The organism is Dorea sp. BIOML-A1, from assembly GCF_009875615.1.
GTDB classification, from domain to species: domain Bacteria; phylum Bacillota; class Clostridia; order Lachnospirales; family Lachnospiraceae; genus Dorea_A; species Dorea_A amylophila.
This window is the reverse complement of record NZ_WWSA01000020.1, coordinates 1-55,928: the sequence shown is the minus strand read 5'-3', so window position 1 is coordinate 55,928 and position 55,928 is coordinate 1. Positions and strand designations below refer to the sequence as shown.

Annotated in this window: 56 protein-coding genes and 2 pseudogenes; 17 read left to right on the top strand and 41 right to left on the bottom strand. The window is 41.4% G+C overall.

Translation table 11 applies throughout. The features are described from left to right. Nucleotides 1-122 precede the first annotated feature (122 nt). On the bottom strand, nt 123-344 hold the full coding sequence (locus tag GT508_RS09175; RefSeq protein ID WP_006427234.1) for a DUF1858 domain-containing protein: 222 nt from the start codon (nt 342-344) through the stop codon (nt 123-125). A gap of 447 nt (nt 345-791) precedes the next feature. Then, on the bottom strand, nt 792-1,673 hold the full coding sequence (locus GT508_RS09170) for a C40 family peptidase (protein WP_117598146.1): 882 nt from the start codon (nt 1,671-1,673) through the stop codon (nt 792-794). 283 nt (nt 1,674-1,956) lie between these two features. On the opposite strand from GT508_RS09170, the gene GT508_RS09165 reads away from it, so the two are divergent. Further along, nucleotides 1,957-2,364 (top strand): Fur family transcriptional regulator, encoded by a 408-nt coding sequence (locus GT508_RS09165; RefSeq protein ID WP_117598145.1) that lies wholly within the window; start codon nt 1,957-1,959, stop codon nt 2,362-2,364. Between the two features lie 121 nt (nt 2,365-2,485). Beyond that, the gene (locus GT508_RS09160; protein ID WP_055283308.1) at nt 2,486-3,028 is read left to right on the top strand and encodes an NADH peroxidase; all 543 of its coding nucleotides are present in this window, start codon (nt 2,486-2,488) and stop codon (nt 3,026-3,028) included. Nucleotides 3,029-3,124: 96 nt separating this feature from the next. Here the strand turns inward: GT508_RS09160 and GT508_RS09155 are convergent, their stop codons facing one another. The 6 genes from GT508_RS09155 to GT508_RS09130 form a co-directional block, all read right to left on the bottom strand. Continuing rightward, nucleotides 3,125-3,712 carry an ECF transporter S component gene (locus tag GT508_RS09155; RefSeq protein WP_161144089.1) on the bottom strand — a complete coding sequence of 196 codons (588 nt, stop codon included), beginning with the start codon at nt 3,710-3,712 and terminating at the stop codon, nt 3,125-3,127. Between the two features lie 113 nt (nt 3,713-3,825). Next, the gene (locus GT508_RS09150) at nt 3,826-5,670 is read right to left on the bottom strand and encodes an alpha-amylase family glycosyl hydrolase (RefSeq protein WP_161144088.1); all 1,845 of its coding nucleotides are present in this window, start codon (nt 5,668-5,670) and stop codon (nt 3,826-3,828) included. A 9-nt stretch (nt 5,671-5,679) separates the two neighbouring features. Continuing rightward, nucleotides 5,680-7,866, bottom strand: a complete 2,187-nt coding sequence (locus GT508_RS09145; protein WP_161144087.1) for an alpha-galactosidase — start codon at nt 7,864-7,866, stop codon at nt 5,680-5,682. A gap of 43 nt (nt 7,867-7,909) precedes the next feature. Then, nucleotides 7,910-8,752 carry a carbohydrate ABC transporter permease gene (locus tag GT508_RS09140; RefSeq protein ID WP_117598142.1) on the bottom strand — a complete coding sequence of 281 codons (843 nt, stop codon included), beginning with the start codon at nt 8,750-8,752 and terminating at the stop codon, nt 7,910-7,912. Continuing rightward, entirely contained in the window at nt 8,752-9,630 is an 879-nt protein-coding gene (locus GT508_RS09135) for a carbohydrate ABC transporter permease (RefSeq protein ID WP_055283297.1), read from the bottom strand. The genes GT508_RS09140 and GT508_RS09135 overlap by 1 nt, the downstream gene beginning before the upstream one ends. Before the next feature lie 45 nt (nt 9,631-9,675). Then, nucleotides 9,676-10,959: an ABC transporter substrate-binding protein gene (locus tag GT508_RS09130; RefSeq protein ID WP_161144086.1), complete on the bottom strand. Its 1,284-nt coding sequence runs from the start codon at nt 10,957-10,959 to the stop codon at nt 9,676-9,678. A 235-nt stretch (nt 10,960-11,194) separates the two neighbouring features. Here GT508_RS09130 and GT508_RS09125 point away from each other — a divergent pair, with 235 nt between their 5' ends. Continuing rightward, nucleotides 11,195-12,061: an AraC family transcriptional regulator gene (locus GT508_RS09125; RefSeq protein WP_161144085.1), complete on the top strand. Its 867-nt coding sequence runs from the start codon at nt 11,195-11,197 to the stop codon at nt 12,059-12,061. 149 nt (nt 12,062-12,210) lie between these two features. Then, on the top strand, nt 12,211-12,873 hold the full coding sequence (gene trhA, locus GT508_RS09120; RefSeq protein ID WP_055283292.1) for a PAQR family membrane homeostasis protein TrhA: 663 nt from the start codon (nt 12,211-12,213) through the stop codon (nt 12,871-12,873). A gap of 115 nt (nt 12,874-12,988) precedes the next feature. On the opposite strand, the gene GT508_RS09115 is transcribed toward trhA, so the two are convergent. The 7 genes from GT508_RS09115 to lepB form a co-directional block, all read right to left on the bottom strand. After that, a complete protein-coding gene (locus tag GT508_RS09115) occupies nt 12,989-13,258 on the bottom strand; it encodes a GIY-YIG nuclease family protein (protein ID WP_055283290.1) in 270 nt (89 codons plus the stop codon). Between the two features lie 159 nt (nt 13,259-13,417). Next, complete coding sequence (locus GT508_RS09110) at nt 13,418-14,224, bottom strand: M23 family metallopeptidase (protein ID WP_117598139.1); 807 nt, start codon at nt 14,222-14,224, stop codon at nt 13,418-13,420. 44 nt (nt 14,225-14,268) lie between these two features. After that, complete coding sequence (locus tag GT508_RS09105) at nt 14,269-15,219, bottom strand: SpoIID/LytB domain-containing protein (RefSeq protein ID WP_192934802.1); 951 nt, start codon at nt 15,217-15,219, stop codon at nt 14,269-14,271. A 95-nt stretch (nt 15,220-15,314) separates the two neighbouring features. After that, nucleotides 15,315-17,792: a glycogen/starch/alpha-glucan phosphorylase gene (locus tag GT508_RS09100; protein ID WP_117598138.1), complete on the bottom strand. Its 2,478-nt coding sequence runs from the start codon at nt 17,790-17,792 to the stop codon at nt 15,315-15,317. 33 nt (nt 17,793-17,825) lie between these two features. Further along, nucleotides 17,826-20,981 (bottom strand): isoleucine--tRNA ligase, encoded by a 3,156-nt coding sequence (ileS, locus tag GT508_RS09095; RefSeq protein ID WP_117598137.1) that lies wholly within the window; start codon nt 20,979-20,981, stop codon nt 17,826-17,828. A 351-nt stretch (nt 20,982-21,332) separates the two neighbouring features. Then, nucleotides 21,333-22,901 carry a D-alanyl-D-alanine carboxypeptidase family protein gene (locus tag GT508_RS09090; protein WP_161144084.1) on the bottom strand — a complete coding sequence of 523 codons (1,569 nt, stop codon included), beginning with the start codon at nt 22,899-22,901 and terminating at the stop codon, nt 21,333-21,335. A gap of 26 nt (nt 22,902-22,927) precedes the next feature. Beyond that, on the bottom strand, nt 22,928-23,485 hold the full coding sequence (gene lepB / locus GT508_RS09085) for a signal peptidase I (protein WP_161144083.1): 558 nt from the start codon (nt 23,483-23,485) through the stop codon (nt 22,928-22,930). 254 nt (nt 23,486-23,739) lie between these two features. Between lepB and GT508_RS14930 the strand changes: the two genes are divergently transcribed. The 11 genes from GT508_RS14930 to GT508_RS09030 all read left to right on the top strand — a co-directional run bounded on the left by GT508_RS14930 (nt 23,740) and on the right by GT508_RS09030 (nt 32,027). Further along, nucleotides 23,740-24,891, top strand: a complete 1,152-nt coding sequence (locus GT508_RS14930) for a GGDEF domain-containing protein (protein WP_161144082.1) — start codon at nt 23,740-23,742, stop codon at nt 24,889-24,891. 159 nt (nt 24,892-25,050) lie between these two features. Continuing rightward, entirely contained in the window at nt 25,051-25,746 is a 696-nt protein-coding gene (locus tag GT508_RS09075; protein ID WP_161144081.1) for a GGDEF domain-containing protein, read from the top strand. An 18-nt stretch (nt 25,747-25,764) separates the two neighbouring features. Continuing rightward, complete coding sequence (locus GT508_RS09070; RefSeq protein ID WP_161144080.1) at nt 25,765-26,364, top strand: RNA polymerase sigma factor; 600 nt, start codon at nt 25,765-25,767, stop codon at nt 26,362-26,364. Continuing rightward, nucleotides 26,357-27,106 (top strand): hypothetical protein, encoded by a 750-nt coding sequence (locus tag GT508_RS09065; RefSeq protein WP_161144079.1) that lies wholly within the window; start codon nt 26,357-26,359, stop codon nt 27,104-27,106. The genes GT508_RS09070 and GT508_RS09065 overlap by 8 nt, the downstream gene beginning before the upstream one ends. A 35-nt stretch (nt 27,107-27,141) precedes the next feature. After that, nucleotides 27,142-28,068 (top strand): transglutaminase-like domain-containing protein, encoded by a 927-nt coding sequence (locus GT508_RS09060; RefSeq protein WP_161144078.1) that lies wholly within the window; start codon nt 27,142-27,144, stop codon nt 28,066-28,068. A 64-nt stretch (nt 28,069-28,132) separates the two neighbouring features. After that, nucleotides 28,133-29,182, top strand: a complete 1,050-nt coding sequence (locus GT508_RS09055; protein ID WP_161144077.1) for a type II secretion system F family protein — start codon at nt 28,133-28,135, stop codon at nt 29,180-29,182. A 15-nt stretch (nt 29,183-29,197) separates the two neighbouring features. Then, entirely contained in the window at nt 29,198-29,536 is a 339-nt protein-coding gene (locus tag GT508_RS09050) for a sigma factor regulator N-terminal domain-containing protein (protein ID WP_028086577.1), read from the top strand. Continuing rightward, nucleotides 29,533-30,018 carry a DUF4860 domain-containing protein gene (locus GT508_RS09045; RefSeq protein ID WP_161144076.1) on the top strand — a complete coding sequence of 162 codons (486 nt, stop codon included), beginning with the start codon at nt 29,533-29,535 and terminating at the stop codon, nt 30,016-30,018. Before GT508_RS09050 ends, GT508_RS09045 begins: the two co-directional genes overlap by 4 nt. Then, nucleotides 30,015-30,443, top strand: coding sequence for a type IV pilus modification PilV family protein (locus GT508_RS09040; protein WP_161144075.1), 429 nt, complete (start codon nt 30,015-30,017; stop codon nt 30,441-30,443). Before GT508_RS09045 ends, GT508_RS09040 begins: the two co-directional genes overlap by 4 nt. Then, nucleotides 30,436-30,939, top strand: coding sequence for a hypothetical protein (locus tag GT508_RS09035; protein WP_055283260.1), 504 nt, complete (start codon nt 30,436-30,438; stop codon nt 30,937-30,939). The genes GT508_RS09040 and GT508_RS09035 overlap by 8 nt, the downstream gene beginning before the upstream one ends. Before the next feature lie 32 nt (nt 30,940-30,971). Next, entirely contained in the window at nt 30,972-32,027 is a 1,056-nt protein-coding gene (locus GT508_RS09030) for a type IV pilus twitching motility protein PilT (protein ID WP_161144074.1), read from the top strand. 4 nt (nt 32,028-32,031) lie between these two features. Here the strand turns inward: GT508_RS09030 and GT508_RS09025 are convergent, their stop codons facing one another. The 7 genes from GT508_RS09025 to GT508_RS08995 form a co-directional block, all read right to left on the bottom strand. Continuing rightward, nucleotides 32,032-32,388, bottom strand: coding sequence for an Hpt domain-containing protein (locus GT508_RS09025; RefSeq protein ID WP_055283255.1), 357 nt, complete (start codon nt 32,386-32,388; stop codon nt 32,032-32,034). A 124-nt stretch (nt 32,389-32,512) separates the two neighbouring features. Beyond that, complete coding sequence (locus tag GT508_RS09020; protein WP_161144073.1) at nt 32,513-33,088, bottom strand: DUF4230 domain-containing protein; 576 nt, start codon at nt 33,086-33,088, stop codon at nt 32,513-32,515. A 13-nt stretch (nt 33,089-33,101) separates the two neighbouring features. After that, complete coding sequence (locus GT508_RS09015; protein WP_161144072.1) at nt 33,102-33,974, bottom strand: YitT family protein; 873 nt, start codon at nt 33,972-33,974, stop codon at nt 33,102-33,104. A 17-nt stretch (nt 33,975-33,991) separates the two neighbouring features. After that, nucleotides 33,992-36,010, bottom strand: coding sequence for an ATP-binding protein (locus GT508_RS09010; RefSeq protein ID WP_161144071.1), 2,019 nt, complete (start codon nt 36,008-36,010; stop codon nt 33,992-33,994). A gap of 173 nt (nt 36,011-36,183) precedes the next feature. Further along, entirely contained in the window at nt 36,184-36,654 is a 471-nt protein-coding gene (locus tag GT508_RS09005) for a pyridoxamine 5'-phosphate oxidase family protein (RefSeq protein WP_161144070.1), read from the bottom strand. A 232-nt stretch (nt 36,655-36,886) separates the two neighbouring features. Then, complete coding sequence (locus GT508_RS09000) at nt 36,887-38,239, bottom strand: sensor histidine kinase (RefSeq protein WP_055303379.1); 1,353 nt, start codon at nt 38,237-38,239, stop codon at nt 36,887-36,889. Next, nucleotides 38,236-38,910, bottom strand: coding sequence for a response regulator transcription factor (locus tag GT508_RS08995; protein ID WP_044919842.1), 675 nt, complete (start codon nt 38,908-38,910; stop codon nt 38,236-38,238). Before GT508_RS08995 ends, GT508_RS09000 begins: the two co-directional genes overlap by 4 nt. Before the next feature lie 157 nt (nt 38,911-39,067). On the opposite strand from GT508_RS08995, the gene GT508_RS08990 reads away from it, so the two are divergent. Further along, nucleotides 39,068-39,553: an entericidin EcnA/B family protein gene (locus tag GT508_RS08990; RefSeq protein WP_161144069.1), complete on the top strand. Its 486-nt coding sequence runs from the start codon at nt 39,068-39,070 to the stop codon at nt 39,551-39,553. 143 nt (nt 39,554-39,696) lie between these two features. Here GT508_RS08990 and GT508_RS08980 read toward each other — a convergent pair whose 3' ends face one another. From GT508_RS08980 to GT508_RS08960, 5 genes and pseudogenes are all read right to left on the bottom strand, one after another. Next, entirely contained in the window at nt 39,697-40,380 is a 684-nt protein-coding gene (locus GT508_RS08980) for a DUF5714 domain-containing protein (RefSeq protein WP_055057108.1), read from the bottom strand. A 3-nt stretch (nt 40,381-40,383) separates the two neighbouring features. After that, entirely contained in the window at nt 40,384-40,653 is a 270-nt protein-coding gene (locus tag GT508_RS08975) for an ArsR/SmtB family transcription factor (protein ID WP_055303384.1), read from the bottom strand. Nucleotides 40,654-40,944: 291 nt separating this feature from the next. Then, nucleotides 40,945-42,453, bottom strand: coding sequence for a hypothetical protein (locus tag GT508_RS08970; RefSeq protein WP_161144068.1), 1,509 nt, complete (start codon nt 42,451-42,453; stop codon nt 40,945-40,947). Nucleotides 42,454-42,659: 206 nt separating this feature from the next. After that, complete coding sequence (locus tag GT508_RS08965; RefSeq protein ID WP_055182611.1) at nt 42,660-43,913, bottom strand: ATP-binding protein; 1,254 nt, start codon at nt 43,911-43,913, stop codon at nt 42,660-42,662. Nucleotides 43,914-44,178: 265 nt separating this feature from the next. Then, nucleotides 44,179-44,406 (bottom strand): annotated as a pseudogene (locus tag GT508_RS08960) (winged helix-turn-helix transcriptional regulator); the annotation flags it as partial. Nucleotides 44,407-44,541: 135 nt separating this feature from the next. Between GT508_RS08960 and GT508_RS14660 the strand changes: the two are divergent. Further along, nucleotides 44,542-44,703 (top strand): hypothetical protein, encoded by a 162-nt coding sequence (locus GT508_RS14660; protein ID WP_226853377.1) that lies wholly within the window; start codon nt 44,542-44,544, stop codon nt 44,701-44,703. Nucleotides 44,704-44,898: 195 nt separating this feature from the next. On the opposite strand, the gene GT508_RS08950 is transcribed toward GT508_RS14660, so the two are convergent. The 14 genes and pseudogenes from GT508_RS08950 to GT508_RS08890 all read right to left on the bottom strand — a co-directional run bounded on the left by GT508_RS08950 (nt 44,899) and on the right by GT508_RS08890 (nt 55,677). Continuing rightward, nucleotides 44,899-46,329 (bottom strand): 6-phospho-beta-glucosidase, encoded by a 1,431-nt coding sequence (locus GT508_RS08950; protein ID WP_055303388.1) that lies wholly within the window; start codon nt 46,327-46,329, stop codon nt 44,899-44,901. A gap of 97 nt (nt 46,330-46,426) precedes the next feature. Continuing rightward, on the bottom strand, nt 46,427-46,744 hold the full coding sequence (locus tag GT508_RS08945; RefSeq protein ID WP_006427173.1) for a PTS lactose/cellobiose transporter subunit IIA: 318 nt from the start codon (nt 46,742-46,744) through the stop codon (nt 46,427-46,429). 37 nt (nt 46,745-46,781) lie between these two features. Further along, nucleotides 46,782-48,095, bottom strand: a complete 1,314-nt coding sequence (locus GT508_RS08940; protein ID WP_006427172.1) for a PTS sugar transporter subunit IIC — start codon at nt 48,093-48,095, stop codon at nt 46,782-46,784. A gap of 56 nt (nt 48,096-48,151) precedes the next feature. Next, a complete protein-coding gene (locus GT508_RS08935; RefSeq protein ID WP_161144066.1) occupies nt 48,152-48,460 on the bottom strand; it encodes a PTS sugar transporter subunit IIB in 309 nt (102 codons plus the stop codon). 266 nt (nt 48,461-48,726) lie between these two features. Continuing rightward, nucleotides 48,727-49,506 carry a MurR/RpiR family transcriptional regulator gene (locus GT508_RS08930; protein WP_006427170.1) on the bottom strand — a complete coding sequence of 260 codons (780 nt, stop codon included), beginning with the start codon at nt 49,504-49,506 and terminating at the stop codon, nt 48,727-48,729. Between the two features lie 46 nt (nt 49,507-49,552). Continuing rightward, entirely contained in the window at nt 49,553-49,675 is a 123-nt protein-coding gene (locus GT508_RS14805) for a hypothetical protein (RefSeq protein WP_264292899.1), read from the bottom strand. 233 nt (nt 49,676-49,908) lie between these two features. After that, the gene (locus GT508_RS08920) at nt 49,909-51,096 is read right to left on the bottom strand and encodes an MATE family efflux transporter (RefSeq protein WP_243144100.1); all 1,188 of its coding nucleotides are present in this window, start codon (nt 51,094-51,096) and stop codon (nt 49,909-49,911) included. Next, entirely contained in the window at nt 50,987-52,009 is a 1,023-nt protein-coding gene (locus GT508_RS08915; RefSeq protein ID WP_243144098.1) for a JAB domain-containing protein, read from the bottom strand. The genes GT508_RS08920 and GT508_RS08915 overlap by 110 nt, the downstream gene beginning before the upstream one ends. Next, nucleotides 51,999-52,166: a hypothetical protein gene (locus GT508_RS14435; RefSeq protein ID WP_173863451.1), complete on the bottom strand. Its 168-nt coding sequence runs from the start codon at nt 52,164-52,166 to the stop codon at nt 51,999-52,001. Before GT508_RS14435 ends, GT508_RS08915 begins: the two co-directional genes overlap by 11 nt. A gap of 83 nt (nt 52,167-52,249) precedes the next feature. Continuing rightward, nucleotides 52,250-53,017, bottom strand: coding sequence for a DUF5688 family protein (locus GT508_RS08910; protein WP_330576907.1), 768 nt, complete (start codon nt 53,015-53,017; stop codon nt 52,250-52,252). 344 nt (nt 53,018-53,361) lie between these two features. Beyond that, on the bottom strand, nt 53,362-53,781 hold the full coding sequence (locus GT508_RS08905) for a nuclear transport factor 2 family protein (protein ID WP_161144065.1): 420 nt from the start codon (nt 53,779-53,781) through the stop codon (nt 53,362-53,364). Between the two features lie 73 nt (nt 53,782-53,854). Beyond that, a pseudogene (locus GT508_RS08900) lies at nt 53,855-54,458 on the bottom strand (Type 1 glutamine amidotransferase-like domain-containing protein). Between the two features lie 48 nt (nt 54,459-54,506). Beyond that, entirely contained in the window at nt 54,507-54,923 is a 417-nt protein-coding gene (locus tag GT508_RS08895; protein ID WP_117990310.1) for a YjdF family protein, read from the bottom strand. Nucleotides 54,924-55,149: 226 nt separating this feature from the next. Next, on the bottom strand, nt 55,150-55,677 hold the full coding sequence (locus tag GT508_RS08890; RefSeq protein WP_055183010.1) for a hypothetical protein: 528 nt from the start codon (nt 55,675-55,677) through the stop codon (nt 55,150-55,152). Between the last annotated feature and the right edge of the window lie 251 nt (nt 55,678-55,928).

The window sequence follows — 55,928 nt, the reverse complement described above, 5'->3', positions numbered from 1 at the left end:
TTTTATTAAAACAGAGGCTATTTACAGAAAAGTGGTGCTGGGGATAACTCCCAGCACCAACTTTGTCTACAGTCTGAAACTCTACAGGAATCCTGTAGAGTTTTTTTATAGTTATTTTTATATTATGCCTGGCTTGCTTCCAGTGTTGCATTCAGTTTTGCAACTAAGAGGTCTGGATCAATTCCGTGTCCCATAGCGCCTTCTTCGATAGATTCCATCTGAGAATGTGGGCATCCGATGCATCCCATTCCTGCTTCCATCAGATCGTCAACAAGCTTTGGACATGTAGAATAATATTTGGAAAGCAGTTCACCAAATGTCATGTCTTTTGTAATCTGTGCCATCTTATCGCCTCCTTTTTATTTCAGTGTTTCCATTATAGTAGCTTTTTACCATTGTGTAAACATTTTCCGCAAATTTATTCTTAATATTTGACTACTCAAATGTCAATATGGATAACTCTTTTTTTCGACATTTCTTCATTTTTATAACAACTCTACAAAACGTGCGTTCTTTTTCTATCCCCGAATAATCCCCCGTTTTTCCCGATTTGGGTGTGGATAACGTGGATAACTTTGTGAAAATCCCCATTTTTCTACATTTTTTGCATTTTTTGATGTGGATAACTTTTTTCATGAATTTTTTTGCATTTTTTATTTTTTGCAGAAATATATCGATTTTTGTGGATTTTGTATATTGTGGATAACTTTCAATTCATGTGGATAGTGTGGATAAAAAAAGAACCGGGGAATTTTTCAGAATTCCTCCGGTCTCTTTTCTTATATCAGCTCTTATATCAGTCGTCTTACGGTCACAATATTCGTATAGGTTGCCGGCAGGATCCCGATTCCTTTTGCACTGTTGATCGCATTTACGATCTGCCCATTTCCCATATAGATTCCTACATGGCCATTATATAAGATAATGTCTCCCGCAACTGCCTGATCGTAACTTACCGCCGTTCCCGCATTCTCCATATCCCATGTCGTACGCGGAAGTGCGATTCCAAAATGTGCAAATACTGACTGTACGAATCCGGAACAATCCGCTCCGTTTGTGAGGCTCGTACCTCCCCATACATACGGATTTCCGATAAACTGACACGCATAATCTACAATTGCCTGCCCGTTTCCCGCAGCCTGCGCCTTCTGCTCCTCCTGCTCCTTTTGAAGTCTTGCCGCCTCTTCTTCTCTCGATTCGGCATACGTAAATGCATCTTCTGCATTTCCCGTGTCATTGTTCTGCACTAACTCTTCTGCCTTCTTCTGTGCCTCATTTCCTACCGTTATATATCTGGAATACACATACCCGGTCACATTTCCCGACTCAACCTTCGTCCATTCTCCCACAGGACCGGTGATCTTTGCCGCATAATCCGGATATAGTTTTCCAACCCATTCGCTGTCTGTTGTTGGTTCACTTCTTATATAAAGAAACGATTGTACATTTGCGAATGCCATATCTGAATACTCACCCTTTTGTTCCGGTACAAGATGATCTTTTACCGATATTGTCTTATCTGATGTGTAACAATCTTCCAGTATCTGTGTGCTTCCCGCCGCCGTTATATTCTGCATATCATCTATGTCTGCAGCATGCACCACCATTGGAAATGCTGTCATGATCCCGGTCATACTAACCAGGAGCACTCCTTTTTTAAGAATCGAATCCATAAACTCCCTCCTTTATGTTTTCTCGTCTTTTGTAATTGTTACAGAATTGTTACATATGTTACGTTTGTTATTATATCATCCACATACGCTTTGTCAAGTATTTCTTTTATTTTCAAGCATATCATATGTCCCCCCCTGTTTCCCATTCGTCTTTTTCTTTTATTTTGTTACATTTTGTTACATTTTGTTACATTTATTTATCCTTATTGACAAATGATATCAACGACACTATACTAAAAATATCAATTATAGTAATTATTATCGTTATCGAAAGGAGGATGTTATGGCTGCTTTAAAATACAGTAAACAGCGAGCCTCTATCAAAGAGTATTTATTACACACAACCGCACATCCTACGGCTGATACCGTATATCTTCATATAAAAGAAGAATTTCCGAATATCAGCCTCGGAACCGTCTACCGCAACCTGAATCTGCTTGCCGACATCGGTGAAGCACTCCGGATTCCGACACCTGCCGGTGGCGATCGTTTTGATGGGCGCTGCGAACCTCATTACCATGTAGTATGCACGAATTGCGGAAAAGTATTCGATCTGGAAATGGATGATTCTTATATTCAAAAGATCAACGAAGATGCTAACGCATGTTTTGATGGAATCATCGAATCTCACACTACACTTTTCCATGGTCTTTGTGCCGAATGCATAAACAAAAAAAACGAGAATAAATAATAAAATTCATCAAAAACTAATTGACAAAACAATGATATTGTGCTAAATTAATATCAGTAACAATTACTAATATTAATTTCAATAAATCAAAAAACATTTCAAAGAAAAGGAGAACAACATTATGAAAAAATTTGTATGTACAGTATGCGGATATGTTTACGAAGGAGAGGCTGCACCGGCTGAATGTCCAATCTGCCACGCACCGGCTGATAAGTTCAAAGAACAGACAGGTGAAAGAGAATGGGCTGCAGAGCATGTTGTAGGTGTTGCAAAAGGTGTCAGCGAAGATATCTTAGCTGATTTAAGAGCGAACTTCGAAGGAGAATGTTCAGAAGTTGGCATGTATCTTGCAATGGCAAGAGTTGCCCACAGAGAAGGTTATCCTGAAGTAGGATTATACTACGAAAAAGCTGCCTGGGAAGAAGCTGAGCACGCTGCTAAATTCGCAGAGCTTCTTGGCGAAGTTGTTACAGACAGCACAAAGAAGAACCTTGAGATGCGTGTAGATGCCGAGAACGGAGCTACAGCCGGTAAGTTCGATCTTGCAAAACGTGCAAAAGCTGCTGATCTGGATGCGATCCATGACACTGTTCATGAGATGGCTAAAGATGAGGCCCGTCACGGAAGAGCTTTCGAAGGACTTCTCAAGAGATATTTCGGATAAGAATAACGGATTCTGATATCAGAAGAAGAGCGGATACACCACTTAAGGAGTATCCGCTCTTTTTTGTTCATTCACTATTTTTTCCACTATCCTGCTCTATGCCATGCGCACATAGATCTTTTTCACCGGCTGGTACAGAACCGCAATTGCGATCACCATAAAGACTGCATTGATCACCGTAGCCGGAAGAGATGTAAATGCTCCCACCGCAGCCGCTGCGAATCCACTTCCCATGATCATCATAGATATGGTTCCCATAATAAATTCCATGATCACGTTGATGCATCCGTAAACCACAGCACAGATCATCGCTGCTCCGTATTCTTTCTTTTTATCACCGGCTGTCTTTTTCTTCAGCATCATAAAGAGTGCTCCGACGATCAGACACTTCAGCGCCGTCTCAACAAACGTCTTTGGCGCATCCTGCATATATCCATTTAACATATCAAAGATGGTAAGTCCCAGCGTTCCGGATACGGCTCCTCTTTTTCCTCCCTGAAGTAACAATCCCATTACGACAAATATATGTCCGAAATGAAGAAATGGTGTTCCGACTGCTGCCGGAAGCGGAATCCTGAACGACTGGATTCCAAGAAATGTAATTGCTGTAAAGAATGCCGTGATCACCAGATTCTTCACCTTATCATTATGAATGGTCTTTCCTGCTGCTGTATTTGTACTCATTGTACTCTTCCTTCCTGTTGTAATATGTAATGAAAAATAAATTCTGCTGAATATATTAGCACGATAGTGGATTCGTCCAAACAGCCAGTTGTAACATTTCCATACAGGCCAGTTTATTTTTCACACCAAAGGAAGTCGTACCCTCTTAATCTTATATCTTTTAATTCCATCTTTTCACTCGTCAGCAGATTACGATATACTCCATCTTCCTGCATCCACGCTGTCTTCTCCTGATCACTGAAGTTGAATATTCCAAAAAATCTTCTTCCCTTATATTCACGTAATATGCAAAGGACACTGTCATCATGCACATCGTATGTATACACATCTGCATCTTTATCAAATGTTATTTCCTGTCTGCGGATCTTTTCCAGCCGGTCAAGAGTCTGGAAGATACTTCCCTGAACAGTTGTGGGATCATTCTTATTCTCTGCAAGCTCCCACTGCAGCTTACCACGATGGATGTATCTTGAATCTGCACACTTAGCAGGATCTTCTTTATAACTATAGTCGTTCACCTGCCCCAGTTCATCGCCACTGTATAACATCGGGATACCCGACTGTGTCAACATATATGCATGCAGCATAAGATCTTCCCTGACCGCAGTTTCCATTGCTTCTTTGTTTTGTTCAAATCCGGCTTTTTCAATTCCACACATCGATGCCGTTGTCCCACAGAAACGTGCATCCTGCGTTACCGGATCATCATTATACAATTCTCCGCGGCTTATACTTCCCGCTATTTTCCCTGTAAAATAATCATTCAGGTAACGCTTATGTGGGATTTCTTCCATCCCCCACTGTTTCAGGGTCTCATAATCCAGTCCCCATCCGATATCATCATGACAGCGCAGATAGTTTAAAAATACATACTGTTTCGGCAGGTGGTTCAGAATATCCATCTGTTTTTTCAACAATCGGATATCTCGTGCCGCTATGCTGTTCCAGGTCGTTGCCATGGTAGTCACATTATAAAGCATGTGACATTCCGGTTTTTCTATCGTCCCAAAATACGGCACTACTTTTTCCGGTTCCATTACAACTTCACCAAGAAGTAATACGCTCGGACATACAATTTCTGCAATCATACGCATCATACGGACGATTGTGTGTACCTGTTTGAGATTTCTGCAGGTAGTTCCTAGTTCTTTCCAGATATATGGCACCGCATCAATTCTCACAATATCTATTCCCTGATTTGTCAGATACAGGAAGTTATACATCATCTCATTAAACACTCTCGGATTGCGGTAATTCAGATCCCACTGATACGGATAAAATGTCGTCATTACATAATGGCCGTTCTCCGGAAGATATGTAAAGTTTCCAGGGGCTGTTGTCGGAAATACCTGCGGCACTGTCTCCTCGTATTTCTCCGGCACATCATTATTATCATAGAAGAAATACCGGCTCATATACTCTCCTTCGCCATCCCTTGCCCGCTTCGCCCATTCATGGTCTTCTGACGTATGATTCATAACAAAATCCATACACACATTGATATCTTCCTCATGACACTTTTCTGCCAGTTCTGCAAGATCCTTCATCATACCGAGATCCGGGCGTACCTTACGGAAATCTGCCACCGCATAACCGCCGTCAGATCTGCCTTCCGGCGTATCCAGGAAAGGCATAAGATGAAGACAATTAATGTTGCATTCTTTCAGATACGGAATCTTTTCTTTTACACCTTGCATATTTCCCGCAAAATTATCTATATAAAGCATCATGCCAAGCATATCTTTCCTGTGATACCAGCCGGCTTCCTGCTCTCTTTTTGCATCTCTTTCTTTCAGTTTGCTACTCCGTTGTCTGTAATACTCATACATCTTGGAACACAATTCCGCGAACATATCATCGTTCTGATAAAGTTCCATGTAAAGCCACCTGAGCTCATCATGATGTTTCTCTAACCTATATTGAAAAATACTGTTATTTTTTTCTACGCTTTTTCCCATTTTTATACTCTACTCTTCTGCTGCCAGATGCATCTGGTATGCCTTGAATTCTCCCATTTCCACAGGCATCGGAATTCCTGCTTCCATAAGTGCTGCACCATTATATATTTTTCCTGTTTCCGTGTCACGATAGATCGCACTACATTTCAATCCTTGAAGCTTTACATAATTCACAGTCATATTTCCATGAATTTCCTGCAGTACGACGTTCAGAAGAACTTCTTTCTGATCTTCGGATACAAATGCCCATGCTGCATATTCCTCCCTCGCAGGATCAGACAGCCGGTAGTACAGTCCCGTCTGGATCAGTGGTGCGAACTTCCGGTATTCTTCCACCTGTAACCGGATCTCCTGCTTCTCTTCTTCGGAAAGTTTTCCAAGATTCAATTCATATCCGAATGTTCCGGCCATTGCCACTACACCTCTGGTATGCAGAGATGTGATCCTTCCTGTCTGATGATTCGGCACTGCTGATACGTGTGACCCTACAGCGGATACCGGATAACCGAATGAAGTACCATATTGGATCTGCAATCTGTCCAATGCATCTGTATTATCACTGCACCAGATCTGCGGTGTATAATACATCATTCCGGCATCAAATCTTCCACCGCCGCCGCTGCATCCTTCGATCAGCAGATCCGGATATCTTGTCACGATCCTTTCCAGAAAATCATATAATCCAAGAACGTAATCATACATGACCCTTCCCTGATCTTCGGTTCCTCTCGAGAACACATCCATAAGGCTCCGGTTCATATCCCATTTCACATACTCAATATTTCCCTGATCCAGGACTTTACAGATCTGATCAAATATATGATCTACAACTTCTTTTCTCGAGAAATCCAACACCAGTTGATTTCTTGCATGAACCGGATTCCTTCCCGGAATAGTAAGTGCCCAGTCCGGATGTTCTCTGTACAGATCACTGTCTTCCGAGATCATCTCCGGCTCCACCCAGATTCCGAATTTTACACCCAGATCATTGATCTTCTTTATCAGATCTCCCAGTGTCCCCCCAAGCTTTTTCTCATTGACAAACCAGTCCCCGAGACCGCTGTTATCATCATCACGTTTTCCAAACCAGCCGTCATCCAGCACCAGCATGTCAATGCCCGCATGCTTTGCCTCTTTTGCCAGTTCGTATAAGGTATCACCATCAAAATCAAAGTAAGATGCTTCCCAACTGTTCACCAGAACCGGACGGACACTTTCTTTGTACTTTCCTCTGCAGATATGCTGTCTGATACATCTGTGCAGATTCTGTGAAAGAAGGTTCATTCCACTTCCGGAAAAAGTAAGAAGCACCTCCGGTGTATAGAATGTTTCTCCTTCTGCCAGCGGATACGAGAACATCTCATCCTGCAGCCCCATAAGCGCACGTGTCTGTCCAAACTGATCTTTCAGTGTCTCACCTTTAAAATTTCCACTATATACGAAAGACATTGCATAACAATTTCCATATTGATCCGTCGTATTCTCATCTGCAAGAATCATCATCGGATTATACTGATGGCTCGAAGTTCCTCTCACACTTCCGATCACATGACTTCCATGTGTGACCGGCTCTCTCTGCATCGTTCTCTCCATTGCATGTCTTCCGTAAAATGTCAGAAGATCATATTTCCCCTGAACAAAATCCAGACATGCAGACTGCGCTTTCCTGATACATATCTTTCCTTCGCCACGATAAACGATCTTCTCGCTTCTTGTGATCACATCATAATCAGGAAGCACACCATACTGCAATGTAACTTCTACGCCTGTAACCGCATCTTCCATTACGATCTCCAGTGTCTGGCTCTCCGTCTCATCCGCATAGACTGCCGGAAGACCCGGAATCTTATATTTTCCATTGAAAATGTGATGCGAACGGTAACGCAGATCACACGCTGTACTTCCATCTGCATTTTCAACGATCAGTGCCGTACTTCTGTAATCTCCGGTTCCATAGGAAGGATACTCCTGCGGAAGTGCATCCATAGAATATGTTCTGTCATCCCCTGCATCAAACGGATTTCCAGAGAATCCCCTGTCATAATACGTCAGCAGATAATCCATGCAGCTTCCATCTGTTTTCTTTCCATAATACAGGTGCAGGAGGAACCCATAAGGGTCCACCTGCATCTGATACGTTGTATTCTTTGTCTGTATTGTAAATGTCCTGTCTGATTTACTGTAAATAATTCCCATTTTCCAGTCTCCTTTTTGTGTCTTTTATCCGATTTGTATTTTCTTATTTTACAGCTCCATTTACCACACCGTTCAAGATATGCTTCTGACAGATCAGATAAAAGATCAGGATCGGCAGAAGTGCCAACAGGTAAGAGGCAAATGCCAGGTTATAGTTCGTTCCAAACTGTGTCTGGAAATTAAGCTGTGCCAGCGGCAGTGTGTTCTTTCCTGTGCCTGACATAATAACCAATGGTGTCATAACATCGTTCCATGTTCCAAGTGCTGTCAGAACCGCAACCGTTGCATGCATTGGTTTCATGATCGGAAAGATGATCTTCCAATAAGTTGTCCATGTACTTGCTCCATCCACGCATGCTGCCTCTTCCAGCGCTCTGGGAATATTTGTCAGATATCCGGAATACAGCAGCACATTCATCGGCATATAAAATACCAGATATAAGATGATCACTCCGGCTCTGTTCGCAAGTCCCATCTGCGCCGTCTGTTTTACAACCGGCATCATCAGGATTGCAAAAGGTACGAACATACCACTGACAACATAAAAATAAATAAACTTATAAAATTTACTATGTGCCTTATTTCTTGCAATTGCATATCCAAGCAGTGAATGGATCAGCATTGCAAGCACTACCGTCACAACTGTGATCAGCAGACTGTTTCCCAACGAGTTCCAGAAATCTGTCACTTTCATCGCCTCTGTAAAATTACTCAGACTGAAATGCTTTGGAAGCGATAAGATTCCTGCGACATCATTCGTCATTTCCGAAGGTTTCTTCAGCGCAATGACAACAGTCATATACAATGGAAATACTACAGTGATCAGCCCTGCGATCAAAAGAATCGTTACAGGCCAGTTTATTCTTTCTTTCCCAACTTTTTTCATTACAACTGTTCCTCCTTCTTACCGGTGATAGTCAACTGCATTACCGAAATCACTACAATCACAATAAAGAAAATAACTGCATTTGCGCTTTGGAATCCAAACTGTCCACCACTCATTCCGTTATTATAGATCAGATATGAGATGGATTCTGTACTCTGGGCAGGACCTCCTTTTGTCAATGCCATGATCTGATCAAATACCATCAGGAAGTTTTTCACACTCAGAACCATATTGATAGAGAAAAATGGAATGATCAGTGGAAATGTCAGGTTCCTGAACTTCTTCCATCCTGTAGCACCATCAATGGCACCTGCTTCATATACATCCTCCGGAACCGTCTGAAGTCCTGAAATATATATGATTGTGTTCATTGCTATCGACTGCCATGCACACACGATCACAATCGCGATCCACGCAAGATTTGTATTAGAAAGCATACTGGAACTAAATGTCTTACTTCCGATCATTTTTCCAAATACAGGGAGGATATACGTAAAGAAATAGTTGAAAATGTATCCTACCACCAGTGCTCCCAGTACATTCGGGATAAAATATGCACCCCTGAGTGCGCTTTTGAACTTGATCTTACTATTTAGTCCGAGTGCCATCAGAAGACTCAATACATTTGTCAAAATTGTCGCCGCAATTGCCAACTTAAATGTAAAGATATATGAGCCTCCGACTCTGGAATCGGTAAACAGATCTTTATAATTACGAAGACCTACCCAGTCGTAACTTCCGTATCCTTTAAAATTGGTAAAACTATAGATGACACCTTTGATCAGCGGCAGCGTATTGAAGCAGAAAAATAATGCAACAATCGGAATCGTGATCAGAAGAAATGTCCGCTTTCTATCATTTAATTTATTCTTTTTCATCGTACTAACTCCTTGAACTTCCGTATTACCAGTAACTTATCTGTCTTAGTCATTATGCGATTTCTCGTAATCTTCCACTTTACGGATAATATCACGATTATATCTTACCCAGTCTGTATCAAATTTCTTAAGAAATGCCTTGCTGTCTTTTTTCATCAGGAATGTCTGGATCTGTGCGTCTACCGCCATTTCCGATGGATAATAATGATCCTGATAGTCAGACATTTTTCCTTCTTTTATATATTCTTTCATTCCTTCAAGGGTTGATGGCAGTTCAAAATCTCCTTCTTTACAAGGAACCGCCTTCTGCGCATCCAGATATGCCTGTACATTCTCATCTTCCAGGAGAAAATCTAACACTTCATATGCTGCCTCTTTATTTTTGCAGTCTTGCATTACGCAGAACTGAAGATCTATTCCTGAGTTCAACTTATTTTCTTCCTTGTTATTATTTGCCGGCATTACAAATGAATCAATCTCCATATCCGGATTCACTGTCTGGATCTGTGGAATTGCATAACTTCCGATCGTATACATTGCGGACTCACCTTTTGCAAATGCCGTACACGCGCCGTTGTAATCATATGCAAACGGGTCATCCGGTCCATATGGAAGCAGCTCCAGCATACGTTCTGCCACTTCTTTATATTCCTTCGAAAATGTTGTCTTTCCGCGGTTCACCTGTGCACACACATCTGCGGGTGCAAGATCTACCGCAACCGCATTCCACGGTGCAAGACAAGTCCATGTATCTTTAAATCCAAAATAAAATGGCTGGATTCCTGCATTCTGTATCTCCTGACACAGGCTCATGAGTTCATCCCATGTAGTTGGTATTTTCCATCCATGTTCTTCGAACATTTCCTTGTTGTAAAGAATTCCTGCTGCATTTGCAACGTATGGTACCGCATAAGTTCCTTTTTCCGGAACAAATTCCAGATTTTTATCAATTTCTTTGTATGCCTCTTTAATATTTTCCAGACCCTTATAGTCGGAAATATCCATCAACATGTCAGAATCGATAAAGTTTGAATAGTTCACGTCTCCTCCGATTCCAATAATATCCGGATTATCCTCCCGGATAAATCTCGTCTTCAAAACAGTCATTGCATCATTCGGAGATTCAATTGTAAGATGAATATCATCATGTGTACGGTTGAATTCTTCTTCTATTTTCTCAAATGTTTTTACTGCTTCCGGCTTATACTGCACAAGTTCTATTTCTGTCTTTCCTGTCTTCTCCTTCTGCCCGCATCCTTGCAGCGTCATAGCCCCAGCCATCGTAAGAACCAGTCCGGCACTTACCAGTTTCCTGTACTTCCTATGCATGTTTTTCAAACTCCTTTTGTTCCGTTCCTTCCTGATTTTGAACCTTTCCCGGGATATTTTCTTGTTTTCATCGTCAGGTTTTTTTATTTTTTATTTACAATTGAATTGTAACATACCCTTATGCGTCTATAAATATCATTATATTATATGTTTTATTGCAAAATGCGATTTTTCCCGTTATATATTGAAGTCATCTAGCATTTTGGTATATACTGTTTTAAAAAGGAGGATTCCTATGAGTAATCTTTTATTTTCCGTTTTCCCAAATGAAAATTTTGTTGATATCGGACTTTATCAGTATGGCTGGGAACAATGTGAACCTTCCCATTCTTTTGGACCTGCCGCCAGAAACCATTATATCTTTCACTATGTGATATCCGGAACCGGAACTTTAATGGCCGACGATTCTTCCGGCAATACAATAAAATATCAGGTGAAAAGCGGACAGGGTTTTATGCTATTTCCTAATCAGATCAATACTTACATCGCAGATCAGGATCTCCCATGGGAATATACCTGGATTGAATTTGACGGACTCCGTGCCAAAGAGATTGTCTCTACTGCCGGACTCAGTCCGGATCATCCGGTCTATCATGCCGGTTCGAAAGATCTCCGCAATGAAATGATGAACGAAATGTTATATATTGCCAGACATTCCGGTTCCTCCTCCGATTCACCGTTCCATATAATCGGACATTTGTATCTCTTTTTGGATTATTTCATGCGTTCTGCTGCTACAGTGCGCATGAACCAGAGCGGGAAGATCAGAGATTTTTACATCAAAGAAGCATTATCTTATATTGAGCAAAATTTTCAGAACAATATTACCATTGAAGACATTGCTTCTTTCTGTGGTCTGAACCGGAGTTATTTCGGAAAGATTTTTCACGACTCCATCGGAAAATCTCCTCAGGAATTCCTGATCAGTTACCGCATGACGAAGGCTGCAGAACTTCTGAAACTGACCTCTTTATCCATTGCAGATATCGGAAATGCCGTCGGATATCCAAATCAGTTACATTTTTCAAGAGCATTCAAGAATACCTATGGAACTTCTCCAAGAAGCTGGCGCAATGAAAATAAATTAGAACCTGATATGTAAAAAATCAAGCGGAAAAGGATTATTTTGATTTTAAAAATATTTTCCTTTTCTGCTTGATTTTTTTCTTTTCCTGGTATAATATACACATATAGCAAACATAGTATTAAAAACTACATGTCATATTTTCGACATTCAGGAGGTGCATGACTATGGCAGAGCAGTTAAAAGAACACATTAAAGATCCGGGAAGTGCGATCACACATTTTATCGGAATGCTGATGGCAATATTCGCAGCAATCCCATTGCTTTTAAAAGCAGCGCGCGAACCAAGTAAGATTTACATTATCGCAATTGCTGTGTATGCGGCAAGTCTGATCTTACTGTATGCGGCAAGCACAACTTACCATACATTCGATAAATCAAAAAAAGTAAATACCATTCTTAAAAAGATCGATCACATGATGATCAGCGTTCTCATCGCCGGAAGCTACACTCCGATCTGCCTGTTAGTACTTGGCGGCAGGACCGGGATCATCCTTCTTGCGATCGTATGGTCATTTGCCATCGCCGGAATCCTGATCAAAGCATTCTGGGTATACTGTCCGAAATGGGTTTCCTCCGTGCTTTATATCGGCATGGGCTGGACCTGCGTACTGGCATTTACACAATTGCTGAATTCTTTAAGTCCGGCGGCTTTCGTATGGCTGCTGGCCGGTGGTATCATCTACACCGTTGGCGGCGTGATCTATGCTTTGAAGCTTCCGATCTTTAACAGTAAGCACAAATATTTCGGAAGCCATGAGATCTTTCATCTGTTTGTGATGGCCGGAAGCGCCTGCCACTTTGTGGTGATGTATGCTTTTGTACTTTAATGAAATCCATATGAAAAAAGCTGCCGGTGGCAGCTTTTTTCACTTAATATCATTTATTTTTACTTATTCCGCGAGTTCGAATTCATTCTGGATCTTCTCTCCGATCTCGATCTGCTTATCCACACTCTTTTTCACATAAGTTTCCGTTTCCTTGGATCAGCAGTTCCTTTTCTCTCCGTGTCAGCTGTTTGATCGCATATTCCCGGCTCATTGCCTCATTCTTCGTCTCATGTTCTTCGTAATACACAAGCTTCACCGGTCTTCTGGTCTTTGTGTATTTCGCACCTTTTCCACTGTTGTGTGCTTTTATCCTCTTATCCAGATCATTTGTCCATCCTGTGTATAACGTACTGTCTGCACATTTTATGATATAGGTATAATTCATGTAGTTGTCCCCACTTATCCACAATCGGTCTGATTTTTCCTGTAATAATCCATTTTATTTTATCCGTTATCCCACGGAAAGTCAATTTTATCCACTCCTCAAAAAGAAGGACCGCACAAGAAACGGACAGAGATTTCCGGGAATCCCTGTCCGTTTCTTTTAATCCTGATCCGCCGTATACTCCACCGGGTTCACCGGCTGCCCGTTTTTGCGCATCTCAAAATATACATTACAGCCTTCTTTGCTGTAATACTTCGTCGGCTGGCTCACATAACCAAGCACACTCTTCGCTTCTACATAGTCCCCGACCTTCACAGGTACTTCTTTCAGCTGTCCGTATAACAGCTCGTATCCGTTTCCGATGTCTACATTGACCGTTGTTCCCGTCTGTGCACTGACATCGATCGACTTGATGATCCCGGGTGCGCCGCAGAGTACCTGGTCTCCCTCTGCACCTTCGATGATCACGGCCGGATTATACTTATACTGATCCAGCGTCTGGAAATATACCGTCTTATCCATGCTGTAACTCATGATCACAGCCCCGTTCACCGGCCATAGGATGTAGCTGTCTTCTGTAAAGTTGATATTATGACTCTTTCCTGCTGTTGCCTGGGTTCCCGTTCCATTCTGTTCGGACTGATCTGTCATTCCGGTTCCGTCTGATTCGTTTTTCTCATCAACGGTACTCTCATCTGCTGCGCTTTTCTTTGTACTGCTTCCGGTATTCTCACTTTTTACTTTTGATGTTCCGGTTTCTCTTGTCAGATCGCTGTTCTCTTTGTTGTCTTTCTTTGTCTCTTCCTGCCTGCTTTTTTCTTCCGCCTTCGCCAGCTCATTTTTCTGCGTTTTCCTGTAATCGTTAAATGTATATGTTCCTGCTATTGCAATTGCTGCCACAAAACATAACACTGCTGCCACGGTAGCACGCCGTTTGGACATAGACGTTTTTTCGTTTTTCTTCATTTCATCACCACCTCTGACCATATTTTTGCCAGATCGTGATGTAGTTATACATTTTTTATAATTTCTGTCACTTCTTTTATATCCGTTCCTTCAAAAAAATATTTTAATATTTTTCTATATCCTTGTTTCTTTTTTGCCATCTCATTTGCCGTGTACTGACTCATACCGATTCCGTGACCGGCTCCTCTTGTGGTTACTCTTAACTTTCCATTATAAGGTTGCAGCGTAAAACAACTGGAAGCCAGTTGATATTTATTTCTGAATTCTTCCCCGCTCATTACCTTGTCTCCCACGCGGATCTTCAATACATATCCCACGGAATCCGTCTCCTGTATCTCCACATCCATCGTTTCAATACCTGTAGTTCCCTCATTTTCGTCTTTTTGTTCACTCTTCACTTCCAGTATCACCGTCTGTATCTCATTCTCAGCATTTACATCCCCGGGGCATTCCACGATTTTCAGATAAGGATACTCTTCCTTTCCAAGCACCTCTTTTGCATCCCTTGTATATCCGTTACTCAGATTAAAAAATGGTGTCATTGCCAGATCTTTTCCATAGAACAGCACTTGTCCCGCAGTCGATTCCAGTGCGTTTTTTAACTTCCGGTAATTTTCCGCATACCGCATGCCCCATGCAGATTTCATCTGTTTTTCTGTCCAGAATTCGTCTGCCGCTTCTTCCGGCAGTGTACCGTCTCCACCGGCTTCCTGAATCATGCGATATACTTCTGTCCGGATGAGCACTGCCTGTGCGTTCAGCGCTTCTTTCTCATAATCTGCCGGCATATCCCTGGCCAATACTCCGATACAATACTCCTCCACAGGCATCTTTCCGTTTTTCTTTATTTTCACCATCGTTTCATCTGCTTTGGAAGCAGTGATGATCTTCGGTCCATTTATAAATACGGTTATGATATACGGAAGCAGAACTATGATAAGCAGCCAGCAGCCGGCTTGTTTCACTTTTCCACCTATTCCCTTGTATCGTCTCATATATTTGCACACCTCCCCAACGGCAGAGCCACTTTCCCCTTTCCCCACTGGCACAAAAAAGCCCTCCCATACCTTATGGTATGAGAGGTTTTTTTTTAATATTCCAGTTCATCCTCATTGATCACTACATGATCCAGATGCCAGATATCATCTACATATTCCTGGATCGTTCTGTCTGCCGAGAACTTACCGCAACAAGCGGTATTCTTAAGAGCCATCTTAGCCCATTTGTCTGTATCTTTGTAAGCTTCCATTGCACGGGCCTGTGCATCTGCATAAGAACGGAAGTCTTTTAAGATAAAGTACATATCTGCTCTTGCACCACCCTGATTGTTCAGAAGGCTGTTGTAAAGGTCACGATACATCTCTTTATCACCGTTTGCATAAGTTCCGTCTACCAGCTGGTCTACCACTCTTCTGATATCCGGATCGTTGTTGTAGATATCGTATGGATTGTATCCACCGTTCTGCTCATAGTTGATAACTTCGTCTGCACTCAGTCCAAAGATAAATGCATTGTCGATTCCAACTTCGTCTACAATCTCTACGTTCGCTCCGTCCATCGTTCCGAGTGTCGGTGCACCGTTCATCATGAACTTCATGTTACCTGTTCCGGAAGCTTCCTTGGAAGCTGTAGAAATCTGCTCACTGATATCTGCTGCTGCGAAGATCAGCTCTGCGTTCGATACGCGGTAATCTTCAATAAATACAACTTTCAGTTTGCCGTTGATGCTGCGGTCATTGTTGATCACATCCGCAACTGAGTTGATCAGTTTGATGATCTCTTTTGCACGGATATATCCTGCGGAAGCCTTTGCGCCGAAGATGTATGTCTTAGGATAGAAGGACATCTCCGGATGCTCTTTGATCTGATTATACAGATACATTACATGCAGGATATTCAGCAGCTGACGTTTGTATTCGTGCAGACGTTTTACCTGTACATCGAAGATCGATCTTGGATCTACTTCTACACCGTTGTGCTCTTTGATGTAAGCTGCAAGACGCTCTTTGTTCTTGAACTTGATCGTCATGAATTCTTTCAGAGCCTCTTCGTCATCTAGCCATTCTTTCAGTCCGCTCATCTTGGATAAGTCTGTAATCCACTCTTTTGTTCCGAGCTTCTCTGTTACCCAGTCGGCAAGCAGCGGATTCGCATGCATAAGGAAACGTCTCTGTGTGATACCATTGGTCTTGTTGTTGAACTTCTCCGGCATCATCTGATAGAAATCTTTCAGTTCCTGGTTCTTCAGGATCTCTGTATGCAGCTTTGCAACACCGTTGACAGAATAGCCTGCAACGATCGCAAGATGTGCCATCTTAACCTGACCGTCCATCAGGATCGCCATCTTCTTTACTTTCTCTTCATTACCAGGATACTGTGCTCTTACCTGCTCGACAAAGCGGCGGTCGATCTCCTGGATGATCTGATAAATACGTGGAAGGAGTCTTGAGAACAGATTGATCGGCCATTTCTCAAGTGCTTCTGCCATGATCGTATGGTTCGTATATGCACAGCATTTTGTTGTGATATCCCATGCTTCATTCCATCCGAGATTCTCCTCATCAAGAAGAATACGCATCAGCTCTGCTACTGCTACTGTCGGATGTGTATCATTCATCTGGAATGTTACTTTCTCCGGCAGTTTGCTGATATCACCATGTTTCTTTTTAAACTTTGTAATTGCAGCCTGGATACTTGCTGATACGAAGAAATACTGCTGTTTCAGTCTCAGTTCTTTTCCTGCGATGTGGTTATCATTTGGATAAAGCACTTCTACGATGTTCTTCGCAAGGTTCTCCTGCTCAACGGCTTTGTGATAATCTCCACGGTCAAAGGAATCTAACTGGAAATCTACGATCGCTTCTGCATCCCAGATACGGAGTGTATTCACGATGTGGTTGCCGTATCCTACGATCGGATAATCATAAGGGATCGCCATTACAGATTCATAGTTCTCCTGAACGAAGTGTGTCTTTCCTGTCTCATCGTATTCCACACGGATATTTCCGCCAAAACGTACTTCTTTCGCATATTCCGGTCTGCGAAGCTCGAACGGGTTGCCGTCTTTTAACCAGTTATCCGGTGCTTCTACCTGATAGCCGTCTCTGATCTTCTGCTTGAACATACCATAACGGTAACGGATACCGCATCCATAAGATGCATATCCCAGTGTTGCAAGAGAATCCAGGAAACATGCTGCCAGACGTCCGAGTCCACCGTTACCAAGTGCTGGATCCGGCTCCTGGTCCTCGATCACGTTCAGGTCGATTCCCATCTCTTCCAGAGCTTCTTTTACTTCCTTATATGCCGTCATGTTGATCAGGTTGTTTCCGAGAGCTCTTCCGAGCAGGAATTCCATGGACATGTAATATACAGTCTTCGGATCGTCTTTCTCATACTGTTTCTGTGTTGCAAGCCAGTCATCGATGATGGCTTCCTTTACAGCATAAGAAACTGCCTGGAACAACTGCTGCGGAGTTGCCTCTTCTACTTCCTTACGGAACAATGTCTTTACATTGTTCCGTACATCTCTTTTAAATACGTCTTTTTCAAATCTTGGATTATACATTTTCTACTTCCCTTCTAACAAACTGGGCTTTGATTATCTCTTTTCCACACCGATCGTTACAGCTTCTCCATTGATCTTCCACTCTTTCGTGTAGCCTGCAGGTACTGCTTTTGTAACTTCCAGTGCAAGTGTTTCATCTGCGATCGTAGATGCATTGTCTGCAAATACTTTCTCTGCTTTTTCTGTACCTTCATAAGATACTGCGATCTTATCCATAACTTCGAATCCGGCTTCCTTACGCATGGTCTGTACTTTACTGATGATCTCACGTACAAATCCTTCTTCCAGAAGTTCTTCGGAAAGGTTTGTATCCATAACAACTGTAATTCCGTTGTCATTCTCAGATACATATCCCGGCATCTGTGCAGATTCGATCAACAGATCTTCGCGGAACAGAGTCACTTCCTGTCCATTGATATCAAGCTTCAGGGCATCTGTAGCATTTAACTCATCCATTGCTGCATTTCCTTCGAGTTTATCGAGTGCTGCTTTAATACCTCCTAACATTTTACCATATTTTGGTCCCACTGTCTTTAACTGAGGTTTAAAAGTATATGAAGTAAAGTCACGAACATCTTGTGTAAATGTTACATTCTTTACATTTAATTCATCTTTTACGATGTCTTTGTAAAATTCCGGTACTTCAAAATCAGCTTTTACATACATCTGTCCGATCGGCTGACGGTTCTTGATATTTGCAGTATTTCTGCATGCACGTCCCATAACAACCAGCTTCAGAACATTGTCCATATTAGCTTCCAGTTCTGTATCGATATGTGCTTCATTTACAACCGGGAAGTCACACAGATGGATACTTTCCGGAGCGCTCTCGTCCACGCTTCTTACCAGGTTCTGATAGATCTCTTCTGTCATGAACGGGATCATCGGCGCTGCCGTCTTACAGATCTCAACCAGTGCTGTGTACAGAGTCATGTAAGCATTGATCTTATCCTGTTCCATTCCCTTAGCCCAGAAACGTTCACGGCTTCGTCTTACATACCAGTTACTCATATCGTCTACGAAGCTCTGAAGTGCCTTTGCAGCCTCCGGAATCTTGTAGTTGGACAGATCATAGTCTACTGCCTTGATTGCGGAATTGAGCTTAGACAGAAGCCATTTATCCATAACGGACAGCTTGTCGTATTCCAGTGTATATTTTGTTGCATCGAAATCATCGATATTCGCATACAGCACGAAGAACGCATAGGTGTTCCATAGTGTTCCCATGAACTTTCTCTGTCCTTCTACAACGGCTTTTCCGTGGAAACGGTTCGGAAGCCATGGTGCACTGTTGACATAGAAGTACCAGCGGATCGCATCTGCTCCGTATTTCTCCAGTGCGTCGAACGGATCAACTGCATTTCCCTTGGACTTACTCATCTTCTGACCATTCTCATCCTGCACGTGTCCAAGTACGATAACGTTCTTGTATGGTGCTTTGTTGAAGATCAGTGTAGAGATTGCAAGCAATGAGTAGAACCATCCACGTGTCTGGTCAACAGCCTCGGAGATGAAGTCTGCAGGGAACTGCTTTTCAAATAACTCTTTATTCTCAAATGGATAGTGATGCTGTGCAAATGGCATAGATCCACTGTCGAACCAGCAGTCGATAACTTCCGGTACTCTGTGCATCTGCTTTCCGCAGCATGGGCACTTGATCGTTACTTCGTCGATGTATGGACGGTGAAGTTCGATCTCATCCGGGCAGTTGTCGGACATTTCTTTCAGCTCTTCGATACTTCCGATCGAATGCTGGTGTCCGCATTCACACTCCCAGATATTCAGTGGAGTTCCCCAGTAACGGTTACGGCTGATACCCCAGTCCTGAACGTTCTCAAGCCAGTCGCCGAAACGTCCTTTACCGATGCTTTCCGGAATCCAGTTGATTGTATTGTTGTTGGCGATCAGGTCATCTTTTACTTCTGTCATCTTGATGAACCATGATTCACGAGCGTAGTAAATAAGTGGTGTATCACATCTCCAGCAGTGTGGATAACTGTGCTCGAACTTCGGTGCATCGTAGAGAAGTCCGCGTCCGTCGAGGTCTTTTAATACTTCCGGATCAGCCTTCTTAACGAATAATCCGGCAAACGGAGTCGTCTCTCCCATGTTACCTTTTTCGTCTACCAGCTGAACGAACGGCATATCATATCTACGTCCGACCTTGGCATCGTCTTCACCAAACGCAGGAGCGATATGAACCACACCGGTACCGTCTGTCAGTGTTACATAGGTATCGCATGTAACGAAGAATGCTTTCTTGTTCTGCTTAGAAGCGCAGTCGTAAGCACACTGGTATAATGGCTCATACTCTTTGTATTCGAGATCTTTTCCTTTGTATGTCTCAAGGATCTCGTAAGCCTTTGTTCCGTTTTCTTCATCGGCAAGTCTGCCAAGTACGGTATCGAGAAGTGCAACAGCCATGTAATAAGTATAGCCGTCGGCAGCTTTTACTTTCGCATAGTCTTCTTCCGGGTTCACACAGAGTGCGATGTTAGACGGAAGTGTCCATGGTGTTGTTGTCCATGCGAGGAAATATGCATCCTCTCCTACTACTTTGAAACGAACGATCGCAGAACGTTCTTTTACATCTTTATAGCCCTGTGCTACTTCCTGTGCAGAAAGCGGAGTTCCGCAGCGAGGACAGTATGGCACGATCTTGAATCCTTTATACAGGAGCTTCTTGTCCCAGATTCTCTTGAGTGCCCACCACTCAGACTCGATAAAGTTATTATCATATGTTACATATGGATCATCCATATCAGCCCAGAAACCTACGGTATTAGAGAAGTCTTCCCACATACCTTTGTATTTCCATACGCTTTCTTTACATTTCTTGATGAATGGTTCCATACCGTATTTTTCGATCTGGTCTTTTCCGTCCAGTCCGAGAAGCTTCTCAACTTCCAGCTCTACCGGAAGTCCGTGTGTGTCCCATCCGGCCTTTCTTGGAACTTCGTATCCCTTCATGGTACGGTATCTCGGGATCATATCCTTAATAACACGTGTCAGAACGTGTCCGATGTGCGGTTTTCCGTTGGCTGTCGGAGGGCCGTCGTAGAACATATAGATCTCGTTGCCTTCACGGTCACGCATACTTTTTCTGAAGATGTCATTGTCTTCCCAGAATTTCTCTGTCTGTTTTTCTCTGTCTACAAAATTAAGATCCGTAGAAACTTTCTTATACATATTTACCTCCATAAAATTAAAACATAGAATTAAAAAAGCTTCCGCCCTGTATAGGACGAAAGCTGTACTTACGTTTATAAACCACCTAACATACCATCATATGTCTTCCCTGTAACGGAGGAATACCGTCAGTTTTTACTCAGTCACTTACCGAAACCTTTCAAAATCTGCAACTCAGAAGTGATATTCAGATATATCTTACTTGCACCGGACTTCCACCATCCCCGGCTCGCTGCTGCGTTCTGTTATATCCTACTGTCTTCGTCAGCGTTTTTCACACCCTTTATTATATGCAACAATCCTAAAATCCGTCAAGGGGTTTTACCTTATTTTTCATGTATCCTCTGTCTTTTATCTTCTCCGGCGTATCAATACAACGATCAGGCTGACGATCAGGATCACCAGTGCCACACATCCTCCGGCGATCATATATTGTTCCGAAGCCGATTTCCCGGCATATTTCTTCTGGCCAAACGCCCATGCTGCTTTTGCTTTCTGCACGAAATTCGTCCAGATGCTCTTTGCGCTTAATTTTCCACCGGAGTTCTTCGTTGTCCCGGAGTTATCCACATTCTCCTTCTTATTATCCACACGTTCTTTCCCTGTACTTATTTTCTGCAGGTATTCTTCCGTGAACTTTGCTGTCGCACTTCCTACCGGATGTCCGTCATAAGTATATTGGATCGTTCCTTTTCCGGTCTTTTCATCTACGTCTGTAATCTCATAGTCTGTATCTTTGTATGAGACATCCTTCGGCAGGATCACATAGCCATCTTCCAGCGGCTGGTACTCATTCCCGCCCGTCTGTGCGGATCCGGCGTCCTCACTTTCATCCGATGCCGTTATGAATTCTTTTACTTCTGTCGGTTTCTTCTCATCTGCCACCGGAATCTTCTGGAAATTATTAAATACATATTCGAACAGATTCTTTGTATCCGGATATATATTCGCTCCATGCGTCCTGAGTACGACACATACCAGTTTCATATTGCCGTTATCAGCCATGGTGATCAGTGTGGATAAGGCATTGGATGTATATCCCGTCTTTCCTGCGACCGCATACTGGTAATAATTTTTATTTTCTTTTATAAGCATCTTATGATGCTGCGGAAATACGTGCTCTTCCGTCGTATCGGATGCCGGGATCGTATAACTCTGCTCCTGACAGATCTTTAAGAATTCCGGATAACGCCAGATCTCCCTGCCGATCAAAGCCATGTCACGCGCACAGGTATAATGATTGTCATCATGAAGCCCGTTCGCATTGACAAAGTTCGAGTTCTCCCCGCCGAGACTTTTGCATTCCTCGTTCATCTGCTGTATGAACCAGTTGTAATCGTGCCCGGCATTCTTCCCGACATTTTCCGCAACCGCATAGGCTGCTTCATTTGCCGAGGCAAGCAGTGTCGCATACAACGCCTGTTCCAACGAGATCACATTTCCTTCTTTTAATCCTGCGGAAGAATCTCCCGGCTGCATAAAAGATATACAGTCATTCGAAAATGTTACCTGGTCTGACAGGCTGCCATATTTTAATGCGATAAGGCTGGTCAGAACTTTTGTGATGCTGGCAGGATATTCATGCCCGTCAATATTCTTCGCATATAAGATACTTCCGGTTCCTGCATCCATCACGATCGCTGCTTCTCCGTATGTTCCCGGTCCCTGCGGCCAGTTCTTCCAGCTGTTCGACTGGATCTCCATCTTATAAGCATCTTCTTCTGCCTTCTTCTCCAGCTCTTCCGGAGTCATGTCTTCTTCTTTTTTCTCTTCTTTCTGGGTATCATCTGCCGCTGCGTCTGCTGCCTGGGCATTCCCGGTGCTGTCCGGCTCCGCATATACCGTACTGTGCGGCATCCCTGCTGTCACCGCAAATATCACCGCAAGAACTACGGCTGCTATCTGTTTTTTCCCCCGCATAATTTCTATTCTCCTCTGTCGTTTCGTTATGGTCTTCCCATATACCACTCAATCTTTCCTTCGATATCGGACACTTTCACCGTTCCGATCTCCCGCGAATCTCTGGATACTTCTCTGTTATCTCCGAGGACAAATACCTCTTTGTCTCCGACTCTCAGTGGATATGTGATCTTTGACGACTTCTTTTCTGTCGTTCCTATCTCTCCGTCGTATCTTACTTCTTCTCCGTTTACATATACTTTGCCATCCTGGATATTAACCATGTCTCCGGCCACAGCTATGACCCGCTTTACATAATCCTCTCCGGATGGCCGGGCGATCGCCACGATGTCTCCAGCCTTATATTCCTTACATCTTCTGTTATATATAACGATGTCCTTGTCATGAAGTGTCGGATACATCGAATTCCCATCAACAGTCGAGATTCCCATCAGTATATAGAAGATCAGGATCACCACTGCTGCTATCCCCAGGAACTGCAATGTCACGATCAGTCTCTGGATGCGCATCTCTTTCTTTTTCTTTCTGCGCGTCTCGGGATCTACATCTTCCAACACTTTCTTCTTGATTGCATCTATCTCCATATTCTATCCTTTTCCTGTCTTTCCTGCATCTTATTCCACGCGTTCTCTATTATAATCCTTTTCCCCGGTTAACTCAACAAAAAAGAACGGCCGCCCCTTTTCCCTGCCTTAATGTTCAGAAAAAATGAAGCAATCTTCGTGTAAATCACTAAGTGATTTTTACCAACTTTCACGTAAAAGGTATGAATAATCCAGGATATGTATTGTTTTGAAGGAAGCACGGAGATATAATAGAAAAACATGGTGATAGGAAGGTGATAGGAATAATAGTTGTAGAAGAAATATTGATAGCAAACGGATTGACTGTGCTAATGATGTGGTTTCTTTTGCTTTGCAGACGGAAAAACAGAGAAAGTCTCCATGAGGAAGACAAACTATATGACGGAATGGCAATAGTGAACTTAGCGGGGGCATTGTCTGAGACAATTGCTTTTCTGGTAGATGGGAATCAATTTACCGGCTGTAGACAGATCAATTATATCTCCAACAGCATATGTTTTATAGGTACCGTCAGCATAGGTCTGCTTTGGTGTCTGTATGTAGAATTACGCATTTACCGGAATTATAAGAGAATATTCAAAAAAGTAAGAGTTGTAATGTTTCCTTGGATCGTAGAAGTAATTATGGTTTTATGTAATCTGCCCGGAACAGGGATTATGTTTAAAATATCTAAGGAGAATGTATATCAGCGAACTACCGGTTCACTGGTAGGATATATCTCACTTATATTATATTTTGCTTACAGCATCTATCTGGTGTATCATTCCAAAAAACAGGGAGTTAATATGAATTTCTTTCCCGTGATATATTTCGTCGGTCCCTGTTTTGCAGGCGTGCTTATCCAGTTCCTTTTTTACGGAATCACATCGTCATGGGTGTTAGTTGCGATCGCATTGATATTTGTGCAGATGCAGACATATGCCGAGAATTTATATATGGATGAACTTTCCGGATTATATAATCGGAGATATCTTAATGCAGTACTTTCTGAAAGGAAATTTACGAAATGTAAATCTTTATATGGAATCATGATGGATGTAAACGCCTTTAAATATATTAATGATAATTTTGGTCATAGTATGGGAGATAAGGCTGTCTGTACGTTGGGAAATATACTTTTTAGATCTATACCAGCTGCCGGTATGGCAATCCGCTATGCGGGAGATGAGTTTATTGTATTACTATCAGGTGTTGAGGAAGAAAGTGTCCTGGCCACAATGAAAGAGATTCATAATAACCTATCCCGTTTCAATGAATCCGGGATAGAACCATTCACTCTAAGTGTTTCCATGGGATATGCAGAATTTGGATCTGAAGATGATGCCGAAGTGTTCCTGATGCATATGGATGAAAAAATGTATGAGGAAAAGCGGAAATATCATTTGTTAAAGAAATCAGATAATTGATAACATAAACCCGGATTATTCACAGCAGACATGAATAATCCGGGTTTATGTTATTCTTTATTTATCAAAACGGCTAGTTTATGTTATACTGAAATTGTTCATACAGATCTATACCACAGATATGAAAATATCCATTTTTGAAAAAGAAGCAGGGAAGTTATGAAAAAATTCAATATTTTTAAAATTGTACAATTGTCTTTACTGATTTTGATAACGTTGATCAGTGTATATCTTTTGATGCAGCCGGAAGTGAAGCAGTATATCTTTGCATCAACTCCCGCAACGATACTGTTCATCATTATCTGGATCGTATTACTTGCAAGTTATGTATTTCTTCTGATTGATTTCAGTATCCTTTCATCGGTCAAATTAAACTATCACAATTTATACGGCGTTGCATATTCCGATCCATTGTCCGGTATCCCGAACCGTTTCAGCTGTGATACGATCATTGAAAAGTATTATGACACAACGCTTCCTGACAATCTGACATGTATGATGATAGATCTTTCCAATCTTTTGTCCGTGAACAAACTTTATGATCATGCGACCGGAAATGTGTTATTAAAAGATTTTTCCAATATCCTGTCTGCCTCCGCGCTGTCCCTTTGTTTTGTGGGACGTAACGGCGGCAATAAATTTCTTGCAATCTTTGAAAATTGCACAGATGACCAGTTGAATACTTTCCTCGCCCGGATTGCCGACCGTGTTAAGCAGCACAACCAGTCACCTTCTGCCATTTCCATTGAATATCGGATCGGTATTGCAAAGAACAGCGAAGAACACCTTGCTGAAATTACCCAGTTGATTGCTCTTGCCTATAATAGAATTTCCGATGAAACGATCGCGCACTAACCAAGGAGGTACTGTTCTATGGATGAATTAGATTATAACTATCTCGCCGAACTTGTTCTCAAGACTCAGCGCGGTGATAGTGAGGCTTTTGCAGAACTTTATACCGCCACATATCAGAAGCAGTACCGTTTTATCTATCGTTATGCAAAGGATGCTTATCTCGCACAGGATATTCTTCAGGATGTATACATTCTAGTGCTGAAAAATATCAACGCCCTGAAGAATCCCCGGCTCTTCGTCTCCTGGCTGAACCAGATTACATTCCGCACCTGTTTTGATGTATGTCAGAAGAACAGCCGTCATGAAGAAGAGCTTAACCATGTTACGGAGATGACGCAGGAAAAGGATCCGCATCTGCAACCGGATTCCATGACACACAATCCGGAAAAGCAGCTCATGGATCATTTCGACCACCCCGTACTCATGGCTTCTGTTCTCGAATTACCACCGCAATATGCACAGGCACTTATCATGCGTTATTTCAACGATATGAGTATCGATGAGATTGCCGATGCCATGAACTGCAGCCACAGCACGATCAAACGTCGACTTGTAAAAGGCAAAAAACTACTTGAGAAACTGCTGAAAAATAAGATGGGAGGCGATTGGTTTGAATAAAAACGCCACCCTTGTATTTCATCCGGATAATTCTTCTTTGAACAACACAGAACATACAGATATTCCTGAACTGGATACACAGACAGCGAACCAATTGCTGGGTAATGTATTTGCCGCATGCGATATGGAACCCAGCGTAGTCCCGGTCGAAGTCCTGGAATCCTGGGGAAATTATAAAAAGCACGACTTCAATCTCGGACGGACTCTGGCATACATTTTCCTGATCGTCCTGATCCTGCTTCCGCTTATGTTCTTCCGGCCATCGATCATCGCAGAACGAACGGATGTCAAATCCGCTTCGGATGCCATATATAGTATTCATATCAAGACACTGCTTCCTTTACATTCCGTAAGTGCCACCATAAACGGGACTCCGGTCCGGCTTCAGGAAAAGGGTTCAAAGGAATTCAAGGCTGCGGTTTCCGATAACGGAACACTGAAGATCAAAGCAGTCTCTTTCAACGGACAGGTGACCGCCAGGTCCTACAAGGTCTGTCATCTCGACAAAGAAAAGCCGGTTCTTAAAGATTCTTATTCCAAAGACGGTTATGTCTACCTGGAAGTTATGGATACCTATTCCGGTATCGACTATCCGAATATCGGCGGATACGCACCGGATCACTTTGATCCAAAGACCGGAATGATTGTATATCCGGTTCCGGACGCACCTGTAACCGTTACGATTCCGGATAATGCCGGAAACGAGCTGGTACTTCTGCTCTCACCGGTCGATAATAATTAACAGACGATTTATAAATACACAGGAGGATTGCAGATATGAAATACAGATTACATTTATCCTATTTACTTATCGCCATATTCTGCCTTCTTCTTGGGGGTTGTTCCGGCAGTTCTTCCGCATTCCGGAAGGAACACTCCGGTCCCCCCAGAGATTCAACGCCCAAAGTGTTAACCCCGTCAGCTGACGGGGTTACCGTTTATCAGAATGATTTTGCTTCCATTGATGCATCGAATACTTCGCAGGGCTATGTTATGGTGAAATACAATGGAACAAATGAAAAAGTAAAGCTTCAGATCACATGTCCCGATCAGAGTTGTTATACTTACCTGATCAGCGACCGCGGAGCATATGATACATTCCCGCTGACAGCCGGAAATGGCTCCTATGCCTTACAGGTTCTGGAAAATGTCGCAGGTGACACTTATACCGTCTCACTTGCCCAATCCATCAACGTCAACATCGAAGATGAATTCCTTCCTTTCCTGTATCCGAATCAATATGTGAACTTCCATACAGATTCGAAGGCTGTCTCCAAAGGCAGCGATCTTGCAAAAGACACCTACAGTGATCTGGATGTTGTACAGAACATTTACAATTATGTGATTAAAAACATTTCTTATGACACAGAAAAAGCGCAGAACGTATCTTACGGATATGTCCCGGATATTGATGATACGCTTTCTTCCAAAAAAGGGATATGCTTTGACTATGCGGCACTTATGGCAAGCATGCTGCGGTCACAGAATATTCCGACCAAACTGGAAGTCGGTTACTCCGGAGATGCCTACCATGCCTGGATCAGCACATATATTGATGACAAAGGCTGGGTAGATGATATCATCCAGTTCAACGGGGATACCTGGCAGATCATGGATCCAACCCTTGCCGCAACCAACGACAGTGCCGCTGTTAAGAAATATATCGGCGACGGCAGTCATTATGTTGTAAAATATACGTATTAATCCCACCATGAAATATGTAGTATTCTATATGGCCATATATGATGGGATATGAAAGGAGACTTTTATGGCAGACAAAACATTCACTCCACTTTCCAATACAGAGATTGCCGCTTTCTGTTCCCAGACCGCCATGATCTTAAGATCCGGTATCTCTTCCATCGAGGGGATCTCGATCATGCTGGAAGATTCACAGAATGCAGGCGAGAAGGAATTACTCTCTGCGGTCAATGATACACTTATGCAGACCGGAAACCTGACACAGGCACTGGAAGATACACACGCTTATCCGGATTACATGATCTCTATGGTCCGGATCGGTGAGCAGACCGGCCGCCTGGATGATGTTATGGATTCTCTGGCCGTCTATTATGAGAAAGAGGATTCTCTGGCAGAATCCATCAAGAGTGCGGTTACTTATCCGCTGATCATGATCGTTATGATGCTGCTTGTCATCCTGCTCCTGATCATGAAAGTAATGCCGGTCTTCAATCAGGTATTTATCCAGCTCGGAAGCAGTATGTCCGGCATTTCCCTTGTGATCCTGAATATCGGACAGTTCCTGAACCGTCATATTGCAGTCTTTCTTCTGATTCTTGCCGTACTGGCAGGAATGATTTTCTACATATGCTTTTCGAAAAAGCGGTCTCAGAACTTCCAGTCTTTCTTTGGAAAGTTTAAGAATTCCAGACAGTTATATGAGAAGATCTCTGCCCGCCGCTTCGCCAGCGGTATGGCACTTACGTTAAGCAGCGGTCTGCCGCCGGAAGAATGTCTGAACCTTACTATGGATCTGATCGATGACCATGCATTCCGTACCAGGCTGGAAAAATGCCGGGAAGAGCTTTCATCCGGAAATGATTTCAGTGAAGTACTTTTGAGCAATCACATATTCTCCGGACTTTACGCCAGACTGGTATCCATCGGCGGACGTACCGGTTCCATGGAAGAGATCATGCAGAAGATCGCAGATCAATATGATGAAGATATTGATGTAAGGATGGCCGGAATGATCGCTGCGATCGAACCGACACTCGTCATCATCTTATCCGTGATCGTCGGCATTATCTTATTGTCCGTAATGCTTCCGCTGGTCAGCATTATGGCAGGATTATAGAAGGAGTGAATGCACATGCAGCGTTTTATAAGAGAACGTAAAACTTCATATCTGCGTAATGTTATCATCTCTGTTCTTATCTTCCTGCTGATCTTTGCCGGATTTGGCTGCGGGCTGACTGCCATGAACAAAAAGATGGATCAGGAGGAGATGCAGACTCTTCAGAATGCCATAACCCGGAGTGTAACCACCTGTTATACCCTGGAAGGAAGCTATCCGCAGAGTCTTGGCTACCTGAAAAAACATTACGGACTTCATTATGATGAGAATAAATATTTTGTAGACTATCAGCCGCTCGGTGCCAATATCATGCCCGACATTACCATTATCAGGAAGGAGGCGGATCACCGTTGAGATTCCAAAGACAGAAAAATCATGTCATTGACCTGTTATTCCCGCTCGCTGTCCTCTTCGTATTTGCCATTTCTTCCTTCCTTGTGCTGGTCCTGTCTGCCCATATATACAGTTCGCAGACACAGGAAATGAATACCGGCTACACCGTCCACACATCTCTTGCCTACGTGGCGGAAAAGATACGTCAGAACGATTCTGATGGCGGTATATCAGCCGGGACTTTTCAGGGACAGGAATGTCTTGTACTAAAGGGTGGTTCCGGTGATATCCGCTACACCACTTATATCTATTCTTACAAAGGTAAATTAAAGGAACTGACTCTCCGGGACGGCACGGATGCTTCCCCTTCGGATGGCAAAGATATCCTGGCAGTCGCAGACTTCTCTGTCAGCGAGATCAGACCCGGACTTTTCAGATTCACATCCACAGATACGGATGGAACGACTGCTTCTGTCACAATATCAGAAAGGAGCCGCCAATGAAACGAACTTCCAACAACCGCTCTTCTCTGTTTCTGATCGAACTGATCATTGCCATTCTGTTCTTCTCACTGGTAAGTGCTGTCTGTCTGAGAGCGTTTGCACGGTCACACATCCTGACAGAGAATGCCCGTGACCTGAACGCAGCTCTTATGCATGTAGAGAGCACTGCGGAACTTCTAAGAGCAGGAGAATCTGTAGAGGCACAGACTTTCTACTCTTCTTCCTGGGATACCTGTGAAGAGAAGAAGGCCGCTTATATGATAACTGTAAAAGAAAAGGACGCATCCGATGAAGATAGCGGTACGGATGGCCTGACAACTTACCAGATCACCGCAAGGCAGCTTAACAACGGAAGAAAGATCTATTCTTTGAACGTTACCTGCCATACACCATACAGCATAAAGGAGGCTGCCGGTCATGAATAAACGAAAATTTCCTGTTACGAATATCGGCTCTGTATCGCTTCTGATGATATTCATCGTGCTCTGTATGGTTACACTTGCAGCGTTATCATTGTCTACCGCTTCCGGCAGCTATCGGTCTGCACAGACACTTGCCGGTCACACAACCGCTTATTACAGGGCATCCAACAAAGCAGAGAAAAAGCTTGCAGAGACAGAGAAGATCCTGCAGGCATGCTATCATTCCACTTCCGATGCAGACAGCTATTATCAACAGGTGCGTCAACAGCTTGGAATCACCGGCAGCGACGGATCCCTGATCTATTCTTTTCAGACAGCTGTCAACAAGTCACAGGAACTGGAAGTCCGGATCCAGATCACCTATCCGGACAGTTCCGCTACAGCCGGGTCTGACCGGGAAGATTCAGATACTGCTTCTGCATTCTATAAGATCACCTGTTGGAAAATGACTTCTACAAGTGACTGGAATGCCGACAATTCCATTCAATTAATACAATAATGATAAAGACTATATGATATCAGGAGGCATTTATGAATACCACAGAATTACTTGAAAAGGCTGTCAGCGCCGGAGCATCCGACATCTTTGTCGTAGCCGGGCGGCCGGTCTCTATGCGCATACATGGTGATATCCGGATGGAAGACAATACCCGTCTCCTCCCGGATGACACCCAGCGGATCATCGAACAGATCTATGAGCTTGCCGGACATCGTGACATCGGCGTACTGGAAGACACCGGAGACGACGATTTCTCTTTTGCAGTTCCGGGGCTCTCACGCTTCCGCGTCAGCGCATTCAAACAAAGAGGCTCCCTGTCTGTTGTGATCCGTATCATTTCCTTTACTTTGCCGGATCCTGCTGAGTTCGGTATTCCGGAAAAGGTCATCCATTTTGCAGATTTCTCCAAAGGAATGGTACTGGTCACAGGACCTGCCGGAAGCGGGAAATCCACTACCCTTGCGTGCATCATCGACCATATCAATAAAAACTATGACAAGCACATCATCACACTGGAGGATCCTCTGGAATTCCTTCACCGGCACAACCGGAGTATCGTAAGCCAGCGTGAGATCAATGTTGATACCGAGAATTATGTCACGGCACTGCGTGCTTCCCTGCGCCAGAGTCCGGATGTGATCCTTCTGGGCGAAATGCGTGATTACGAGACGATGCAGGTAGCCATGACTGCTGCCGAGACCGGTCATCTGTTATTCTCAACACTACACACGATCGGTGCTGCCAACACGATTGACCGTATCATCGACGTCTTCCCGCCAAATCAGCAGCGGCAGATTGCAGTACAGCTTTCCATGGTCCTGCAGGCAGTGGTGTCCCAACAGCTGGTACCGACCACAGACGGTGGTATCACCCCTGCATTCGAGATTATGATCGTCAATCCTGCGATCCGCAATATGATCCGTGATAACAAGATCCCGCAGATCGACGGTCTCATCTATTCCTCTGCGGGAAATGATCTGGTCTCTATGGATTCCAGTCTTCTTTCACTTTATAAAAACGGACGCATTACTGCTGACACGGCACTTGCTTATGCATCCAATCCGGAAATGTTAAAAAAGAAGCTGTAGGAGATTACTCCTGCAGCTTCTTAATTTCTTCAATTGTTGCCTCATATTCTTTTGTTACTTTTTCCATTGCTTCCGGTATCCCCGGCTTCTCTCCGGTCCGGTCTCTCAAAAGTTCTGTAAGCTCACTGCTCACTTCATACAGACGGTCAAAGGAAAGATTCTGACATACCCCTTTCAGTGTGTGTGCACCACGAAAAGCTTCTTCGTAATTGTTATCCCCCAAAGCCTGCTTTAACAGTGGATAACTCTGATCTTCAAGGAACTTTAATGTGAATTTCCGGATCAGTGCTTCACTGCGAAGGCGTCTTAAGACATCTTCATAGTTTCCTCCAATCGCTTCATAGCATTCCTGTATTGTCATTTTTTATCTCCTGTCTATATAAGATTTCTTTATTGTAGCACATTCTTTTGCAGAAATTAATGGTTTTCGACATTCTTCACACAATCTCTACATTCTTTTACACAACATATCCGTCATTTCCGGTCTAATTCTTGAAAGACACGATCACTTCTTTTCCATTCGATACATTTTCGAACATGCCCTTGATCACTTTCTTGGCGTTCTTGTCTGCATTTTCAAGAAATCCGTATTCATCCGATCCGGCTTTTTCCTTTGCTTTCTTCTCAGCCTCTGCGACAAGTTCCATAACTGCCTCTTTATCGATACTCATAATCGCAAAATTCGTATCATATATCTTCAGATCACTGGATTTGATCTTAATAGAATCCTCATTGACCGTGCAGTGCGGAATAGATATCTGGATCTTGTCGTCTGTCTCCTTTATGACAGCTTTCTGTACATCCAGTCCCGCAGTCACTGTCGTCTTGTATTGTACGAGAAATCTGTTCTTGTTGATCAGCGGGATCTCTCCCTTTGTGCTCCTGAATACATCCGAGATGATCATCTTCTGTGTCGTCAGCTCCGCTGCATCTTCCAGCGTCGTCTCAAGCGGTATGCTCTCTTCTTTCGGACCGGTAATATGCTTATATATGGCTATCGAACCGATGCTGATCGCAATGGCAAGAACTGCCGCAATGATTATTTTAGCTTTTGTCTTCATATGTTTTCCTCCGTTAAAATGATTTAACTTTCGGCCGGTAGCGCATATCAGATACCGTGTATACGGTTACGAATGCCTCCGGATCTTTTTTACTGATATAATTCATCAGTTTCTGATATTCGTTCTTATCTACGATTGTAATGATCTCTCTGTATTTCTGCATATTGTAAGCACCTACTGCCTCGTAAAACGTTGCCCCGCTGTGCAGCTCATGCAGAATGAACCGGCGCACCTCTTCTTCATATTTTGTAATAATACAGACACGTCTCTTTACATTCTGTCCAAAGATAAAATGATCCAGCACAATACCGTTAAAGTATGTACCAAGCACACTCAGTACGACCGCTTTTTTATCATAGATCAATGCGGAAGAAAGTGCCACACACATTCCTGAGATGGACATCGCTTTTCCCAGTTCGACATGAAGATATTTATTCATGATCTTTGCCACGATATCCAGTCCGCCGGACGACGCATTCATATTAAATAAGATGCTGAGTCCGAAGCTTACAACCAGAATATAACATAACACATCCAGTTCCATACTGTTTGTCAGCGATTCAAAATCCGGAAATACATGTTCAAATACTGCCAGATACAGTGGCAGCAAAATACTTGTATATACCGTCTTCGCTCCAAATTCTTTCCCACAGGTTATAAATCCGATCAGCAGTAAGACCACATTCAATATCATCGTAACCGTTGATACATGTAACGGTACATAATGCGCAATAATGATCGCCAGCGCAGATACGCTGCTGATCGAGGTCTGGCTCGGAATCAGGAAGAAATACACGGCCGCGGCGATGATCCCCACTGCTATCGTCATAACGGCAATTTCTTTTAGATTGTCCGGTGTGACAATCTGTTTTTTTTCTTTGTTCATTTTTTTATTCCCCACTTTTATAAATATTTCATCATCGTTGGCGCAAGAATATTCATATCAACAGGCTTGGCAACGTGATCATTCATCCCGACAGAAAGCGCCTTCTGTCTGTCTTCTGCAAAGGCATTGGCAGTCATAGCTATGATCGGGATCATCGCTTTTTTATCATCCTTCATCTTCCGGATGGTTAATGTCGTATCGAACCCATTCATAACCGGCATCTGAATATCCATAAGAATCATCTTATAATAGTCCGCATCTGCCTTTTCAATCATGCTGATACATGCAACTCCGTCAGTTGCAACTTCGACAATGCACCCTTCTTCTTTCAACAGTTCTGTCGCGATCTCCGCATTGATCTCATTGTCTTCGACCAGCAGGACCCGGACGCCTTTTAGCGACTTCTTACTTCGTGGATTCTGATTTTTCTTCTCTAAAGCTTCTTCTTTTGATGCTTTTTTGCAAGGGATCGTCACTGTAAAAGTGGATCCCTCACCAAGTTTACTTTCCACCTCTATCGTACCACCCATCAGATCCACAAGCTTTTTCACGATTCCCATGCCGATGCCGCTGCCCTCAATATGGGTAATCGTAGAAGTCCGCTCTCTTTCGAACGCTTCAAAGATATGCTTTTGGAACTCTTCTGCCATACCAATTCCATTATCGGTAATACTGATGATCATATCGCACCAGTCTTCCTTCTCACAAGGTCTCTGTGCAACCTTACAGGATATTGTACCGCCTGCATTTGTATACTTGACCGCATTACTTATGATGTTGATGCAGACTTCCGATAAATGTGGTTCATCCACATATACATACGGATACAGGATCTGTTCTGTCATGCACAGAGTCTGGTTCTTACTTTCTGCCTGTTGCTGGAACATCGTGACACAATTCGTAAAGTCTTCCCGGACATCCGACACGGCATACTTCATTTCGACCTTGTTATTTTCAATTCTTGCAAGATCCAGGACATTACTGAGTAACGATAACAGTTTTTTCCCGCATATCTGAATGTTATCGATATATCTGCTAAGTTTTTCTGTGTCTTCCAGATGTCTGGATGCCAGATCTGCATAGCCGATGATCGCATTCATAGGTGTTCTGATGTCATGGGACATATTGAAAAGAAATGCGGATTTTGCCTTACTTGCAGTTTCCGCAGTTAATTTAGCTTCCCGCAGTTCTTCCTCCTGCCTCAATTCCCGCAGTTTTTCATCTGTCACATCCCGGTTTGCAAGCAGCACCGATGTAACATTTCCGTCTTTATCATAGTTCTGTGGAACGATCATGGCAAGGAACCATTTCCCATCCTTTTTTTTGAATTCAAAAGACATGGACTCTTTATTACGAAGCCGTGCGGCCATGGTCTGTGTATCAAAAAAATCTATGTACTTTTGTACAAACGGTTCTGCTATCACATCTTTGATGACCTCAAACTGCGAATTCCAGTCTGCGCTTTTTTTCGAAATGCCCAGCTCCATTTTCCGGGATCTTTTCACAAGTTCGATCTTCTTTGTCTTTAAATCCAGACGTGAGATGTGATAATAAGCGGTCCCTAATGCACTGATTGCCCGGTGCGCCTCTTCCACCTGTTTTCCCAGCGTAACCGGGAATTCTTCCCCTGTCATCTGGTCTCTGTCCGGTACTGACTGATGCAGATGCTTAACCAGCCATTTCCCGTTCACCTTTTTATAGATAATGCTAAACCGTGTGTCCATCTCAAAACAGACGGATCCATCTTCAAATAAACCGGTAAAGACTACCGATCCATACGCAAGGACCTGGTCATCACCAAGCTCTGCTTCTTCCTGCTGTAAATCTCTTATTTTAAGTCTGATTTTTCCTCTTTGTTTTACATCGAATTTATATGATTCCTGAAATTCATGCAGATTCCTGAAAAACTCATGCTTTCCTGTTCCGATTATACTACTGTTATCATCAAAGAAGTTTTCAAAGCCTGTATCATCTACGGATTCCGTGTCGATATAAAATTTTAAAAGCTGCTCTGTAAGTCGTTTAAAATCATCCATAACCAATCCCTCTCATCCCGTATATCTTGAACAACTTTTTGTTTTTCCAGTTTTCTTGTTTACTTCATTTTAACATAATATCGCAGCACTGGGGACGCTTTTTATGTAATGCACGAATACAAATATAATACAGGCTAATCACCGGTGGAAGCAATAATGCCGAAAACTAAAATTTATTTTACACACGCTTTTGCCGTATACGAATCTACGTTTATTTCAATTACACATACCGCATTTACCATTTTTTCATTAATTTCGTGTTCCTCTCCGGTTTGCTCTCTCATAAGAATGCGCAGTGCCGCGCACTTATCCGCTGCATTCTGGAGGATTTTTGCTTTCCCTCGGCACATGACACTCGCATATTCAGCACCATATTTGCATGGAACATCTGCTTCTATAAGTTTTTCTCCGTAATCAATTTCCACAAAAACACTGTTATTTTTCCGAATGCAATCCAGTTTATGCCTCACTTTCGCACTATGAACATAAAATGTTAGTTTCCCGCCGTTTATCTGATAACCGTAATGAAGCGGCACAACATATGGGTATTCATCATCTAATACCCCCAGATGTAAATACTTTGCACTCGACAATATTTTTTCAATCTTGTGTATATCTGTGATTTCTCTATCTTTTCTTCTCATATTATTCCTTCCTTATAATCACATGTCAGTTCTACAATCAGAATTTGCCATTTCACTTATTACTATTTTTTATTTGAAAATCTACGGATTACAATTCTCCAATTCTTGCAAGGCTCATATCCAGAACGGATACGGGCCTTTCTTTTTCACCAGTAGCTTCATCCAAACCTTCACATTGAATAATGAACCCTTCTCTTTGGTAAAAAGAAATTGGATATACAGCGATAGCCCCTTATATTTTCGGAAATCGGAAAATAAAACTCGTTCCGATACCTTCGATACTTTCGACGTGAATGGTTCCATTGTGGAGATTTACAATCCAGCGCACCATAGAAAGGCCGAGTCCGGTACCGCCATTTTCTCTGGAACGGCTTTTGTCTATGCGATAGAAACGCTCCCAGATTCTGTCCAGATGTTCCTCACTTATTCCAATACCATCATCTTTCACTTCACCGACAATCTGGTCATTTTCGACCTTCAGGATAACATGGATATGTCCATTTATTTTTCCGTAATTGATGGCATTGGTTATTAAATTCATCATCATACGCAAAATCAATGTCTGGTCGCCGTTCATAAATAAGTCGTCCTGCTTTTGCAGGGTAATCTCAATATTTTTTTCCTGTGCTTTTGTCTGCAGTTCTTCTATTACAAGTTCGCTTAATAATCCAAAATCCAGTTTTTCCATCAGATGCTGCTCGCCCTGTTCGTTTCTGGCGATCATTAACATTTCGCTTGTCAGCTTTGACATTCGTTTTGCCTGCTTTAAGATGACTGCAATCTCTTCCTTATCTTCCGCAGATAAGTTTTCATTTTCCAATAAGTACTCACACTGGGAAATGATAACAGCAACTGGAGTCCGCAGTTCATGGGATACGTCTGATGTGAATTGACGTTCCTTCTCAAACGAAAATTCCAAGCGCTCGAACATTTCGTTAAATTTCTCCGACAATTCGTATAATTCATCTTTTGCTTTTGGCAGAGACAATCGTTTGGAAAGATCTTTTCCATTGCTGATGTTTTCAACTTCATCGCAGATAAGATCCACCTGTCTCAATGCCCGCTTGATCATAAAATATCCGATGGCTCCGATCAGAATAATGAGTAATGGGAAAACAATCAACAGCATTTTCTCGGATGTCTGCATGAAAAGTTCTATAGAATGTACGGAGGTAATTCCTCGTACCCACATTTCCTCATCATCACCGTAAGTGTAAACGCTGTCATATATCATCCATTTTCGATTTGATCCGGTTATCATTCGCGGTGTATTCGACTTGAGGATAGTTTCTTCTGGAAATTGGGTTGGAATCGTTCCATAAAGTAAGCGTCCGTTTTTGTCATAAATACAAAACATAATACCGTCATCGTAAAATTCGGTATCGCCGTCAAGATAAAAGGAATCATCCTGAAAATTAATATTTGAAGAGAAACCAGTCACTGCGGCACTGATTTCTTCTTCTGTCGCAGAAATTCCAACCTTATCCACAAAAAGAAGGACGAGAACTAAAATAGTCCCAAGAACTACGGCAATGATTCCGGTGTACCATAGCGTAATTTTTTTCTTGATCGTCAGCTGTTTCATTCGTTTTCCCTCATTACATATCCGACACCGCGAACAGTGTGGATGAGTTTTTGTTCATATTGTGCATCGATTTTTTTTCGCAAATAACGAATGTATACGTCGATCACATTGGAACCACCTTCAAAATCAAAGTCCCACGCATTCTGTTCAATCTGCTGTCTTGTCATTACGATATTTTTGTTGCGCATAAGACATTCCAGAACCATAAATTCTTTTGCAGAAAGATCAATTTCATTTCCGGCTCTTGTTACCTTTCTTGTGTCACGATCCAGAATAAGATCTGCTATTTTTAGTTGATTGGATGTAAATTGTGGCTTTCTACGCATCATGACACGGATTCTTGCAAGCAGTTCTTCAAATGCAAATGGTTTGATCAGGTAATCATCGGCACCAAGATCCAGTCCTTTGACGCGGTCTTCAATGCTGTCTTTTGCTGTCAGTAACAGAACCGGTGTATCATCTTCTCGTCGCCTTAATTCTCTTAAGATTTCATATCCATCCTTTCCCGGCAACATGATATCAAGAATAATACCATCATAGGAAGTCATATCGATATAATCCATCGCTTCCAGACCATCCCCACAGGCATCTACACTGTAATGTTCCTTGACAAGCCTTTTTTTGACAATGTTTCTTAAATCATTCTCGTCTTCTACAATCAGTAATCTCATAATGTAATTATTATAATACCAATCATTTTCGTGTGCTAGAGTCCTTTTTTTCATTTTTTGAAATTACTATTTGTTTTAATCTTTTTTTAATCTTCCCCCTATATGATACATATAACAGCAAAAACAAAACATCCAAGAGCCGAAAGGAGAACATGTTATGAAAAAAATATTAGTAGTTTTATTATCTCTCACATTAATATTTGCTTTTACAGGATGCACTTCATCCAATAATGGAGCAGCAGAAGATGTAGAAATTAAGACACAGGAAGTTGTAACATCAAATACAGATGACGATGATGATAACATCAGTAACACAGAAAACGCAGTAGAGAATGTGAACGAAAAGGATTATGATTTCTCTTCTTATGAAAACGATGTCCGTAATATAACAAAAAGTGTAAACAATGCAAAACCATCTACAAATGCATCTGAGAATCACGAACAATTCTACGCTTTGAAAAAACAGGTAGACGCAGTTGATGACGAACTGGATAAACTTGATGATGAATTTGAGTATGCTTACCAGATGAAAGAGATTAGCTTCGAGACATACAAAGCGAGAGAACGCACGATTGAAAAACTGGAAGATGAACTGGAATTAGCAGAAGAAGCGCTGGAAAACAAATACGGCATTGATGATTAATTCCATCTGGGCTACAAGAATGTGGCAGAACTTTCTTAATTTCTAAAATCGGGTAGGAGGTAGATAATTATTTTATCTACCTGCATACCTCTGCAATCTGACTACGGCATGAATTATGAACACAGATAAATGCGACTTTTTTCTTATTCATGAAACGGACACCTCTCTTTAATACATTGGTTGTTCTTATCAGAATGAATACACTTTATAACAGGCTTTTCCATTTGTATATTGAAATTCTCTGCCACATAGTCAATTGCTGAGATTATGGCTATATAGGAATCTCTTTTACAACATCTTGGTCCACCAATGCTCCCGATTGCGTCAAGTGCCTTAGAAGTCATTTTATTAGCCAGACCCCAAGGTTCATTTTTAAGTGGAGTCGCTCCTGAGATTATTGATATAAACATTCCTGTACTAATTCCGGCGCCACAAGCACCCCAGAATCCACATACACCGCCTGGAACAGCTTTTCCTCTATTCATCATTTCAAGCAGAGCTTCCGGCAAATCAATCTCACCACCTGCATTTTTATATGCGGTAAGAAGTGCTGAACCAACCATAACATGATGCTCTGGTCCATGCATATGACAGAATGGCTGCGCCATCATTCTTCTTATAATTTCTATCGGATTCTTAGATGTTTCACTAAGACATATGTCTATAATTACACCCATTCCTTTTGTATGGCATTCATTACATACATAATGACCCTGCTCACATCTAGTTTTGCTTAATTCCTTTTTATGGCATAACACACACTCCATCATTTCATCTTTTTCAAGATATATAAGTGGTGCTTTACATATAATACATTCTTCTTTCATTTCCTACCTTCCCAAAGCTTCAACAAATGAACTTGCCTCTCTTATTACTTTTTTGTTCAGAGAATAATAATGCCGCTTGCCTTCCTTACGATCATTTACAATCCCACAGTCAACCAATATTTTCATGTGATGTGATAAAGTAGGCTGCGTGATATTGAATTTATCCAGAATCTTACATCCGCATTTTTCTCCGTCTGACAGCATCCGAACAATCTCCAGTCTATTTGTATCCGATAATGCTTTACATATTAGTATCATATCCTTTGCTTCCATTTTCGCTACCTCACATAGGCAATCATCTATATATCAAATTACCCTACGCATAGATGCTTGTCAATGTGTATTTATTCAATAAAGTTACCCGGCAATCATCATAGATACAAATCGAAGCCCCAACCTCCGAAAGACTGAGGCTCCTAACATCAGTTAATTACTCTTACAGTTGCCGAACGGACACATTCATTTTTTCTGCAAGCATTTCTTGTGTAAACCCATTTGTACTTCGCAGTTGTTTTATTTTTTCTCCCATTGTCATATAATGCACCTACTTCCCCAGAATTTATTTTACCACGTATTCTTCTGTTCATCTGTCACCTGCATCGTATCCGTATTTACCAGATAAAAATCTACCAATTCGGTCTCGTAATTACCGTCTGGATATACTTTTTCTAACACCAGTTCTTCGCAAGAATTACCATCCGCATCCGTCTTCGCTCCGTTGTCATACAGACAATATCTTACATTTACCGTATTACCATCTTTTGTTTCCTGCGTTTCACTGACAATACCATAGACTTCTCCTTTTGCATTCGCAGTGTAACTGAAGGCCATATTTTGAAGTGCATTATTCTCCTGAAGATAATTATAGACCGCCAGCATCGCATTCTGAATCGTCAGACCATCATGCTGTCCTTCTGCCTCATAATCTTCTACCACATCTCCGTTCTGAGTATCTTCTGTCACTGGAAAATCCTCTGTATCCGCATCCGATGATTCTTCGTTATCTTCTTCAGCATCCATTATATCCGAAGAATCCAAAGACCACCACAGACCATCCATACTCTGCATAACAAATGGATTATTGGTTCGATATCTCCGCTCGCCGCCATAATCCTCCTGCACGGTTATATACGTATATTTGCTGTCATGACCAGTCACCGTCTCCTCTCCATCCATTCCGAACACTACACTCAGACCACTCATTCCAATAATCAAAAGTGTAAATATCGCAGCAGCTCCAAAAATGATCATTAATGCCACTCTGTTTTTACCAGGCTGTATGGATAATGCCTGGCAATTGTGTCTGTACAAGCTTACGATTCCCCAGATTAAAAGAATCGCCAGACTGATTGTAATAACAGCAATCGATATTTCTGCGAAACGATATCTCACTTCATATCCCATATCACGGTTTATACCATACCACAATCCGTAAAAGAAGGTACTATATGCAAGAATCAAAGTAATGATACTGATCCGTACCGGATGCTCTTTCTTATCCGGCACTGCCTTTTTCAGTGCTTCTGCCATCTGCACTGTATCTCTCTGCTCTATCCACTCAGCAAGCTCAGTTTCTGTCGGATATACACATTTAGTATCCGGAATCCCTGCATAACGCATCTGGCTCTCTTGAAGCCCTTCTGTATCTCCTGCCACTACTGCTGTAACCACTTTCAGGTAATAATACACCTTCAACTGTGCCGGATTAAATTTATCTATACAAATATCTTCCAGCTCCTGTGTAGCCCGTTCATAATTGTCAAGAAGTATACTCATCCTTGCCATAACCAAAAGCATCTGATTCGCCACAGCAGGGTAACGTTGATATTGTTTCTCATATAAATACTGTGCATACTCATGTCGTTCTTCCGGTGTTAACCGGTAGGACTTCTTTCTACTCTGTGCCAACATCGCGATTCGCATACCATAAGCCAATTCTAAAATCGCAATCAGCTGGCAGATAAATGCACCAAATCCCCAGATATCTGTTATACGATCCACATAGGTTACCAACACAATGCCTAGCATTGCCGGAATCACGATCAACCATTTTGCCCAATCTGATTTTCTCACACTAACACTCTCCTGAATAGTTTTTCTGAATATAGTATATTACCGCACACACCAATCAACCATAATCTGCGGAACAGTCTCGTTTGTACGGATAAAAAAATAAACTGAGCCACGGCTGTTCCAACATGAAATCAGCCGTGGCCTTATTTATATCATTTCACTCTTTTTTGAAATAGAACAACACCACAGCAACAACTCAAATCGACTTAAAATTCCAGACTATTCGCATTCAGCAAGAAATACTTCATTCCCATGATGACAAAACCTTCATCATTTCTCCAAGGCTTTTTGCTGCCATTTACAATGACGATCTTCTTGAAAGAGTCCGGGATATTACGCAGAGAATTGAACTCCTGCGTCTGTTTTTCTTCCGAAGTCATGTCATATGCAACCTGGATATAGTATCTCTGGTTTCCTTGATTCACCACAAAGTCAACCTCCAACTGCTTGCGAACACGTTTGCCCTCTTTATCCTTATCGAAGATATCCACGACACCCACATCAACATTGTAGCCACGGATCAGCAGCTCGTTATAAACAATGTTCTCCATGATATGAGTAGGCTCCTGCTGTCTGAAATTCAGACGTGCATTTCTCAGTCCCAGATCAGTAAAGTAGTATTTCAGATTTGCACCGATATACTTTCTGCCCTTAATATCGTATCGGCTTGCCTTGGAAATCAAAAAGGCATCTGTCAAATGGTCGATATGCTTGGAGATGGTTTTATTAGCATAAGTCATCTGGCGCTCACTGGCAAAGGTATTGGCAATCTTTGAAGGGTTGGTCGGTGCGCCGATTGCAGATGCAAGCACATCAACCAGAATCCCAATCTCATCCACGTTCTGAATCTTATTTCTTTCAATAACATCCTTCAGATAGACATTTGCAAAGATGTTCTTCAGATAGTCCGCTTTCTGTCGTTCGCTCTGGAAACTTACGATCTGCGGCAATCCTCCGTAGATCATGTAGTCATCCCAGGCATCATCATAATCACCGTCATAGACAGAATAAAACTCTGCAAAGGAGAGAGGGTAGATTCTAATCTCATCACCTCTGCCACGGAATTCGGTCACAATGTCGCTGGACAGGAACTTGGAATTACTTCCGGTGACATACACATCAATATTGCTCATGCGGAGCAGGCTGTTCAGCACTTCCTCAAATCGTGGCATGAACTGCACTTCATCCAAAAGGAGATAATACTTCCCGTCGTCTTTCATGGCATCCTTGATGTACTTGAAGCATACCTTGGGATCTCTTAATTCCTCGTTCTCAATACCATCCAATGCAATTTCAATAATATGATCAACATCAACGCCGTTCTCCAGTAAGTATCTCTTAAAGATGGTAAACAGCAAAAAGGATTTGCCACATCTACGAATGCCGGTAATCACCTTTATCATTCCATTATCTTTTCGCTCGATCAGCTGCTGTAGGTAAGCGTCTCTTTTAATCTCCATCGTTACACTCCCCATTTCCGTGCATCTGCACACTTTTTAGTAATGAGATTCTATCACAGAACTACCTGAATTTCAATATGTATTCCCATTTTATGTGCATCTACACACTTTTATGTAATGTTGATAAATATATTTTCAGATTTTTTTGATTGCATTGTCTATAATCGACTACTCCAATCGTTATTATAGGTAGACAACAAAAAGAAGATGGTTCCGATGCTGCGCCCTAATGCTTTTCGGATTCAGTTCAACAAACTTGAAGTTATCACTCTGTCAGTCGATTCTCCTCGCCCCAGACACAGAGCTGATCCAGCACAGTCATCAGCGATTTTCCACGCTCCGAAAGTGCATATTCCACCTTCGGCGGAATCTGCGGATACTCGGTACGGACGATCAGTTTGTCTGCTTCCAGCTCCTTGAGATTCGTGCTGAGAGTCTTGTCGGAAATGGTTTTCAGATACCGTTTCAACTCATTGAATTGCACCGTCTCAAACTAGTTCTTTATCATTTAACTTTCTCATAAGATAGTACCTGTCATAATTGCCAGTACTTGAATTTATAATTTGCATGGAGATAATTATAAGCAGGATGAACAGTCCTGTCAATATGATCACAAGGAGGAATTATCATGCGAACAAAGCTGAAAATTACCGAAGGCATTTTCCCCATGCCGGTTCTGATGGTTGCAACTTACAACGAGGACGGCAGCGTCAATGTCACTGCCGCTGAGAACGTTATGGTGGATGGAAAAATTGATATGTCTAAGGTCAACACCATCGCATTAAGTTGAATTCTATAGCCAGCATAATGGTGCATATTTTACAGTAGCAAGAAATTATTTTTTGAAAATTTTGTATTTTTCTGAAATTTAGTACGGAAAAGAGCATATGGCTTTTCTCCACATGCTCTTTTTTAGTAAACTGTTAATAGACATCAGATATAATAAGATTCGATCATTATTCTTTTTTAACAGTCATCCTGTCAACTAATTAATATTTTCACCGTTGGTTGAAATAACTTCTTTATACCACTCGAAAGAATCTTTCTTTCTTCTAGACAAGTCTCCTGTTCCATCATTATGTTTATCCACATAAATGAATCCATATCGCTTATCCATCTCACCGGTTCCTGCACTGACAAGGTCGATACATCCCCATGGTGTATAACCCATCAAATCTACACCATCTTCCTCTACTGCCTTTTTCATTTCTGAAATGTGGTGCTGCAGATATTCCACACGGTATGGATCGTGAATGCTTCCATCCGCTTCTAACGTATCATATGCTCCAAATCCATTTTCTACAATAAACAGTGGTACTTTGTAGCGATCTGTAAACCAATTCAATGAATAGCGCAGTCCGATCGGATCAATCTGCCATCCCCATTCACTTGTCTTTACGTACTGATTCTTTATGCGATCCTTTTCTCCGCGGTAGTCATATTCCGGATTATCTGGTTCTGCTTTTGTACAGAAAGACATATAATAACTGAAACCGATATAATCGACACAGCCTTGTTTCAATACTGAAAGATCTTCTTCTGTTACGTCGATCTTAAGGTCTTTTCTTTCCCAGTATTTCAAAATATTTACAGGATATTCTCCTTTTACATGCACATCTGCATAATAATATCTTTTCTGCATGGCTTTTTCGGCCTGCAGTATATCTTCCGGACGGCAGGTAGCCGGATAGATTGGGCACATTGCAATCATACAGCCAATCTGAAATTCCGGATTGATCTTATGCCCTGCTTTTATCGCTTCAGCACTGGCAACCAGTTCGTAGTGAGATGCCTGATACATCAATTCTTCTACATTTTCTTCTGGTTTAACCACAACCCCGGAATTAGCGTAAAGCATGAATCCGTCACCGATATCTGCCTGATTATTAATCTCATTAAATGTCATCCAGTATTTTACTTTGTCTTTGTATCGTTCAAAGCAAGTTACTGCAAATTTCACGAAGAAATCAATCAGTTTTCTGTTTCTCCATCCACCATACTCTTGTACAAGATGCAGAGGCATCTCAAAATGACTCAGTGTGATCACTGGTTCGATCCCATATTTCAGACATTCCTCAAACATGTCATCATAGAATTTTAATCCGGCTTCATTCGGCTGTTCTTCATCACCATTTGGGAAGATACGTGTCCATGCAATACTTGTACGGAAACACTTGAATCCCATTTCCGCAAATAAGCGGATATCTTCTTTATAGTAATCATAAAAATCGATTGCTTCATGATTCGGATAATTCTCGCCTTTTAGTATTTCACCTGTTATTCTTCTTCTTGTATTCACATCTCCGCTGGTTACAACGTCCATAATGCTCAAGCCTTTTCCATCTCGATCATAGGCACCCTCCAGCTGATGAGCAGCAACTGCGCCGCCCCAGAGAAAATCTTTTCGAAATCCCATTGTTATTTCCTTCCTGTTGTCTTAATTGCTTTGTATAATAGTGTTGGGGGCTTTTGCCCCCAACTTTCTGTTTCTATATTCAATCTCAGCTTAATGATTATTTCTCATCGATTCTCTTATACAGTGCAATGAATTCATCTGCAAGAATGCGGAATCCTTCTGCACTCATAAGCTGATCTTCTGCATGCATCAGAAGCATGTATCCATTGGAAATTTCACCATTTGCATCCATTGTCAAAAGATCTGCATGAGCGTTATGTCCAAGTGAAAAGGCTTCATCACCTTGTTTAATCAGTTCTGCTGCCTCATCATATTTTCCTTCTTTCGCACACTGGATTGCATTGATAAAATGTGTTCTTGCTGTACCTACATATGTGATGATCTGAAAACATGCCGTTTCAAATTTTTCGTCCATTTTTGTCTCCTATCCTGCTATTATTTTTATTCTGATTTTACCAGTCTTCATCCTCATCTTCTACCGGCTGATTCTTCTCCTGAACCAAATTCATCTTGTCAATCTTCTTAATGAATGGCAGATAAACAAAGAATGAAACACAAAGGATCACTAACTGAAGTAAAGCACTTTTCCATCCTGCTAAAAGGAATCCTGAGATAATCGGTGGACAAGTCCATGGGATCTGTGTTGCTCCATATAATGGGCAGATTCCTGTATACAGTGCAAAATACTGGATTAAACATGCGATCACAGGCATTCCAATAAACGGAATTGCAAGCATTGGATTCATAACGACTGGAGCACCAAACAGGATTGGCTCATTGATTCCAAATATTGCCGGAATAATTCCCAATTTACCAAGTGCTTTCAACTGTTTTGATTTTGCAAAGAAGAACATATACATTACAAGTCCGATTGTGATACCTGCACCTGTTATATTGATAAACTGATCATAAAACTGCTGTGTTACAATATGTCCTCCATTTGCTATTGTAAGTTCTACACCACTGTCAATAATAGCCTGATTTGCAAGGCTGTTTGCCTGTAATAGTCCTGTCATGATTCCACCAACTACTGTTGAACCATGAACTCCGAAGAACCACAGGAATGGTCCTGTAAAGCACATCAGAACTGCTCCACCAAGGGAGTCTGTCATTTTCTGAAGTGGTGTCTGAACAACTTTGTAAATAATTTCCATACCTGTTGTGTTGAATCCAATAGAACAGATACCGTGAATTACTGCAGTCCCTGTCAGGATTACGAATGCCGGGATTAATGCTGAGAATGCATTTGTTACACCTTCCGGAACTCCGGCCGGCATCTTAATACGTATATTTTTCTTCAAGAACCAGCAGTAAACAAGTGGTACGATTAATCCAACAATAATTGCTCCGATCATTCCCTGTCCTGCTGTCCATGTCTTATTAATGATTCCAGTAACAACTTCTCCACTTTCTGTTGTTATGGATGAAGGCATCAGGATCAAGAATGATGCTAATGAAATAATTGCACAGTTGAGTGGTTCCTGATTTTCCAGTTTCGCATAGCTATAGCTGATACCGATAACTGCGATCATCGCACTGATGGAGAATGTTGCACCACATGCCTGATCTAATACTGCTTTGATTCCTGTAGACTCTAATACATCGACAACTGCCTTTACAGGAAAGTTTGACAGGATCAGGAAGATTGATCCGATGATCAGAGGAGACATGGAAGTCACCATACCATTTTTAATTGACTGTATTCCCTTTGTGTTAATAAACTTAAGGATTATAGGGATTACTTTTTCGTTAAATTTCTCTTTCATTTGCTACTACCCTTTGCTCTGTTTTTTTGCTTTAAATTGTGTATCTTTGTTTTCTCTTATTTATTTTTCGCAAGCTTATATGCAAATTTCAAAACATTCATTCCATTGCACATTCCATAGTCCTGCATTGGGATCACATCTACCGGAACCCCTTTTGGCTCACAGATTTCTTTTGCTCTGCCAAGCTGATATCCTACCTGTGGTCCGAGCAGTGCTACATCCACACCTTCAATCACGCGTTCCATATCTGTAAATGGATATGCTGCGATGTCAGCATCTTTTCCTTTTTCCTTTGCTGCCTCTTCCATCTTCTTTACGAGAAGACTGGTTGACATTCCTGCTGCACAAAATAATCGAATTACCATGATTGTTTCCTCCCTTATTTCTTTCTCATTTGCTTTGATGGTGCTAGTATAACAAGCATTTTTCGTTTTGTCAGTACTTTTTCCTGTTTCTGGTTTCTGTTCCATATAGACGGAATTTGTTACATAAAAAAAACAGGGCATTCTACTTTGTTGTGTAAAATGCACTGTTTTCCTTTTCCTTTTTTGTATATTATGATACTTTTTCGTGTATTCTGTTTTTTTTGTTACTTATCTGGTTACTATTCGTACCATTACATTCTACAACCTTAATGAAATAAGTCTTCCATATCATTTTGAAACAGATCATCTGTATCGTTATGGACGCCCTTCAATTCTCTTCCGATTAATTCCAAAATAAAAACGACTGCCATCTGGGATGTCAGATCATAATTTTCGTCTTCTTTATATTTATACTCTGAAACATAATAATTTATATTGCAGTCACTCATCTTCGCCAAAGAACAGTTTGCCTTATTTGTAATAGATATCAGGCTGCTCCCTCTTCTTTTCAACTTTTCTGCCAACATCAGTGTCTGTTCCGTCTCTCCTGATACAGACAATGCGATTGTAGCTGTTCTCTCACCTTTTCCACGAAATACTGGCGTGAACGGATCATCAATAGCAAATGAAAACCAGCCTACATTATTAAAATATCTTGCCCCATACTTTCCTATAAAAGAAGAATTCCCCACACCTACAAATATAATTGACGATGCCTTTGTAAGTAACTTCACAGCTTCCTGGATATTCTCAGCAAATGCCTGTGTCTGCACCCGTTCAAAGAAATCTTTAACCGCAGTAAGATCCATATTGATTTTCTTCTGTTCCTTGCTGCTGACTTCCTGTTTTAATTTCAAACGGAATTCAGAATATCCCTCGCATCCTACCTTTTTACAAAAGCGAAGGATCGTCGTTGTTGAAACATGAACCTCCTCTGCCAGTTCACGTACTTTCATATATACTACTTTCTCTTCATTGCTGATGATGTAATTATATACATCCATCTCCAACTGATTAAAAGATTTTATCATCTCATGCGTAAACATATGAATTCAGTTCCCTTCTGTTTTTCTCTCTATTTCATTCTTCTTATTATACACTCAACAACTGGCTTACTTCCTTCCAGCACTGTCTTCTTGCTGCCAGTATCGAACACGGCTGATCCAGCGTGATCATTCCACCTTCTGCCGTTAAGTTCAAGTCGAGTCGCCGCATAATCCCACGGATACAACATCAGTTCAAGATATACTCCGTTTGTAGTCCTTTCGTTATGTCGTTTAATTGCAATATCACAGATTCTGTGCTTCTATCTTATCATGATTTTCCTCATTAATCTATAGATATCCGGGGCAAAATCAGCCTGATCAACACCCTGTTTTTTACTGTTCCAAATTATCGAGCCAGTCGTCGAAACGAGAGCTCCAACGGCTGTTTTGTCAAATTATATATCAAATTGAATCCACCTTATCAATCGGCCATAATTTTCTGAGTGCCGCATAAGAAATCAAAAAGTTTGCGAGCCAGCCAGCCGGTACACCAAGCCAGACAAATGCAATACCAAAACGAGGGGCACAGATTAAGGCAACTGACAATCTTATTGCAAGATTTACCATATTTGCAATAAGAAATGGCCACATGATTCCAAGCCCACGAAGGACTCCATCTGTTGCCATCTTGACACCCATGAAAATGAAAAAGTAGCCTAGCCATCTCATATAATCCCCTGATACCTGATAAGCTAAAGCAGTTCCGTCTTTTCCTAAGAATAACGAAGAAATTTGCGTATGCAATGTCTCAATAACTATAAAAGCAAGAACTGCAAAACATAAATCTAACACCAGTGCAGCATGATATCCTTTTTTGATACGTTCGTTTTTCTTTGCACCAAGATTTTGGGAAACATACGGTGAAACTGCATTTCCAATAGATACAAATATCAGTGAAAATACATTCTCTACTCTCATCGTTGCCGAATAACCCGCTAGTGCCTGTGTACCAAATGGATTTACAACCGCCTGTACAATCATCATCCCAATTGACACTGTAGACTGCTGAAGAACCGAAGGTACAGCAATTCGAAGCATTGAACGTAACTCCTGCCCGTCAAACCAGCTAAAGTGACTTTTATATCGGCGCATCCGACTAAAGAAAATCAAAAGTGAAAATACTGCAGAAATTCCTTGTGCAATAAGAGTCGCAAGGGCTGCACCAAACACACCAAGACCAAGTCCAGCCACCATCCAAAGGTCCATAAATATATTTAAAACCGAAGAAAACATTAAAAGACCTAACGGAATCTTTGATTCGCCGATTGAAGTGAACATCGTTGAAAGGATATTGTACATAAACAGAAACGGAAATCCCACAAAATAAACTCGAAGGTACAGTACCGCTTCATCCAATATATCAGCAGGTGTCTGTAATAAACTCATCATTGGATGGGAAAAGCAAAATCCAAACAGACCCAGAAGTATACTTAGAATCAGAAAAGTAATTAATGATGTTGACACAATCGTTTTCATTTTGCTATAATCCCGGGCACCAAAATAACGGCTTACAAGAACCCCTGCACCTACACCTGCACCCAATGCTACACAAATGAATAACTTCCACTTTTTCAGTCTTAGGTTTTCCATCGGTTCCCATGATTGGTCGCTGATTTTCATCCAGGACCTCTTTTTCCTTCATTTTCTTATATGATGCTGGTGCGATGATCGTAATTCCTTTTTCGCCTTTCATGACCTGTCTACCCATGGACTGCCAGTTTTTGTAGCTGGTAACAAGTGTGGCATCCGGTCGCTGCATAGCAATCAGCATTGTATTGTTAAAGGAATAATTGTGAAACTTTGCCATGGTTTTAAGAAATTCCTGATAGCGGTTACTTGTAAAAAGTTCTTCCACACCGGATTCCAGTGACTGCATAATGCTGTCCATATCTTTTCCCTGAACCGGTAATGGAATTGTTGCTGTCTGCACCGTTGGAATATCTCTTACGTTATCTTTTTCTTTTGTATCTGTTACTTCTTCATAGGGTGCGATGGCTTCTGTCACCATTCCTTTAGTTAAATCAATGTCTTCAACACGAGTTGAAAAACGGATCCTGCTATCTGGAAATTCTCCTTTATCTCGAAAGGAATAGTAATTTTCATCCCGTCCTGTAATGATGTGATCAACCAAGGAAATCCCCATCAATTCACCTAATTCCTGCATTCTTGCTGTAGTCTGGATATCCGATGTAGATGGGGTCAGATTTCCGGACGGATGATTATGAATGAGCATCATTGAATGAGCATTAGAAAGAATTGCACTCTTAAATATTTCTCTTGGATTAATCAATGCTTCATTCAGCGATCCTACAGATACGATATTCATATTGATCGGTGTTAAATCTGCCTGCAAATTAACGATACAAAAGAGTTCCCGATCCATCTGAGAGAGAAATTCATTCATAACACGAATGGCTGCATCTGGATTATTCATTGGTTCTTTACTATAAAGTGGCGGCTGCTCCACCATACGAATTGCTACCTGTTCTAATTTATCTGCCATCAGCAACACCTCCAATCGGCACATTTATAATAAATTCCTGATCATGTAACGTCTCAATTTGCTTCTTCAATTTTTCAAACGAAAATGTGTGTGATAATCTTTTTTGATACTGGCTGTATCTTAAGCTTGTATTTGTTTTAATGTTCTCTTTCGTCATAATCTTCTCCTTTTCAAAAATGCCCCACGACATTTCTTTATGCCGCAGGGCGTTTGCTTATTTAACGGTTTTCATGCTTGGTATTAAAGTTCCATATCATGTTTCTTTGTTTTCGGTTTCTGATCTGGCTGTTCTTTTCCTGTTTTCTCTGTTTTTGCAGCCTGTGCTTCTTTTCCTTTCTGACGTTCTGTGAATCTGTCAGCTTTTTCAAAGACATGATCCTTTATATCAAAGTGATATACATCATTGGTAAGGCGTTCTGCAGGGGCTACCTGAGTGGCATTGACTTCTTTTACCATATCTCTTAACATTTCTGCATCCACTTGCCCGTCATCTGGCAAGACCAGCATTTCATGGATGGATGACGGCAAAATGAAGAAATCATTTCCCAGAAGTTCCCCCATGTTATCCATGAATTCCGGATAAAAGATCACACCGGCTCCATCAATTCTTTCTGTATTCGTAACAACAAAGAATGTCGGCATCTCGCTTGATTCCTGCAATGTTTCCTGCAGCATTTCACGTTCATCCGGTGTCAGCATGAGAATATTTTTCTGGTACATTTCATCTATCAATGCACCTATACTTGATACCTCCGGGGCCATGACACGCGGTGAACTTTTCATAGCATCTTCATGAAGCTGTTCTGCAGAGATTCCATACTGTTCAAGCAGATCATTCTTGATAAACATGGAACTTAATCCATCCTGATCCTTGCCTACTGCCACATGATAGGTGATTGCGAGATCTTCCTTCAGCTGGTGTGGCGCATTTTCGAGGACTTCCTTATTTGCTTCGGCTGATGATACACGAATAAACAGCTTGTCCTTCACATCTTCATAATTTAAAATAACATCTTTTTTCTAACATTTCTTTATCCTCTTTTCTTTGAAATACGAAAGAAAAATTATCCCTTCATATAACGAAACGCTCAGAGCATGTTTTACAGTGGTCAAAAGCAAATTTTTTTACTTTTTTCTTGCGAGTTTTTTTTAATGCCACTCGTAACATTAGATTTTTACATTTTTCATGAAATTAAGTAAAGAAAAAGAGCATATGGAATTGAATCCATACACTCTATGATTACTGGAACTTTATTTCATTTTTAATTCAACAAACTTGAATTTTGGTAAGAAAAAAGCAGTCAATCCTAAGACTAACTGCTTTGTGTATATGGATATAATTTGATTAAGTTTTAAAACCAGTTTGTTTTTTCATCTCTAAATTGAGGGTTATCGCTGTGCTGATATGGATTGTAGTTATTCAGATTGCAACCATATTCTTTTAATGATTTGATTTTGTTATCTTCTGTCCATTCAATTAAGGAAATACCGTCAAATTCTTCAACATTTCCCGTATTCATTTCATTTTTAAAATACCATTCTACGACAGTTTGATTTTCTTTATGAAAGAACTGTTTAATATCCCAAATAATGACTTTACCACGGGTATTCCATTCATTAAACCAATGTTTTACTGTTTTTAGATTTTCATATTTAGGACACCAGCTTTCCGTATAAACAACATCTTCTGTAAAAATTTTATCCATTCCTAAATCTTGCTGTTTCAGCCACATATCAAACCATAAACGAATGATTTTTTCTCTCTCACTCATAATAGAACACCTCAATCCCTAAGACTAAATGCTTTGTGTATGGATATGAAATCGTAAAACTGGAATTTTCAAATTAGTCTTTGCAAATAACCTTTGAACCTTCACCATCGATTACAATTCCCTGACGGTTGTTAATTGGGCATAGATTCAAATCCGAAAATTCAGTCATTATTTTCTCAGTAACTTTCTTAAATGGTGCTGTAAGATAATGCGGAAGAACATAGAAATCAATCAAATCAAGCCCTGCATCATCTTCTTGTGAGTAGTCCTCCGGCTTTTCATCCATTTGTTCAATATATTGGATAGTTGGAGCGCATATAATCGCACCCGCCGATTCACCGATCATCAGTTTTCCCTTTTCCAATTCCTTCTTCAATAGCTTATCCGTTTCCCGTTTTACGGAGCTGATCCATAAGGAAGAAAGAATTTCCACCAGTAAAATAGATCACATCCGCATCTTCAAAAACGGACTGTATCGTTAAATAAGCCTCCGTTGAAATATCAATTTCCGTTACGGTTGCTCCCAGTTTATTGAATAGCTTTCGAGCCGAGCCGACATAACCGGTATAGCCTTCACGCAGCGAAGCTGTGGGAATAAATGCGACTTTCTTGTTATCAATTTCTTTTTTTATCAAACTTCCTACACTTGAAAAGTGCGAACATAAAAACAGTTTCATCCATATCCTCCTTAATAAATTCCGATTCGTGCAAAAGCCCAAGGGACTTTAATGCCCCTTATGCTTTTCTCTTTTCTTTTGCTGTTTCAACTCAAACATTCGCTGTTCTTCCGCCTCTTTTTTCTTGCGGTTTCTCTCTTTACGCTCCTGATTGTTCTGTTCCTGTTGTAATTTTAATGCCTGCTGCGATTTTGTACCGATGCCTGTTTCCATCGTCTGCTTTTTTGCTTCTCGTTGCATACGCTTTGGATTTCTTTTTATATCCTTTACAACAGTTTCAACAGCCGGACTGAATTTCAAACTAAAATAGTATTTTTGAATATATTCCTGCACTTCGTAATCCTTTGGTTCTGCACCAAATGTTACCTTCGCCACAGATAGTTTACCATCTTCAATACGTTCAAATACGCCTACCCAAAATGGTTCTTCAAAATATACCGTCAGTTTTCCACTTGCTTTGTCCATAAGAATCCCTCCTAAAATGAATTGAACAAAGAATGGACAACCCGGAGGGGCAGGTTACTTACCCTATTTGCATAGGACGGCTGGGCTACCTACCAGCTCTAGTACATTTTTAATGTACATTGCGTTTTTATCTTTGTATTTATAATCAAGCCATATGGCACGATTAACTTATTCGGTCAATCCCGATTTTTCGTTCTCTGCGACTTCCCAATAAACGGGAAGTTGGTTACTTCTTGTAATTCATTTTCTTACTTAACACCCCAAACAAAGCCAATAAAAATATTCCAATTCCAAGCAATACGCCAGCCACTTTCATTAATTCATTGTTTGTATACTCTGTATCCGGAAGAATCCCATACTTGTAATAAGAATAACTAACATGGTCTGTGGTATATGCAGCTATGGAATCTCCTACATTATATTCCGAATATACAAATCCCGGTACTTGCATTCGCTTGTGATAATCATTCACTTTTCCATTGTTGTAGTAGAAGAAATAATTCTGAGATATCGTATCAACCGAAGCATCTTCAGCCCTTTTACCTGTAATCACAATATCCTCCATATAGTAATCTTCTCCCAGTACCATCTCTTCCATTTGTGTATTAAATGCTTTAGATGTCAAAAGTATATTTATCCAGACTGTAATGAAAGCTATACTTAAAATAATGAAACAAATCCAAAACAAAATTTTCTTTTGATTTCCAGTTAATATTTCTTTTGATTCTTTGTGCTCAACCAATTTATTACTCATTCCATAATACCTCTAAAGTACTTTTTCCTTCTTCCTTCCCTTCGTCCAAGAAGTGTATCTCACTCAAAGAACTCGGTCAATTCCGATTTCTCAGTTTCAAAAAATGGCATTTATCGTCTTGTTCCATTCTTATCAAAATTCTTTTTTAATGCTATTTCTGTTGGGAGAATAGACCCAATTAAAGGAATAAGTTGAACACCACAGATAATTCCTCCTATACTCCCAACACAATCTTCATTTTTTCCAATTAC

What these genes read in the sequence shown, in the direction of transcription:
- GT508_RS09175 (WP_006427234.1), bottom strand. Translation starts at nt 344, where the DNA reads ATGGCACAGATTACAAAAGACATGACATTTGGTGAACTGCTTTCCAAA.
- GT508_RS09170 (WP_117598146.1), bottom strand. Translation starts at nt 1,673, where the DNA reads ATGGATTCGATTCTTAAAAAAGGAGTGCTCCTGGTTAGTATGACCGGG.
- GT508_RS09165 (WP_117598145.1), top strand. Translation starts at nt 1,957, where the DNA reads ATGGCTGCTTTAAAATACAGTAAACAGCGAGCCTCTATCAAAGAGTAT.
- GT508_RS09160 (WP_055283308.1), top strand. Translation starts at nt 2,486, where the DNA reads ATGAAAAAATTTGTATGTACAGTATGCGGATATGTTTACGAAGGAGAG.
- GT508_RS09155 (WP_161144089.1), bottom strand. Translation starts at nt 3,712, where the DNA reads ATGAGTACAAATACAGCAGCAGGAAAGACCATTCATAATGATAAGGTG.
- GT508_RS09150 (WP_161144088.1), bottom strand. Translation starts at nt 5,670, where the DNA reads ATGGGAAAAAGCGTAGAAAAAAATAACAGTATTTTTCAATATAGGTTA.
- GT508_RS09145 (WP_161144087.1), bottom strand. Translation starts at nt 7,866, where the DNA reads ATGGGAATTATTTACAGTAAATCAGACAGGACATTTACAATACAGACA.
- GT508_RS09140 (WP_117598142.1), bottom strand. Translation starts at nt 8,752, where the DNA reads ATGAAAAAAGTTGGGAAAGAAAGAATAAACTGGCCTGTAACGATTCTT.
- GT508_RS09135 (WP_055283297.1), bottom strand. Translation starts at nt 9,630, where the DNA reads ATGAAAAAGAATAAATTAAATGATAGAAAGCGGACATTTCTTCTGATC.
- GT508_RS09130 (WP_161144086.1), bottom strand. Translation starts at nt 10,959, where the DNA reads ATGCATAGGAAGTACAGGAAACTGGTAAGTGCCGGACTGGTTCTTACG.
- GT508_RS09125 (WP_161144085.1), top strand. Translation starts at nt 11,195, where the DNA reads ATGAGTAATCTTTTATTTTCCGTTTTCCCAAATGAAAATTTTGTTGAT.
- trhA (WP_055283292.1), top strand. Translation starts at nt 12,211, where the DNA reads ATGGCAGAGCAGTTAAAAGAACACATTAAAGATCCGGGAAGTGCGATC.
- GT508_RS09115 (WP_055283290.1), bottom strand. Translation starts at nt 13,258, where the DNA reads ATGAATTATACCTATATCATAAAATGTGCAGACAGTACGTTATACACA.
- GT508_RS09110 (WP_117598139.1), bottom strand. Translation starts at nt 14,224, where the DNA reads ATGAAGAAAAACGAAAAAACGTCTATGTCCAAACGGCGTGCTACCGTG.
- GT508_RS09105 (WP_192934802.1), bottom strand. Translation starts at nt 15,219, where the DNA reads ATGAGACGATACAAGGGAATAGGTGGAAAAGTGAAACAAGCCGGCTGC.
- GT508_RS09100 (WP_117598138.1), bottom strand. Translation starts at nt 17,792, where the DNA reads ATGTATAATCCAAGATTTGAAAAAGACGTATTTAAAAGAGATGTACGG.
- ileS (WP_117598137.1), bottom strand. Translation starts at nt 20,981, where the DNA reads ATGTATAAGAAAGTTTCTACGGATCTTAATTTTGTAGACAGAGAAAAA.
- GT508_RS09090 (WP_161144084.1), bottom strand. Translation starts at nt 22,901, where the DNA reads ATGCGGGGGAAAAAACAGATAGCAGCCGTAGTTCTTGCGGTGATATTT.
- lepB (WP_161144083.1), bottom strand. Translation starts at nt 23,485, where the DNA reads ATGGAGATAGATGCAATCAAGAAGAAAGTGTTGGAAGATGTAGATCCC.
- GT508_RS09075 (WP_161144081.1), top strand. Translation starts at nt 25,051, where the DNA reads ATGAAAAAATTCAATATTTTTAAAATTGTACAATTGTCTTTACTGATT.
- GT508_RS09070 (WP_161144080.1), top strand. Translation starts at nt 25,765, where the DNA reads ATGGATGAATTAGATTATAACTATCTCGCCGAACTTGTTCTCAAGACT.
- GT508_RS09060 (WP_161144078.1), top strand. Translation starts at nt 27,142, where the DNA reads ATGAAATACAGATTACATTTATCCTATTTACTTATCGCCATATTCTGC.
- GT508_RS09055 (WP_161144077.1), top strand. Translation starts at nt 28,133, where the DNA reads ATGGCAGACAAAACATTCACTCCACTTTCCAATACAGAGATTGCCGCT.
- GT508_RS09050 (WP_028086577.1), top strand. Translation starts at nt 29,198, where the DNA reads ATGCAGCGTTTTATAAGAGAACGTAAAACTTCATATCTGCGTAATGTT.
- GT508_RS09040 (WP_161144075.1), top strand. Translation starts at nt 30,015, where the DNA reads ATGAAACGAACTTCCAACAACCGCTCTTCTCTGTTTCTGATCGAACTG.
- GT508_RS09035 (WP_055283260.1), top strand. Translation starts at nt 30,436, where the DNA reads ATGAATAAACGAAAATTTCCTGTTACGAATATCGGCTCTGTATCGCTT.
- GT508_RS09030 (WP_161144074.1), top strand. Translation starts at nt 30,972, where the DNA reads ATGAATACCACAGAATTACTTGAAAAGGCTGTCAGCGCCGGAGCATCC.
- GT508_RS09025 (WP_055283255.1), bottom strand. Translation starts at nt 32,388, where the DNA reads ATGACAATACAGGAATGCTATGAAGCGATTGGAGGAAACTATGAAGAT.
- GT508_RS09020 (WP_161144073.1), bottom strand. Translation starts at nt 33,088, where the DNA reads ATGAAGACAAAAGCTAAAATAATCATTGCGGCAGTTCTTGCCATTGCG.
- GT508_RS09015 (WP_161144072.1), bottom strand. Translation starts at nt 33,974, where the DNA reads ATGAACAAAGAAAAAAAACAGATTGTCACACCGGACAATCTAAAAGAA.
- GT508_RS09010 (WP_161144071.1), bottom strand. Translation starts at nt 36,010, where the DNA reads ATGGATGATTTTAAACGACTTACAGAGCAGCTTTTAAAATTTTATATC.
- GT508_RS09005 (WP_161144070.1), bottom strand. Translation starts at nt 36,654, where the DNA reads ATGAGAAGAAAAGATAGAGAAATCACAGATATACACAAGATTGAAAAA.
- GT508_RS09000 (WP_055303379.1), bottom strand. Translation starts at nt 38,239, where the DNA reads ATGAAACAGCTGACGATCAAGAAAAAAATTACGCTATGGTACACCGGA.
- GT508_RS08995 (WP_044919842.1), bottom strand. Translation starts at nt 38,910, where the DNA reads ATGAGATTACTGATTGTAGAAGACGAGAATGATTTAAGAAACATTGTC.
- GT508_RS08990 (WP_161144069.1), top strand. Translation starts at nt 39,068, where the DNA reads ATGAAAAAAATATTAGTAGTTTTATTATCTCTCACATTAATATTTGCT.
- GT508_RS08980 (WP_055057108.1), bottom strand. Translation starts at nt 40,380, where the DNA reads ATGAAAGAAGAATGTATTATATGTAAAGCACCACTTATATATCTTGAA.
- GT508_RS08975 (WP_055303384.1), bottom strand. Translation starts at nt 40,653, where the DNA reads ATGGAAGCAAAGGATATGATACTAATATGTAAAGCATTATCGGATACA.
- GT508_RS08965 (WP_055182611.1), bottom strand. Translation starts at nt 43,913, where the DNA reads ATGGAGATTAAAAGAGACGCTTACCTACAGCAGCTGATCGAGCGAAAA.
- GT508_RS14660 (WP_226853377.1), top strand. Translation starts at nt 44,542, where the DNA reads ATGCGAACAAAGCTGAAAATTACCGAAGGCATTTTCCCCATGCCGGTT.
- GT508_RS08950 (WP_055303388.1), bottom strand. Translation starts at nt 46,329, where the DNA reads ATGGGATTTCGAAAAGATTTTCTCTGGGGCGGCGCAGTTGCTGCTCAT.
- GT508_RS08945 (WP_006427173.1), bottom strand. Translation starts at nt 46,744, where the DNA reads ATGGACGAAAAATTTGAAACGGCATGTTTTCAGATCATCACATATGTA.
- GT508_RS08940 (WP_006427172.1), bottom strand. Translation starts at nt 48,095, where the DNA reads ATGAAAGAGAAATTTAACGAAAAAGTAATCCCTATAATCCTTAAGTTT.
- GT508_RS08935 (WP_161144066.1), bottom strand. Translation starts at nt 48,460, where the DNA reads ATGGTAATTCGATTATTTTGTGCAGCAGGAATGTCAACCAGTCTTCTC.
- GT508_RS08930 (WP_006427170.1), bottom strand. Translation starts at nt 49,506, where the DNA reads ATGTTTACGCATGAGATGATAAAATCTTTTAATCAGTTGGAGATGGAT.
- GT508_RS14805 (WP_264292899.1), bottom strand. Translation starts at nt 49,675, where the DNA reads ATGCGGCGACTCGACTTGAACTTAACGGCAGAAGGTGGAATGATCACG.
- GT508_RS08920 (WP_243144100.1), bottom strand. Translation starts at nt 51,096, where the DNA reads ATGGAAAACCTAAGACTGAAAAAGTGGAAGTTATTCATTTGTGTAGCA.
- GT508_RS08915 (WP_243144098.1), bottom strand. Translation starts at nt 52,009, where the DNA reads ATGGCAGATAAATTAGAACAGGTAGCAATTCGTATGGTGGAGCAGCCG.
- GT508_RS14435 (WP_173863451.1), bottom strand. Translation starts at nt 52,166, where the DNA reads ATGACGAAAGAGAACATTAAAACAAATACAAGCTTAAGATACAGCCAG.
- GT508_RS08905 (WP_161144065.1), bottom strand. Translation starts at nt 53,781, where the DNA reads ATGAGTGAGAGAGAAAAAATCATTCGTTTATGGTTTGATATGTGGCTG.
- GT508_RS08895 (WP_117990310.1), bottom strand. Translation starts at nt 54,923, where the DNA reads ATGGACAAAGCAAGTGGAAAACTGACGGTATATTTTGAAGAACCATTT.
- GT508_RS08890 (WP_055183010.1), bottom strand. Translation starts at nt 55,677, where the DNA reads ATGAGTAATAAATTGGTTGAGCACAAAGAATCAAAAGAAATATTAACT.